Source organism: Microbacterium sp. (assembly GCF_046295495.1).
Taxonomy (GTDB): Bacteria; Actinomycetota; Actinomycetes; order Actinomycetales; family Microbacteriaceae; genus Microbacterium.
Genome location: NZ_JBKBNC010000006.1, coordinates 1 through 55,995, shown reverse-complemented (window position 1 = coordinate 55,995; position 55,995 = coordinate 1). Strand labels below are relative to the sequence as shown.

Below are 55,995 nucleotides of genomic sequence, written 5' to 3'. Positions count from 1 at the left end.
CACGCCCCGGGGTGCTGTTCCGTTCCGGGAACCTCGTGCGGGTCGACGACGCGGGGATCGAAGACCTGCGCGCGCTCGGAATCCGCCGCGTGATCGATCTGCGCGACGAGGCCGAACTCGCGCACGCCCCCAGCCGCTTCGACGACCTGCCGGTCGAGGTGCAGCACGAACCGCTCTTCCTGGGCTCGGTCGCCTCTTTCTTCGAGCGCGACGTCAGCCTCGACGAGCTCTACGCGGCGATCGTCGACGACTCCGCCGACCGGGTCGTGTCGGTGGTGCGCGGCATCCTGCGCGCCCAGCCCGTGCTCGTGCACTGCACGGTCGGAAAGGACCGCACCGGGGTGACCGTCGCGATCGCGCTCGCCGCGGCAGGCGTCGATCGCGAGGCCGTGGTCGCCGACTACGCCCGCACCGAGGAGATGCTCCCCGCGGAGCGCAACGCGGCGGTGCTCGCCGCCATCCGCGCGCTGCATCCCGAGAACGTCCACGCCGAAGACCTCGCCACGCGCTCGCCCGCGCGGGTCATGCGGGCGCTGCTGGCCCGTCTCGACCGGGAATTCGGATCGCCCGCCGGATACCTGCGGGCCCACGGCATGACCGACGCCGAGCTCGATCGCCTCGGTACGGTGCTCGTGGGCTGAGCGCGCGCCGCGATTCGAGGCGGCAACTCAGGTTAGGCAACCCTTCTCCGGGGGTATAGTGGATGCCATCATGGTCCCCTCCACCGAGCACAACGACGCCGCCTGCCGCGCGTCGCGGCACACCCGTGTGCAGCACCTCGTGACCGCCGACGAGACCTCTCTCGTCGAGCTCGAGACGGTGCTGGCCACCCTGCCGATCTGCTCGACCGGGCGCGTGTTCATCGAGGTGCCCGACCAGTCGTGGGTCGGCCGTGTCGCCGCCCCCGCCCGGATGACGATCGCGTGGCTCGACCGCTCGCGTCGCGGCGGGGCCCCGGGTTCGGGCCGCGGCTGCGCCCCCGGCCAGGCACTCGCCCGCGCGGTGTCGGGGTGGGCGGGCGAGATGCTCTGCTGCGACGACGACGCCACGCGGGTCATCCTGCTGGGCGGCTACCTCGGCACGGCCGAGATCGTCGAAGAGTTGACCGCGCGCCACGGCGTCGCACCCGGGGCGATCCACACGCCCGAGCGCTTCGGCCTCGCCACCGCGCGCTGACACGGGTCTCGACGCGGGTCGGGCTCGGGCCTCGCTCGCGGCGGTCGTCGGCGGCATCCGCTTCCGTGGAGGGCATGCGCTGGAGCGGGGCACCCGCTCACTGCGCGCTGCGCCGCCGTCCGCCGACACCGCCCACGGATGCCGGCGGCCTCGCAGGCCGCTGAGCGGAACGCTTCAGCTGCCGTGGGGCACGTAATTGCCCTCGACCAGCCCCGCCTCGATTTCGAAACGGTTGCGCAGCGGATCACGCCCCGCGAGGGCGTAGAGGACGGGCATGAGGAAGCCGTAGCGCCGCCATTGGCGACGGTGCACGGCCTCGTGCCCCAGCACCACGTCGGTGGGGCGGTCGTCGCCGGTGAGGAAGCATTCGCCCACGCACACGCCCCCGCGGGGGAACGCCCACGACGGCAGCCCGCGGAACACCCACAGACCCTGCCGCCTCTCGATGCGCCCGGTGCTCCAGATCGATCCCCAGATCCACCCCACGGCGCACCCGTACCAGTAGCCCACGCGACTCACGGGGGAATCGAGCAGGAACGCCGCGATGAACCGGTCGAGGCGGCGGCCACGGGCGACCGCGCGCTCCGCCTGGTCGCGCCATCCGGTCGGCGGGCGGGGGATGGGACTCACGCGAGGGCTCCGATCAGACGCAGGATCGTGCCGAGGTCGTCGACGGCCGCCGCGGGCGACGACGGCGAGAACTCCGTCAGGGTCGCCCCGGCCAACGGCATCCGCTCCCGTAGGCGCCGGATCGATGCCACGACCTCCGCCGTGCGGGCGCCGAACGGCTCGGGCAGGGCGACACCGGTGATGTCCGCCGGGTCGAGCACGTCGAGGTCGAGATGCACGTGCACGCGCGTCGCTCCCGTGGCGGCGACGGCTTCGGCGAGGGCGCCGGGGTCGGCCAGGTCGGACGGGGTGAGGACGCGGATGCCGTGCTCGTCGACGAACCGTCGCTCCTCTTCGTCGAACGACCGCGTCCCCGCCAGCACGATGCGGCCGGGGGAGATTCCGGGGCTGAGGCGCAGGTGGGGTTCGCCGTCGCCCGCGAGAGCGCGCAGCACCATGCCGTGGAAGGCTCCGCTCGGCGAGGTCTGCGGGGTGTTGAGGTCGGGGTGTGCGTCGAGCCACACGACCGCGAGATCGTCTCCGGCGATCGCGGAGACGGCTCCGAGGGCGACCCCGCAATCCCCGCCGACCACGATCGCCGTCTCGGGGGCGGCCCGGACGGCCTCCTCGACGCGCTCCCGCATGCGCACGAGCGCGCTCATGCGCTGGATCCCGGAGCCCTGCGCATCGCCCGCCTCGGAGGGGGGCTCGAGCACCGTGGTGGAGGCGCGCGGCAGGTCACCCGCGATCGCTTCCGCGCCGTCGATCAGCTGCATCGCCCGTGACGACGACGAGCCCTGCCACTGCGGGGCGACGATGAATCGGGCCATGGGGGTCTCCTCGCCGGAAACCGGGAGCGCACCGCCCCGAACGCGGGCGGTGCGCTCCCGGTTTCGATCAGAGCTGGTCGGGGCTGGGAGCGTCGATCGCCGCGCGCTGCGGGCCGCCGACCTTGAGGGCGGCGAGGCGTGCCTCGACCTCGGTGAGCTCGCCCACGTCGTCGAGCGCGTTGAACTGGGCGTCGATGCTCGAGGCCGCGAGCTCCTGCTTGCCGGCCGCGAGCGCCTCCTCGCGGCGGATCTTGTCTTCGAAGCGGCCGAGCTCGCTGGTGGGGTCGAGCACGTCGATCGACTTGACGGCGTCGTGCACCTTGTTCTGGGCCTCGGCGACCTTGGCGCGAGCGAGCAGTTCGCTGCGCTTGGACCTGAGCTGGTCGAGCTTGCCCTTCATGCCGTTCAGGCCGTCTTTGAGCTTGTCGACGACCTCGGTCTGCGAGGCGATGGTCGGCTCGGCGGCCTTGGCCTCGCTCTCGGCGGTGATCTGACGCTGCAGCGCGATCTTGGCGAGGTTGTCGAACTTGTCGGCCTCGCCGGCGTTGCCCGTCGCGCGCAGTTCGTCGCCCTTACGGCTGGCGGCGAGGGCCTTGTTGCCCCATTCGGCCGCCGCCTGGACGTCTTCCTGGTGGTCGCGCTCGAGCAACCGCAGGTTGCCGATGGTCTCGGCGATGGCCGACTCGGCGTCGGCGATCGAGTTCGAGTAGTCGCGCACGAGCTGGTCGAGCATCTTCTGTGGGTCCTCGGCCTGGTCGAGGAGCGCGTTGATGTTCGCGCGGACGAGGGTCGAGATGCGACCGAAGATGGACTGCTTGGCCATGCGGGGAGTTCCTTCCTGAAGGCGACGATGTCGAGTCTGGTGGCGGATGCTACGAATTCTCTGTGATCGGGCGGTGTGGCCGCGAGGGGTGGTTCAGCGTCGTCGTCCGCCTCCCCCGCCGGCGCGACCGCGACCGCCGCCCGAGAAGCCGCCTCCGCCGCCGCTGCGCGAGCGCCCGCCGCCGGTGAAGCCGCCGAAGCCGCTTCCGCCGCCGCTTCGCGAACGCCCGCTCGGAATGCCGCCGCCGAAGCCACCGCCGAGGCCACCCAGACCGCCCAGGCCGCCTCCGCCGAAACCGCCCCGGCGCCGCCCGCCGCCCCCGAGCAGGGCGTTGACGGCGATCCCGCCGAGGATCGCACCCATGAGGTCGCCGCCGCCTCCCGCGCCCCCGCCGAACGACCCGACGTCGTTCTGCGCGAGCGAGGCGGCTTGGCCGGCCAACTCGGCCGCGCGCTGCGCCGCGCCGAGGGCGTCTGCGGGGTCGGTGGCGCGCAACTGCTCGGCCTGTACCAGGGCCGCTCCCGCCTCGGCCAGGCGCGTCCGGGCGGCGGGGCCGACGGCACCGCGTCGCGCGGCGATGAAGTCCTCGGTCGCGGTGACCTGGGCGCGCGCCTGGGCGAGCACGGCATCGAGTCGGGTGTCGGCGCGCCGACGGCGCTCCGCCTCGTCGCGCGCCTCGTCGAGGACGGCGTCGATCGTGGCGTTGGCCTGTTGCAGCGTCTCGACCGCCCGGAGCGGGTTCGTGCGGCCCGCGCCGAGATCGGCCCGCCCGGCGTCGAGACGGCTGCGCGCCGAGGCCGAGGCCGCGGCCACGCGGCCGTCGGCATCGGGAAGCCGGCCGGCGGCCACGAGGTCGCCCTCGATGTCGGCCACGAGCGCGCTCGCGCGCTGGCCGGCGGCGTCCAGATCGGCGCCGAGAGCGGTGATCGCGCGCTCCAGGGTCTCGGCCTGGGCCACCGCGGCCTGGGCGGCGCGGATCGCGACCGCGGCCTCGCCCGTGCGGTTCTCCGAGAGGGCGGTCTGCGCCTCCGCTGCCTGCGCGTCGGCCAGGTCGAGGCGTGCTCGCGCCTGCGCGGGGTTGTCGGCGACGGGCGCGAGGGCCTCGTCGGTGAAGCGCTCCCGCAGCCGGGCCAGTTCGGCCTCGGCGCCGGCGAGGGCTGCGCCGACGGAGGTCCGCTGCTCGCGAGTCGCCGCCAGCGCCGCGGGGGCGTCGGCCTCGAGGGCGCGCAGTTCGTCGAACGCGGCGGCTTTGGCATCCAGAGCGTCGTCGGCCGCCGTGCACAGTCGCAGGATCTCGGTGTAGCCGGCGCGCTGCTCGTCGGGTGTCTCGGGGGTGTCGTCGTCGAGGCGCTGCTGGAGCGAGAAGGCGCGGTCGAGGTCCGCCTTCGCCTGCGCGAGCACGTCCGTGAACGGCGCTGCAGCGGCATCGCCGAACTGCGCGCGGGCGAACCCGAGCTCCTGCTCGCTGGTCTTGACGGCGTCGTCGGTCGCGACGAGGGCCGAGCCGGCGCGGCGCGCGAGGTCGTCGATGCTCTCGGCGGGGGCGGTCGCGTCGCCGGAGCCGTTCTGCCGGCGCCGCCGAAGGAACAGCCACACCAGCACGCCGGCGATGGCGAGGAGGAGCACGGCCACGAGCAGGATCGGCCCCAGCGCGGGCCCGCCGTCGGTGGCGGGGGTGGGCGGGGGAGCGGGCATGTTGCCGCCCGCCTGCGCGTGAGCTGTGCGGATGCCGTCGGCCGCCGCGATCGCCGCCCCCGCATCGTCGCCGGCCTCGAGGGCGGGCTGGATGCGGTCCTGCTCGATCGAACTCAACTGAGCCGCCGACAGTTCGCCGTCGTCGACGTCGCCGGAGAGGTAGAACGAGAAGGTGTCGCCCTGGATGGCCACGGCGAGGACGTACTGATCGGGGCCGAGCTTGTTCCGGTTGGCCGTGTCGTTGGCCCAGTCCTGCGCGTCGGAGGGCTCGGTGAACTCGTCGACGTACACGACCCACAGGTCGAGCCCGGTCTGGTCCGACAGGGCCAGCAGACGCGACTGCACCTCGGCTTCCTGCGCGTCGGTGAGCGCGTCGACGCGGTCGACCACGTAGCTCGAGCCCAGCGTCGGCGGGGGGACGGCGGCCGCTGCGAGCGGGACCCCCAGGATGCTTGCGAGCACCAGGAAAACGGTCGCAACCACCCGTGCCACTCTCGGCTGTCGCATACATCCCCCTTCGGCGCCCGGGGTTCCACCCTATAAACGACCTCCGACACCCGGGAAGGACCGGCGCGTCCGCTGTCAGCGCATCGGCGCGCCGCCTAGGCTCGGGCGTTCGGAGGTACAGGATGGACGACCGCTACGGCACCGACGTGCTCGCCCGTGGATGGCGCGACGCCGGGCGCAAGAAGCCCGCGCAGCTCGCGGCATCCGCCGATCTCGTGGTGGAGGTCGCCGGCGACGGCTTCGTCGGCGCGGTGACCCGCGTCGACGGCATGAACGTCGAGCTCGAAGACCGCTTCGGCAAGCGGCGGCTGTTCCCCCTCGGCGGAGGTTTCCTCGTCGACGGAGCGCCGGTGGTCCTCGCGGCCCCCGCGGCCGCGCCGAAGGGCCGCACCCGCACCGCCTCCGGATCGTTCGCGGCCGCCGACCAGCGTGCGCGCACCGCCCGCGCGAGCCGCATCTTCGTCGAGGGCAAGCACGACGCCGAGCTCGTCGAGAAGGTGTGGGGTGCCGACCTGCGCGCCGAGGGGGTCGTGGTGGAGTTCCTCGAGGGCGTCGACCTTCTCGAGCAGACCCTGGATGCCGAGCCCCCCACCGCCGAGCGACGCTACGGCGTGCTCGTGGACCACCTCGTGCCGCACTCGAAGGAGTCGCGCATCGCCGAGAAGATCGCCCGCGGTCGACACGGCGCGCACGTGCGCATCGTGGGCCACCCGTTCGTCGACGTCTGGCAGTGCGTCACCCCGCGCGCCCTCGGCATCGCCGCCTGGCCCGAAGTCCCCCGCGGCGTGGAGTGGAAGGTCGGCGTCTGCCGCGCCCTCGGCTGGCCCGCCGAGGAGCAGGCCGACACGGCCCGCGCCTGGCAGCACATCCTGTCGCGCGTCACGACCTTCCGCGACCTCGAGCCCGCTCTCCTCGGGCGCGTCGAGGAGCTCATCGACTTCGTGACCGTCCCGTGAGCGGCCGCAAGCGCTCCCTCTCGCGCGAGTCGACGGCATCCGTTCCCTCCGGGGACCCGCGACGGCCGGCTCCAGCGGCGGACGCGCCGGATAGCCTGGACGGCATGGACACCCCCGTCTTCCGCGACAAGCCGGTGTCGTTCGTGCGTCGCAGCGGTCGCATGTCGGAGGCGCAGGACAGGGCGTGGGCCGAGCTCTCGCCGTTCTACCTGTTGCCGGTCGAGCGTGCGGCCGCCACGACCAGCGTCAAGGCGGGAACCGCCGTCGACCCCGCCGAGGTCTACGGCCGGCGAGCGCGACTCGTCGTCGAGATCGGCTCCGGCCAGGGGCAGCAGATCGTCTCGGCCGCCGCCGCCCACCCCGACGCCGACTTCCTCGCCGTCGAGGTGTTCACCGCCGGCCTCGCGCGCACCATGCTCGACGCCGACCGCGAGGGCGTGCGCAACCTCCGTCTCGTGGAGGCGAACGCCCCCGAGGCGCTCGAGCATCTGCTGCCCGCGGCGAGCGTCTCCGAGCTGTGGGTCTTCTTCCCCGACCCCTGGCACAAGAACAAGCACACGAAGCGCCGGCTGGTCGCGCCGGACTTCGCCCGCGTCGCGGCGCAGGCCCTGGCTCCCGGCGGCATCCTGAGACTGGCCACCGACTGGCAGGACTACGCCGACCAGATGCGCGACGTGCTGGATTCGGCCCCCGGCTTCGAGCGGGCCTTCGCGGGGGAGTGGGCCGATCGCTTCGAGGGGCGCGTGCTCACGGCCTTCGAGCGCAAGGGACTGCGGGTCGGCCGCGACATCCGCGATCTCACCTACACCCGGGTCTCGCCGTGACCGCTCACGCAGCGGTGCCCGTGCGCGAGCGGTCCGCGTGGACGCCGAAGCTGATCCCGGCGCTCCTGGTGTGTCTGGCCGCCCCCGCGTTGTTCGTCGTGCAGATCGTGTGGCTGGGCTGGCTGCTCCTCGCGCTCGCCGTGGCATCCGGGATCCTCGTCGACCGTCGCGCCGGCGTCCCCCTCGCCCGCGGCGAGGAGCCGAGCATCGCGCGCGACGTCTCCCTGATCGCGGTGGGTCAGTTCATCGTGAGCCTCATCCCGCTGCACGCCGAGCTCGACGACGCCGCGTTCGTGCGGTTCACGCTGGCCCTCGGCGGAGCGGTCGTCGTGCCGTACGTCGTGTCACGCTTCGTGTACCGCGACGACGCGATCCGCTTCCCGTGGCGCGGCGGCGGTCGCTGGACCTGGTGGCAGTGGGCGTGGCTCGCCGGCGTCATCGTGCTCGGCTACCTGATCCTGCCGTTCTACTTCATCACCTCGGGCGTCTACATGAACTGGCCCGTCGTGAACACGCCGGATCTCATCGCTCGCCTGTTCGTGGGTGTCGGCGCCGTCGGCATCTGGGACGAGCTCTTCTTCATCTGCACCGTCTTCGTGCTCTTGCGCCGGCATTTCCCCGATCTCACCGCCAACCTGCTGCAGGCGATCGTGTTCGTGTCGTTCCTCTGGGAGCTCGGCTACCAGGCGTGGGGTCCGGCCCTCACGATCCCCTTCGCGATCGTCCAGGGCTTCCTCTTCCTGAAGACGCGTTCGCTGGCCTACGTGGTGACCGTGCACCTGCTGTTCGACGCGGTCGTGTTCGCCGTGCTCGTGCACGCCCACAACCCCGAAGCGGCCTCGATCTTCCTGATCTGACTCCGATCCCGCACCCTCGGCGGGCAGCCCGGGCGTCCCGCCCCCACGCATAAACGCTCTGCACGCGCAGAAACACGCGGAGCACGTGTTTACGCGCGCGGATCGCGTTTATGCGTGTGACGACGGCGGGGGAGCGGATGCCGGAACCCGGCGCTCGTGCACGGACGGTGCCCAGGTGCGATCGCTACGCTGACGACGGACGCCGATCGCGTCCCCGGACGAGGGATCAGTACCCGGACAGCGACAAGACTGGCCAAGGAGTTCTGTCATGTCGTGGATCGTCCTCATCCTGTCCGGCGTCCTCGAGGCCGTGTGGGCCACCGCCCTGGGCCGCTCCGAGGGCTTCACCAAGCTCTGGCCGAGCGTCGTCTTCGGTGTCGCGCTCGTGGCGTCGATGGGCGGTCTCGCCTTCGCGATGCGCGAGATCCCGACCGGTACCGCCTACGCGGTGTGGGTCGGTATCGGCGCGGCGCTGACGGTGGTCGTCGCGATGGTCACGGGAGCCGAGGCGATCTCGGTCGTCAAGGTCCTGCTCGTGCTCGGCCTCGTGGGGTGTGTCATCGGGCTGAAGCTCGTGGGCGATACCCACTGACCAGGGGATTCCCGAGAAGTCAACCGGATGGAACGTTCGGTTTCATCCGGTACGATCTGGCCCACTGCACTTGTCCGGGCCCGACACCGTCGTCATCTCGCCCACATCTTCCCCCTGTGAAAGGTTCCGAGTGAGCGCACCGCCGAGCGAGCTTGTCACCCCGACCCAACCGTCGAGGGTCATCGAGCGTCCGCAGCGACGCCTCGACCGCCTGCGCGGTTCGCGCGTCGCCCGGGCACTGCGTCAGTACGGGCGCGATGTCCTGCGCACGCCGGAGGGCATCGTCCCCATCGAGCGCGGCGCGTTCACGCGGGTCCTCATCCTCTGGGCGATCGCGCGCGTCGTGAACTTCGGTCTGCTGTGGGGCTTCTACTCCATCGCGAAGGCCGCGCGCTGGGGTTTCGGCCCCGACAGCGAGCGTCTCGGCACGTTCTTCGACTACCTCACCGGCTGGGATGCCGACCGCTACGGTCAGATCGCGGCCGAGGGCTACCCGATGTCACTGCCGATGAACGTGTCGGGCGACATCCTCCCCAACAACTGGGCGTTCCTGCCCGTATTCCCCACGATGGTGCGCGTGCTCTCGGGGGCCACCGGCCTTGGATGGCAGCCGATCGCCATCCTGCTGAGCCTGGGCGCGAGCCTCGGCGCGACCTGGCTGCTGTTCGTGCTGCTGCGCACCGTCACCAAGCCGCAGCCGGCCTGGTGGGCCGTGGTGTTCTTCTCCTTCGCGCCGATGTCGTTCCTCTTCGTGATCGGCTACAGCGAGGGCCTGTTCATGCTGCTGATGTTCGCCGGCATGCTGCTGGCCATCAAGCGGCGTTACCTGTGGATCCTGCCGATCGGCCTCATCACGGCCTACACCCGCCCGGGTGTGCTGGCCCTGGGCCTGGCGCTCGGCATCGTGTTCCTCGTGCGGTTCTTCCGCCGCCGCGTCGATCCGTTCCCCGTGCGGGAGTGGGCCTCGCTCATGGCATCCGGTCTCACGATCGCGGTCGCCGGCCTGTCGTGGAACCACATCGCGCAGTACGTCACCGGCACCCACAACGCCTACATCCGCACGGAGCTCGGCTGGTGGCTCGACTACGTCGGCAACGATGAATTCACCCCCTTCACGCCGTGGTTCCGTCAGGCGGGCACCCACCTGGGCATCGTGGGCATCGTGCTCGTGGTCGCCCTCGTCGTCGCCTTCCTTGCGCTGATGTGGTCGCGTCCGGTGCGCAAGCTCGGCCTCATGGTCGTGACCTACGGCTTCAGCTACGGCGTGTACATCTTCGCGGTGTTCCTGCCGCAGCAGAGCACCTTCCGCCTGCTCATGCCGATGGCTCCGCTGATGGGTGACGAACGCTGGTCGTCGACGCCACGACGGCGGGTGGCGATCCTCGCCGGGTGTCTCGTGCTGCAGGTCGCGGCGATCCTCCTGCTCTGGACCCGCGGCAACCCCTGACCCGGGGACGCGTGAAGAGGGGCGGTGCCGTCGGGCACCGCCCCTCTTGCTCGTGCGGGGTCAGTCGGGGCTGCCGCCCGGGTCGACGGCATCGATGACGTCCTGCTCGGCGGCGTTGTCGGCATCCATCTCGGCCGAACCGACGGACTCGGCGTCCTCGCGGGCGAAAGCCCCCGCGGTGTCGTCCTGCGCCGCCTCGGCGCCGGCGGGGCCCGGTGCGGTCTCCGGCGGCAGCGGGATGGTGGGCTCGGCCGGAGTGGGAGCGGTCGGCTCCGCGGGGGTCGGAGCCGTGGGCTCCGCGGGGGCGGGCATGCCCGGGTCGGAGGGCGTCTGGGGGAAGGGTGTCGGCGTACTCATGCGCCGACTCTGCTCGAAGCGGCCGGCGGACGCGAGCCCCTTCCCGATCGGTGGGCCACGGTGTAATCACGGGGCGTTAGGCTCGTCGGCGGGGAGCCCGACCACGAGGGGACGAAGTGTCGACCGCACACGATGTGACACGGCGAGAGGCGATCGCGCAGTACCGGCTCATCGGCGAGCCGTCGGAACCCGATCTGCAGGGCCTCGTCGAACTCGCCGCGACCGTCTGCGGTGTTCCGACCGCCGTCATCAACATCATCGACGACCGCATGCAGCACCAGATCGCGGCGGTCGGCATCCAGGCGGCGTCGTGCGAACGCGAGGATTCGATGTGCGCGGCCGTGATCAGCAACCCCGGTCGCGTCGTCGTCCCCGACGCGCGGCTCGACCCGCGCTTCGCGAACAATGCCTTCGTCACCGGCGAGATCGCCTTCACCCGGTTCTACGCCTCGAGTCCGCTGATCACGCCCGCGGGCGTCGCGATCGGCACACTCTGCGTGTTCGACACCGAGGTGGGCGAGCTCTCGGATGCCAGTAGCCGCGCCCTCGATCTGCTCGCACACCAGGTGATCGACGTGCTCGAGCTGCGACGCGTGCAGCGCGACCTTCTCGAGTCCAACGAACAGCTGGAGCACTTCGCGACGCAGGTGAGCCACGACCTGCGCAACCCGCTCACCGCTCTCACGGGCTTCCTCGAGCTCGCCGCCGACAGCCCCGAGATGGCCGGAGCGCCGCGGGCCGCGCAGTCGCTGGCGCGCGCCGAAGCCGCAGCGGGGCGCATGACGTCGATGGTCACCGATCTGCTCGACTTCGCGCGCATGGGCGGGGCGCGTCCGCACAAGACCAGGGTCGATGTGGCCGACACGGTCGACGCGGTGCTCGAAGACCTCGACGGCGCCCTCGCGCGCACCGGTGCCGAGGTGACGGTCGAGGCCTCGGTGCTCGTGCGCGCCGACGACACCCTGCTCCGCGTGCTGCTGCAGAACCTCATCGCGAACGCGGTCAAGTTCACCGTCGCCGCCGGGAAGCCGCCCGCGGTGCTCGTGCGCGTCGAGGCCCTCCCCGACGGTTGGCGCATCACCGTCGACGACAACGGCGAAGCGGTCGCCCCCGACCTGCGCGAGCGCGTGTTCGAGCCCATGCAGCGCGGCCACGGGTCGGACGTGCAGGGAATCGGCATCGGTCTGGCCACGTGCCGACGCATCGTGGAAGCGCACGGCGGCTCGATCGGCCTCGACGATTCGCCCGCGGGTGGGACCCGCGCGTGGTTCGTGCTGCCCGCGGAGAAGGCGGCCTGAGCGGAGCGCCGTCGCGCCTCGCCTCCGCCCTGCCGTTACCCGCCGGCGCGTCGGGGCGCAACCACCGCGGCCGGTGTCGCCGCGTGGCCGTAGCGTGGGCGTTGTCGAGGCGGGTCAGCCGGCACCCGCCCGCACCGTGACGACGAGGAGGAGCGCCCCATGGCCCGCAACGTCCGTCTGCTGCATTGCACCCCCGACGACGTGTTCCGGGTGCTCGCCAACGGGTGGCTCTACCCGCTGTGGGTCGTCGGCACCTCGCGGATGCGCGACGTGGGCGACACGTGGCCCGCCGAGGGGGCCACGCTGCACCACTCCTTCGGGTCGTGGCCCCTGCTGGTGAACGACACCACCGTCATGCGCGTCTGGGACCCGCCGCGCCGCGCGGTCATGGAGCCTCACGGGGGACCGATCGGTGTCGCCCGCGTGGCGATCGATGTGAAGCCGCGCGGCGACGCGTGCGTGGTCCGGCTGCAGGAGGAGCCCGTGACGGGCCCGACGAAGCTCCTCCCCGACACCGTGTTCGACGCCATCACCCGCTGGCGCAACGCCGAGACCCTGCACCGACTGGCCTACCTCGCCGAGGGCGGGGCTCCGGGGACCGAGGGGGGCGCCGAGGCCATCGGCCACCGATCCACCGCCGAGAAGGAGCCCATCCAACGATGACCGAGAGCTACGACGCGATCATCGTCGGCTCGGGCCCGAACGGGCTCGCCGCCGCGGTCACGCTGGCGCGGGCGGGCCTGTCGGTCGCCGTGTACGAGAAGGCGGCGACCTTCGGTGGAGCGGCTTCGACGGCCGAGCTCACGCTGCCCGGTTTCCGGCACGACGTCGGTTCGGCCGTGCACCCCCTCGCCCTCGAATCGTGGTTCTTCCGCGAGTTCGGCCTCGATCGGCGCGTGCCGATGATCGTGCCCGAGGTGTCGTACGCCCACCCCCTCGACGGCGGACGGGCGGGGCTGGCGTATCGCGACCTGGCGCGCGCGGCCGAGGGCCTCGGCGTCGACGGCCCGGCGTACGAACGGCTCATGCGTCCGCTCGTGGAGCACCTGCGGGGGGTCACCGACTTCACCGGCAACGCCCTGCTGCGCGTGCCCGGCGACCCCCTCGCGGCGTTCTTCTTCGGCATCCGGTCTCTCGAACAGGGCGGCCCGTGGTGGAACGCGCGCTTCCGCGAAGAGGTCGTCCCCAGTCTCATCACCGGCGTGTCCGCGCACACGATCCTCCACCAGCCGAGCCTCGCCGCCGGCGGGGCCGGCCTGGTGCTGGCGACCTACGGCCACGGTCGCGGATGGCCCATCCCGGTCGGCGGCAGCCAGTCGATCGCCGACGCGATGATCGCCGACATCCGCGCGCACGGCGGGGTCCTGCACGCCGGTGTCGACGTCACATCGCTCGACGACCTCCCGCCCGCCCGGGCGGTGCTGCTGGACAGCACCCCGCGCGCCCTGATCCGCCTGGCGGGGGAGCGGATGCCGGCGGCCTACCGTCGCGTTTTGGAGCGCTTCCGCTACGGCGGCGGCGTCGCCAAGGTCGATTTCGCCCTGTCGGAGCCCGTGCCGTGGGCGAACGCCGATGTCGCCCGGTCGGGCACCATCCACCTCGGCGGCACGCGCGCCGAGATCGCCGCGGCGGAGAACGCGGTCGCCCGCGGAGACCTGCCCGAGGCGCCGTACGTCCTCGCGGCGCAGCCCACTCTCTTCGATCCGACGCGTGCGCCCGAGGGCAAGCACGTGTTCTGGGCCTACACCCACGTGCCGTCGGGAAGCCCCGCCGACCGGGAAGAGGCCGTCGTGAGCCAGATCGAGCGCTTCGCCCCGGGCTTCCGCGACACGATCCTCTCGAGCTCCTCGCGCACGGCGCTCGACATCGCGGCGTGGAACCCGAACTTCCCGGGCGGTGACATCTCCGCCGGCGCTCCCACCCTCCCGCAGCTCCTCGGGCGACCGGTGTACAGCCCCGATCCATGGCGCACGCCCATGAAGGGCGTGTACCTGTGCTCGTCCTCCACGAGCCCCGGCCCGGGCGTGCACGGCCTGGCCGGGTGGCAGGCGGCCCTCAGCGCGCTGCGCCACGAGTTCGGTACGCGCCTCCGGCCCGACCTCACCCCGCGCGACGACCAGCTCATCGCCGCGGCCCGGTAGCCGTGCCCGAGGGCGACAGCGTCTTCCGTCTCCGGCGGCGACTGGATGCCGCGACGCGGGGTGCCCGCGTGGTGGACGGAGAGCTGCGCTCGGGCAACGCGGCGGGACGGTCGCTCGCCGGCCGTGAGATCCGCTCCTACGACACGCACGGCAAGCACCTGCTGACACGGTTCGACGACGGCTTCACCCTTCACACCCACCTGCGGATGCAGGGCAGCTGGACCATCACCCGCCCGGGACGCTCCCTGCCCACCACCGCGCGGGAGACCGCCCGCGTGCGTCTGCGACTGGAGGACGCCCGCGAAGTGTGGGGCCTCGACCTCCCCGTGGTCGACCTCCTCCCGACCGCGCGCGAGAGCGACGCCGTCGGTCACCTCGGCCCGGATCCGCTCCGCGACGACTGGGATGCCGCGGAGGCGGTGCGGCGCCTCGCGGACCGGCCCGAGCGTCCGTTCGTCGCGGCGCTGCTGGATCAGACGCGGATCGCCGGTCTGGGCAACCTGTGGGTCAACGAGCTCGCCTTCCTCCGCGGCATCCATCCGTTCGCGCCGATCGGGGCGACCGACCTCGACGCCCTCGTGGCGCTCGCGGCGCGGTGTCTGCGTATCTCGGCGACCGTGCCGGGGATGTACCAGGTGACCACCGGTGACCGACGGAAGGGTTCCTCGCACTGGGTCGCGGGGCGGGCCGGACGCCCGTGCCTGCGGTGCGGCACTCGGGTACGGGTGCGCGGGGAGGTCGCGGACGATCCCGGACAGCGGCGCACGTGGTGGTGCCCGCGGTGTCAGCCCACGCCGGTCTCGCTTCTCGCGCGGGCCGATGTCGGAACCCCGGCGTAGAACGGGACCATGGCCGTCGAACGGGAGAATCTGCTGCGCGTGACCCGCATCTACGCGGAGGACGCCGCCCTCGAACTCGAGCGCGGGCGCGAGATCGTCGCTCGGTGGCCCGACGCCGAGATCGTCCCCGTCGCCTCGCACTGGCAGATCCCCGAGGTGCACGGCGATGAGACGAACGTCGCCCGATGGGTTCGCATCAAGACCGAGGCCCTCGTCGTGGGGACGAAGAAGAGCGTCACGACCCGGGTCAACGGCCGCTCGGCCGACTTCATCGCTCCCTCGCTCTCGAACGGCTGCGCCATGGCCTGCGTGTACTGCTACGTGCCGCGCCGCAAGGGCTACAGCAACCCCATCACGGTGTTCGCCAACATCGATCAGGTCACGCGGCATCTCGCGCGTCATGTGGCCGCGCGCGGTCCGAAGCTCGAGCCGAACCAGTGCGACCCCGAGTCCTGGGTCTACGACATCGGCGAGAACGGCGACTGCTCCGTCGACGCGATGATCAGCGAGAACGTGCGCGACGTCTGCGATCTGTTCCGCATGACACCGAGCGCGAAAGCCTCATTCGCGACGAAGTTCGTCAATCGCGACCTGCTCGAGTGGGATCCGCGCGGGCGCACGCGCATCCGGTTCTCACTGATGCCCGCGGGAACGGCCCGTGTCACCGACCTGCGCACGTCGGCGATGGCCGAGCGCATCGCGGCGATCAACGATTTCGTCGACGCGGGGTTCGAGGTGCACGTCAATTTCTCCCCCGTCATCCTCACGCCGACGTGGCTGGCCGACTGGGCCGCCCTGTTCGACGAGCTCGATGCGACGCTCCACCCTCACGCGAAGGCGCAACTGGCGTGCGAGGTCATCTTCCTCACCCACAACGAGGGCCTGCACGAGGTCAACCTCGGCTGGCACCCGCGTGGGGAGGAACTGCTGTGGACACCGCCCGTTCAGGAGGAGAAGCGATCGCAGAACGGGGCTGTCAACGTGCGGTACCGGCATCCGTTGAAAGCGCAGAGCGTCGAAGCACTGACGAGCATGATCGCCCGCAAACTCCCGTACTGCCGGGTGCGATACGCGTTCTGAGGAATCAGCTGATGTCGCCGGTGGGGGAGGCATCCGTCGACGACGAGTCGTCGGCGTCCTTCTGGGCCGCCGCGCCCTCCTCGGGCGACTCGCTGCCTGCGCCGTTCGACTGCGTGTCGGGGGCGTCGTCGCTGCGTCCGTCGTGATCGGTCATGGGAGAACTCCGTTTCGTCGGGGGATGCCGACGTTGCCACGGTGCCGAGACCGTGTCCAGGGGGTCGACGAGTCAGAGGGGAGCGACGCCATAGCGCTCTGTGAAATCCGCGCTCGCGGCGTCCTCGAAGTGGTCGGCGTCGTCGCGCAGGTCGATGTCGCCCATGCCGGTCACAGGTACGGCGCGAGGGCGCCGGCGGTGAGGGCGAAGGCCAGGGCGGTTCCGCCGACGGCGGTGGCGGTGACGAGCGACGCGCGGTCGGCTCGCCGCCGACGGGAGACGTTCGCCGGGTGCGTCGTCGAGCGCAGCGACGACTTGGCGGTGTCGAGGGTGTCGTAGCGTCCGATCGGAACGCCGTGCGCATCGCGCGAGACGAAACCGCCCGCCACCGCGTCGACGCAGCCGAAATACTCACCGCCGCGATGGGCCACCCAGAATCCGGTGTCGACCTTCGCCCACAGCACACGGACGGAGGTGAGCGGAACCGGGGCGGCGAGAGATGTCGCGGTCATGTCAGGCCGCCACGGAGAGCGAACGGCGCGCGGCGGCGGGAGCCGCCGAGCGGGACGGCACGGAACGAGCGGGCGCCCCGGCGGCCGGGATCTCGGCCTCGAGGTCGACGACCAGGCCCGCGGAGGAGTTTGCCATGTCGGCCATGTCCTTCAGCGTCGCGGCGTTGAGGCTCTCGGGCTCCGCGGAGTCGAAGACGAAGCGAAGGGGGATGGCCGGCTGCAGCCAGAGCGTGGATCGGCCGGGAGTTCCGTCGACGTGGGTCCAGCTGAGGGTGAAGCTCTCGCTGCGTCGGAGCTTGGTGGTCGCGACGACCTTGAGGTGGGAGAGGAGTCGGTCCGGGATGCGGATCGGCTCGGTCGACGTGCTGTAAAACAGGTGGCCCATGGGGAACTCCCTTCGGTGGCGATTAGCTGCACTGAGAACATACTCGGTTAGTAACTAGTTTGTCTAACTATTATTTCCGTTGTATAGTCAGGCGGAAGAGCGGGGAGGAGCGTGCGATGACCGACGTCGAAACCACGTCCCGCGGAGTCACGTCCACGGGATCAGGCGACGGGGTGACCTACTGGTACGGCGAGGAGCCGGCCGACCGTCGCCGACGGAGCAAGGCCGTCCTCGAAGCGCTGCGCGTCTACCGCGCCGCCGAGGTCGCGATGCGCCGCCGTACGCGCGACTCCATGTCCATGGGGGAGAACGAGCTGCTCGTTCTGCGCTACCTCCTGCGCGATTCCGCACGCCGCGTACGCCCGGGGGAGTTGACGCGGTACCTGGGGCTGTCGACCGCTTCGACGACCGCGATCCTCGACCGCCTGGAGCGCTCCGGCCACGTCACCCGCTCGGCCAACCCCGACGATCGACGCAGCATCTTCATCCAGGCCACCCCGCTGGCCGACGCCGAGGTGCGCCAGACTCTCGGCAACATGCACGACCGCATGCTGGCGGCCGTCATCGACATGTCTCCCGAGGAGTCCTCGGCGGTCGTCGCCTTCCTGCACCGCATGAGCGACGCGGTCGACGGCGTCGCGGTCGAACAGTCGGCGGTCGATTCTCCGTGATCTACGTGCTCGTCGGCGGCCCGCGCGACGGACAGCACGTGGATGACCTTCCTCGCGGTTACCGCCTCTCCCTGACCGATCCCCAGCCCGAACCTTTCGGAGAGTTCGACACCGTGCGCGCCGTGTGGTTCCAGCTCGACGAGTCGATGTTCCGTTCCGCCCAGCGCCGCGACTGACCCCTAGACCACTCATTCCGGTCCGGCAACCCTCGCTCTCCGTCGACGGCGAGGCCGCAGGATCGGAGCATGCGATGCGTGACCTATGCCGGCGAAACCGTCACGACCACCGACGACGTCGCCGCGTCGCTCGTCGAGCTGACGGCCGCCGTCGCGAATGAGGGACAGTCGGAGGCGGTGAGCATCCCCATCGTCACCGGCGACAAGAAGGTGGCCCAGGCGGAACTCGTCATCGGCGTGGGCAACGACGTGCTCTCCGCGCCCGTGGAGTGGCACGACGAGGAGCCGGACTTCTCGCACGCGGCCGGGGAGCTGAAGAAGCACCGCCTGTTCCCGCGCGCGCACCTGTACGCCGTGGAGAGCGATCCGCGGGGTGAGGACGAGCCGATCGACGGGGACTTCGACCAGCCCATCCAGGGCTGAAAGGCCTCGTCCGAGCGAGGCGCCGTCGGGGGAGTACCCAGCCGCCGTCCAGGGTCGCCTCCCGCACGCACACGGGTCCGTGTCGGGGGTTACCCTCGGTCCAGGCGTGTGGCGAGGAGGCGGCCGATGAGTGAGCGCAGGTTCGAGTGGGGCGGGCTGAGCGCCGATCGCGGCGACTACGTCACGGCCGCCGAGGCGCTCGCGATGCTGGAGGTCCTCGCGCTCGCTCAGGCCGACCTCGAAGTGACCACCGAATTGCGCGACGGTGCCGCGTGGGCGCGCTTCGCACGCGGCGGCCGATGGGCCCTCGTCTCGACGCCCGGCTCGCGATGGTTCTCCGTCGAGACCGACACCGGCCACCGCACGCAGCTCGTCGACGCGTCGTCGTCGAAGGATCAGAGCACACAGCTGTTGGCCGTCTACGTCGACGTCGCCGAGGCCTACGTGCGCGGAGAGGCGGTACCCGCCCCGGCGCGCGGATGGGGAGGTTCCGTCGTCTCGGTCGACGTCGACGGACGCGAGGTGCTGCTCCGGATGCCGCTCACCCGCCGCGTGCGCGGGATGTTCCGTCACTAGGGCTGTCGGGCTGAGGGGTCAACCCGATGCGCGCCCCTGCTTCGTGTTGCCAGGCTGGATGTTCCGCGATGAAGGGAACACCATGAGCGACTCGCAGAACTCCGCCCCCGCCGACGTCCCCGCCGGCGACGCCGCCGACCTCGGCGACGACCCCACGGTCAAGCCGAGCCAAGAGAACGACGTCGACGAGGAGTCGAAGGCCCCGGCCGCAGACGACCCCAACGCCGACCACCAGGCCACGGGCATCGGGGTCGTCGGCGACGAGTGACCGCCACCACGGCGGGGCCGGCGGCCCCGCCGTCCGGTCGGGGACGCGCGCGACGCGGTGCTACCCTTGACCGGTCCGCCTCCGTAGCTCAGGGGATAGAGCGTTGGTTTCCGGTACCAAAGGTCGCTGGTTCGATTCCAGTCGGGGGCACCAGGCGGGACAAGGGATCGCGGGTCATTCAGACCCGCGGTCCCTTTCTTCATGGCAACAGGGTGGCAACATTCGCTGAGCGGCGGGCCTGATCGAGTGCGGCCGCGACGGCGTCCAGATCGTCGTCGAACAGGTCCGCGTAGGTGTCGAGGGTCATCGCTGCGGACGCGTGACCGAGCATCCTCTGCACGGCTTTCACGTGTGCGCCGGCCTGCACGGCGAGGGATGCAGCGGTGTGGCGGAGGTCGTGCGGTGTGATCCTCGGGAACGTCCGGTTGGCGTCACGCGCTCGAGATACGGCGCCGGTGAACCACCCGTTGCGGGATGCGGGGAGTTTCACGTGGGTCTTGCCGTCGCCGAACAGCAGGTCGTCGCGGCTCTTGCCCTCGGCGAGCTTCGCGATGGGCAGCGCGAGGAACTCGGGGTAGGGGACCGACCTCGAGCGATGCGTCTTCGGAGTGCCGACGTGGATGAGGCCGGCGACCAGGACGGCGTTCTCTTCGACCTTCACGCGCCTTCTGAGCGCGTCCACGTGCCGCACCCGTAGTCCGGTCGCCTCGCCCCACCTGAGGCCCGTGTAGGCCAGGAAGAGGACGAGGGTGGCGTGCTGCGGGGGAGCGGCGTCGGCGAGCTGCTGCACCTCCCGGTGTGACAGGTAGACGCGCGGCTTCGTGGAGCCCTTCGCGGGGAGGTCGACGTCACGGGCGACGTTGCGCGCGAGACGGCGATCGCGGACGGCGACGTCAAGGATGCCGGCGAGGACGCCGTGCGCGCGCCGGACGGTCGTCGAGCTCGCTGTGCGCGCGGGAGCGTCGTCTTTCGCCTTCCCGGTCGTGGCGGTGGCGAGCTCGGAGATCCACGTCTGCACTTCGCTGTGCCGGATGCTGCCGACGGTGCGCGCCCCCCAGCGAGGCTCCACGTGCTTCTGCCACGCGGAGACCAGAGGGAGGTAGCTGGACGGTTTCAGCACGCCCTCACGGTCACGCAGCCATGCTTCGCCGAGGTGCCCCACGGTCGCAGAGGCGGTGGACGGGTCGATGTACTCGCCGCGGTCCTTCGACGTCTCGACCTCACGAAGCCGGCGCTCGGCATCCGCCTTCCGAACGAAGCCGCGCTCCTGGGTCTGAGAGTGATCGGGGCGGCGGTAGACGATCCGGTAGAGCTTTTTCCCGGCCTTCGTCTCGTAGGCGTAGACGCTACCCATCGGTCTGACCGTATGTGCCGAGCAGCCCTTGAGACCGCGCGCGCCGGATCCAGAGAGTTGCAGTCGGCGCCGTGAGTCCGAGGGTCGTCTGCACGGCGAAGGCCGGAGACAGATTGAGGATCTGCGCGTAGCGGTAGACACGAGCTGTCGCGAGCATAGCTTCACGCGACGAAGGTCCACCGTCGATGATTTCGGATCTTGCCGCGGACACCTGCAGCGGATCGAACGAGTCGCCGGTCGACAGCATGACTTCCGCGTATCCGTCGAGAGCGTCTCTGAGGTGAGACAGGATCGGCATGTCCCGGAGGCGGGCCCCTGTCACTTCGTTCGACTCGCCGAGGTCGCCTAACGCGAACCCGGCGATGTAGTAGCGCCCGAGCTTGTCGCCATAGCGAACTTGGAGCCGGATCGTTGAGCCGTCGAGGGGGTCTTCACCGACTGCGGCTATCTCTCGCCATACGACGAGATCCGGCTCCGTGTGTATGTGACCGCCGCTGTAGGCGAGAGGCTTCCAGACCCATGTCATGAGTGGAGCCTATTACGGTGACCCGTCATGCTTGCATTATGGTCCCGTGACGTGATTCAATTACGCACCAATGACGCAGGACCATAAGACCGAAGGGCACGAACCATGAGCGAGACGTATCTCACCCCCCACCAGGTCCACGACAGGTGGCCGTTCCTATCCGTAGGGCATCTCGCCCAGCTGAGGTTCATCGGTGCAGCCGAGCACGGCAAAGGGCCCAAGTTCCTCAAGCCCACACCCCGAACCGTCGTCTATCGGGAGTCGGACGTAATTGCGTGGCTCGAAGCTTCCGAGCGTACGAGCACGGCTGCGGTGTCGCGGTGACCACGAAGAAAGCCCTCGGCGCCGTTGCAGCGGCATCCGAGGGCGAAGACCAGAACCGGAGAGGAACGATCATGACCATCATCGCCGAAATGCGCACGGAAAGCCACACGATCGAGGTCGGGGAAGACCTCGAGCAGGCCGTCTTCTACGCCGAGAACCAGCGCGGGACCATGCTCCTGCGGATCCACTTTCGCCTCGCCCGCGTGTCCTCCCGCCCCGGAGTCTTTGTCGTCCGCCACTTCAGGGACGCGACGAAGGCAGACCGACTCAGCGCGATCGAGCGGGTCAGTGCGATGGGCTCACCTGCGCAGACCTTCGCCCGGTGGAAGGCGAGGGGCGTCGATGTGGCGAAGGTGCGCTGCGCGACTGACCGCCGGAGCTGGATGGAGTACGTCCCGATGGGCGATCCCGTAGACGACCCGATGCTGCAACTCGAGCTCGAGATGATGATCGACCTGCAGTCGGGGGTGGCTCTGTGACCGGTCAGCCGCCGAAGCCTGAGACGCAGGGTCAGGCCGAGGCGTGGCAGCAGGTGTGCCGACTCGCCGAACGGGCGGGCCTCTGCTCGCGATGCGCCGCGCAGCTCGCATGGGGTGCGCAAGAGGGCTCGGGCGGCTTCTCGTCGATCCACGCTCCATGCGCACCGTGCACGATCGTCATGCTCGAGTGGCCTGTCGTTCGGTCGAATGGGTGGCGTACCCCGCGCGGGAAGCTCTCGCTGTCGCGTACATGGTCTGAGGACGTACCGATGAGCCGCACACAGTCGCCCACGGCCGATCCTGCGGAGGTGTGAGCGTGTGGTTCGTCCCTCAGTTCGGTGGCTGTTCCGTAGTCGCCGGCTCACCCGCCTCGGCCTCACGCCGGGCCAGTCGCTCGTTCTCGTTGTCCTCGTCGACCACGCCGATGCCACGGGGCTCAGCTTCCCCGCGCAACAGACGATCGCAGAGGAGTCAGGGATGGAACGGTCTGGCGTCCGCAAAGCCCTCACCGCTCTCGTCGACTCCGGCGTCATCGAGGTCGTCGAGCCCGGCGGGCCCCGCAAGTCGGCCCGGTATCGGATCTCGTCGGCGGTCGGGTTATGGGCCACTGGGTAGCCCATACGGTGGCCGCGGTTATGGGCCACTGGGTATGCCGTATCGCCCAAACCGTTATGGGCCACCCAGTGGCCACGAAGTAATAAGCACTCACGTTCGCGGCTCTGCCGGACTATGGCGGCGCCTCCCGGCGCCTACCCGCTCGCTCCGCTCGCTTGTGTGTTCGGAGGGACCATCCATGATGCTCATCGACACGATCGGCCGGCTTGCCGGGCGATGCCCCTCCGGCGAGGAGGCTCAACCCGACGTCACGCTGGGAGCACGGCACGGTCGCGTTTCAAACGCGAGCGTCTCGAGGCGGTCACCGTTGCGCCGCCTCCCGGCGACGCTGGCTGATGATGGCGAGCAGGAGCACACCCACCTGCCGTTGCTGGCCGACAGTCACCGAGACGGACGTGACGCGTGGGGACACCCAACCCAGCCACAGTGCGCGCGCGGGACCAGCGACACCCCCACCCCCTCGAAAATCCAGCGCCCAAGCCGAGAACCGGACCACCACCGGAGAGGTGTTCCCCTCTCCCCGGGTGTGACGCGGTTTTTTACCACCAGGGGGGTCACACGCGCGAGGGGTCGCACTTCCCGCTGGCTGACAGGGATCGGAGGGGTGTCGGAGGGTGTGACGAGTCCCCCCAAAACCGCACCTGAGATGACCTCGAGCCGGGGTCGAGATGGGGGTGAGCAGTGATGACGCGTGTGTGCGAGGAGTGCGGTGGAGCGATGCCGGCGACGTCGACGCCGCAGCGGCGGTTCTGTTCGGAGAAGTGCCGGTATCGGAACCGGGATCAGCGGCCGGAGAGGAAGGCGGCGGACAACGAGCGGCACCGTCGCCGGTATCACGCGGATGCGGAGTTCCGGGCTCGGCATAACGCGGCGTGCGAGCGCAGGCGGCTAGCTCGGCTCGGGCGGGAGGCGGAGTCGTGAGCGGCCGGTCGGATGCGTCGCTCGCGGCGGAGGCGGCGCGACGGCGGGTCGAGCTGCGGGAGGCGAGGGCGGCGCTGGCCGAGGCGAACCGGATGCTCCTGGGGGTGTTCCTGCGCGATCGTCTGGCGGATCCGGCCGACTTCGAGGTGTACGTCGGCGCGGACGCCGTGCTCGATCGTCGCGGCGCGATCGTCTGGGGCCGTGTCGATCAGATGCTGGGGGAGCTGCTCGCGGCGAAACCTCATCTGGCCGCGGCGGACGGCGCTGCGCCGCTGCGTCGAGGGGTGTCGGCGGTAGACTTGTTCCTGGCGGAAACGTGACGGGCCAGGGGCCGGCGATTCTCAGCCAGGAGCCCAGGGGGCAACGCACGACAGGTCGGGGACCGGTGCGGCAGTCGATCAGACACCCGGAGGCTCCCATGCCCTTCCATCACCATCCCCGCCAGCTCTTCCCGCACCAGATGCGCGCGTCGCTCACGCGGCCGCCTCGGAGCGAGTCGCCCGCGCGCGTCCCGCGGCAGGCGTTCACAGACCGGCTCGGCCTGCCCGCCGACGCGACGAACGACCAGGTCCTCGCCGCCGTCGACAAGGTCGTCGCACCCAGCCGGGTGGCGCCGGCCCCGACTCTCGCCGATAAGGCTTGGGGCACCCCGGCCGCGGCGCTGCCCGCGGCGCAGAGCGCGCTGTACCGGAAGGCGTGGGGCTGATGGTCAACCCGTACATCATGGGCCGCGCCAAGTACCGTGTCGTCGCCCCCGTCGTGGTCGCCGTCTCGATCACGAACCACGACACGTACGTCTATCGCGGGTCGCTGCTGCCGTTGAGCACCCGCCCCACGCAGATCGAGAGCCTGCTCGCGTCGGGCATGGTCGAGAAGGTCGAGGTCGCCGCATGATCACGACAGCCGCTCTCCACGAGTTCGCTGGCCGCTGCGCGGTGCTCGGCATCGAGACGCCCGAACCCATCCGACGCGGCCTCGAGCTCATCGAGATTGCCGCCGGCCACGCCGCCCCGCTCGCGCCGGCGAACGTGCTCAAGCTCACGGACGCTGGCCTACGGCGCCGCGTCGAAGACATCTCGATCCGCTCCCACACCGTGCAAACCCTGCACGGCGCGGGCCTCGGGGTCGGCGTCGCGCGCGTCACAGAGGAGATCCTCGAGGCCGTCGGCCGGGAGGTCGTGCCCAGCCTCGACGGGATCGTTGCGGGCCTGCAGCCGCGCTTTGAGGAGCTCACGGCACCGCTGGTGATCGCGGCACGCGAGTACGGCTTCACGACCGACACGACGTCCGACGACGTCATCGACATGGGCGACGAGAGCGCCAGCGCAGCGTGGCGGGCCGTCCCGCGCGCGTGGTCCGCGCTCTCCCCGCTCGTGAACTTCCGCATCTCGATGACGGAGGTATTTGAGCTCGCGCCGACGATGGAGCAGACCCGCCTGCACTACCTGCCTCGCCACCCTGGCAAAACGACGCCGAACCTGTCGGTCCTGTTCGCCGCCGGGGACAACTGGTCGCTGGGCGACGGGTACTACATCGACGGGAAGACGGTGGGGCACCTCGACTGGCTGCTCATGGCGCGCGAGGGGCTGCGGCTCAACACGCCGAGTGAGGTCGACGCGAAGCTCGCCTCCCGGCCACGGTCGTTCCTCGGCTGATCGGTGACTTCGGACGTGATGCCTGCCCGCCGTTCCTTCTCGGTGAGGGCCCTCGCGTTCGACGGGTGGTCGAGGACCGGTTACCCCGCTACGGCGGGTGTCTCACCACCCATTTCTGAGGGGCTGACGCTGGGCGGGGTCAGCCCCTCACCCATACCTACTCAGCACCGACACACACGGAGCGAATTGACATGACAACCCGATTGCGAGCCGCAGAGCTCGAGGTCCTATTCACCGCGAACACCGAAGACGTGCCCCGGGCCGAGAAGGTCATCAAGGCCGCCGGCGATCGCATCGAGAAGAAGCCAATCACGCAGAAGGTCGACGCCGACGTCAAGGGCGCCGTCGCCGGCATGAAGCAGGTCGAGGACGCCGCTCGTCGCATCGTCTCGGCCAAGACGGTGGCGAAGGTCGACGCGGAAATCACGGGCGCCGAGAAGGCCTTCACCCGTCTCTACGAGAAGGTCGACTACCTCCGCGCAATCCAGCCGGAGATGCAGGTCGACGCGGACATCACCCGCGCGGTGAAGCAGATGGAGCGGGCGCAGGCTCGTCTCGATGGTCTCCGCGGCGCCCGCGCTGTGATGGAGGTCGACGCTGACACTCAGCCGCTCGAGGACGCCACCGATGGCGTGGGGAAGAGAGCAGGCAAGAAGGTCGGCGGCGACATCGAGGGGTCTTTGATCGCCGCGCTCACCGCGATCCCCATCGCGGGTGGCATCGTCCTCGCGGGAAAGGCGATCGGCGAGGGGCTCATCGGCGGCATCCGCGATGGGATGGCCGTGGAGGTGCGAGAGGATCGGCTGCAGGCTCTCACCGGAGTCTCACCTGAGCAGGCGCGGAAGTTCGCGTTCGTGTCGGGCGAGGCGTACGCCAATACGTTCGGCGAGTCGATCGAGTCGAACATGAACGTCGCGCGCCTCGGACTGCAGTTCGGCATCATCGACGAGAAGGGCGCCACCCGCGACGCGCAGAAGGTCATCGAGGGCCTGTCCGGTATCGCCGACGCGCTCGAGGAGGACGTCAAGCCGACGGCTACCGTCGTCGCCACCCTGCTCCGCACGGGCCTCGCCGGGTCCGCACAGGAGGCGTTCGACCTCCTGGCCACCGGCGCCCGCAAGGGGCTGAACCGCAGCGACGACCTCCTCGACAGCCTCACCGAATACCCGACGGTGATGCGTGAACTCGGCCTCTCCGGCAAGGAGTACCTCGGCCTGCTGAACCAGGGCATGGACGCCGGCGCCCGCAACACCGACATCGTCGCCGATGGCCTCAAAGAGATCCAGCTCACCCTCCGCAACCGAGAGGGCGCCGACGCTCTGAGGCAGCTCGGCCTCAATGTGGAGGACACGTTCACCGCGTTCGCTGAGGGCGGGCCGCGCGCGCGGAAGGGCCTCGAGGAGATCCTCACGGGCATGCGCGACATCGAGGACCCGGTGCAGCGGAACCAGGTTGCTCTCGACCTGTTCAAGACGAAGGCCGAGGATCTTGGAGACGCCCTGTTCTCCCTCGACCTGTCGTCGGCTGTCGACCAGCTCGGGCAGGTCGAGGGCGCCGCGCAGCGCATGTTTGACACCCTCGCCGACAACGATCAGACCCGCGTCGACCGCGCGTTCCGCAACGTCGAGGTCGCCGTGCAGGGCATCCAGGGTGCGCTGGCCACCGTGGCGGCCGACCCGCTCGGCGACGTGGCGGACTGGGTGTCGCAGAACCGCGGCCCGCTGATCGGGTTCATCGGCGACCTGGCCAAGGGCGCATTCGACTTCGGTATCGCTCTCGCGGAGGGGACAGCCGCCGGCGCCGAGAGCCTCGGCCGTCTCGTATCGGGTCCTCTCGCGACGGCCGTCGCCGGGTTCGCGCAGATCAGCGCCATCCTCGGCCAGACCGAGAATGCCGTCACCCTCGCGCAGCTCGCCGGCGACATGCGCGGGTTCGAATCCGAGACGGACGCGGCGGCCGAAACCATCCGCGGCAAGCTCATCCCGATGCTGCAGGACGGACGCGACAAGGTCGGCGGATTCATCGACCAGGCGAGCTCCTTCGGGTACCTCAACGACGCGTCCCTACGCCTCGCTGACAGCCTCTCCGTCGTTGGTCTGGGCGCGGACGGTGCGAAGCTCTCCCTCGAGGGTGTCGACGCGGCGAACCTCCGCGCCTCCGAGTCGGGGAGCCTGTTGGATAGCCAGCTGCGCAGCTCCGTGAGCGCTCTGCAAGATGAGCTCGCCGCGGCGCGCGACGCCGGGGAGTCGCAGGACCAGCTCGCCGGCCGGTACGACGCGACCCGTCAGGCGTTGTACGACTCGCTCATCCAGATGGGCCTCACTGAGGACCAGGCGAACCACCTGATCGAGGCGTACGGGGCGGTGCCGGAGCTGGTGCCGACGACGTTCACGGCGAACGTCACGCAGGCTCTCGAGGCGACGAAGAACGTGCTCGCCGAGATCGGCCGCATCCCGCGCGTGCTGAACGCGGACGTCACCGTCAGCAACGGCATGACGATGTCGCCTCGGGCGCTGGGGGCACTCGACCTACCTCGGGGCCTGACCCCCCTCTCAGGGGGCGCTCAGGTCGTCCCGCCGCGCACGTATCGGGTGGTCGGCGACCGGAGCGATGTCGCGGAGCTGTTCGCCCCGCTCGACGGTTCACCGCGGTCGTGGTCGCTGCTGATGGAGGGATTCCGTCGGATGCCGGGCGTGATGCCGATGGCGGAGGGTGGGATCGTTGGTCAGGTCGCTGCGGCCGTCCCGTCCGTCAACGTCGGCCCCATCGACGCGCGAGTGGACATGTCTCCGCGCGAGCACGAGCTGCGTCGGCTGATCCTGGACGTCATCCGCGAGTACAACAAGAACATGTTCTCCCGGGGAGGGCTGTGATGATGGGCGACATGAGCAACGTCGAGATGTGCCCGCGCTGCGCCGGACTGCTCCTCGATGAGGACGACGTCTCGGACGCGCCTTTTCGAAGTGCAGGCGGCGAGCCAATCTGCGGCGACTGCGTGCTCGACGAGACCTACCGCCACGCGCTCGGCGGCCCCTTCATCCCCGCGGAGCAGTGGCCGATGGACCGGCCGCACGACTATCTCCGGTCGCACGACCTCGACCCGAAGAAGCCGTTCTGACGCACCTGTCACCCAGCGGCTTACGATGACTCCCGTGGACGACGTCGAGTGGGACAGCGACAAGATCGATGCAGTGCTGAAGCTTGGTCGTTCGACTGAACAGGTTCTGCGCAACGTCGATGAGACACTCGACACCGCCGCCGACGGCCTCTCGTTGCTTGAGGTTGACCGCTACTACTACGACGGGCCGATCGAGTTCGTCGGCGTCCCGCCTGAACACTTGCCAACGGTGCCCCACACCGTGTCGCCCGAAATGGTGCGAGCGATGGCACATCCGCTGACCGTCCAACATCGCCGCGGCATCCGCATCGCCATAACGTTCGCCGTTGCAACCAGCCACGCACTCCAGAACCTGCGTTCGCGCGAGCCCGGATTCGACGAGTGGTGGGCGCCCAGGTCGGCAACTCTTAGAGCGGATCCGCTCGCCAGATTTTTCTATCAGATGCGTAGCACGCTGCTGAAGGAGGGATGGCTGAAGGCGACGAACGTGCTGTCTTCGTACAACGTCGCGGATGAGCGAAATTGGGTCGAGGTACACACGTCCTTCCACAACGCACCCGAGACTCACCAGGGCGAGGACATTCGTGGACTCGACAGTTTGGAGCTGCTCAGTCTGTACCTGGGGGATCTGGGGACGATCGTCTCTGACGCCTGGGCACACTTCCTGCCTGGCGTCGACAGTCAGCTGCGTGCGCAGCCCCTTGTGGAGGGCGGGGCGATCTACGACTACGGCGCCAACGATTGACGCAAAGGCGGGCGGCCATCACCCGTGGGGAGTTCTGTGCGCTTTACTGATCGGTGCCTCAGATCAGTCTGTGCTCTCGATACCCCTCTACCCGTGAGACGTATTCAGCGCGCCGCTGCCGTTGGTACGGGGTTTGCATGTCCGGGTGGTCGGTGATGTCGACGCCGTCGCGGTGCGGGCGTTCCCATGGGGGTTCGGCGCCGGCGCGCAGGTAGGTCAGCTCGAGGCGCTCGTCGACTCGGCCGGGGACGGCGTTCGCGCGGGGATCCATGGCGGCCACAGTAGACGCACCCTCCGACAGCGACGCGACAAAGGCCTGCGATGGTCGCATCTCCAGTGCCGGCGCCAGCACAATAGAGTGCGGCTGTGGAATGCAACCCGACGTCGATCGCTTGCCAGCTTGGCCGCATCGCAGACTCAACCTCCGGCTTCGACTGGGACGGCTTCTGGGCAACCCTGTTGGCGACAATCGTGGGTGCCGTGGTGGCCGCAGGCATCGGTCTCTACGTGGCGCGTTCGGAGCGGCCGCAGCCGTTCTTCCGCGCCGAGACAGCGAGGTCGAACCATCGCTGGCGCGTCTCTGAAGGAGTGGTGACGATCGAGGTATTCCTGTGGAATATCGGCGACGGCCCCGCCTACGACGTCAACCTCGCCCCTTGCGGCGGTGTATCCCAAAGCGCCGCCGCCTCTGTTGCAAAGCTCGAGCCCGGGGCCAGCCTCTCGTGCTGGATCCTTGTGAACGGCGGTGGAGCCGTCGATTATGACGCTGAGACGGGGGTGCAGACTGATCTCCGGACGGTGGACTGGCCGGCCGCTGCCGCGGCGTCGGTGAGCTGGCAACAGCCACCGCAGCGGGGGAAGGTCCGCCGCCTCACGCTCAAGCTCGACGACCCAACCCCCGCCGTTTAGAGCTATCTGGTTACGCCCCGCTCAGTCACGCCTGGTGAGGCGCATAGCGCGGCTCAGGACGCGTTGCGGAGTGCCCTCATCCGGTACTGATGGGTAGGGCTCTGCGCGAGGCGCAGCCGAAAGTGCTCGAGCAGTACGTCCTCGCGCACGACGCGGGTGCGTTGGCCCTCGATGGTGCGCCATTCCATCGGCATGCCCCAGATACGCCAGTTGCGGATCGTGCGCTCAGTCCGACCGACGCGAGCCGCCGCAGTCCTGTACGTGAGCCATTTCACCACCGCCATGAGAGCCATTGTGAGTACCCAGCCGCGGGCTCCTCGAATGGCAACACCGTGGCAACAGAAGTCGTGAGCGGGGAACGTTCTGGACGGTCGCAGTAATCGAAAACGCCGGGAATCATGCGCTTGCTGGAGGCGTGTGCGCCCTCCTGCCGATTGGACGGGGTTTCCGGTACCAAAGGTCGCTGGTTCGATTCCAGTCGGGGGCACACGAGAGAAGGGGCGCGATCATCGATCGCGGCCCTTCGTCCGTTCGGGGCGGTCAGTCCTCGTCGGTGACGGCGCCGGTGGGCTCCGCGTCCTCGACGGTGTGCTGCGAGCCGAGCTCGTCGGCGACGGCACGTCCTTGATCGACGGCCTCCTCGCGACTCGAGAAGCTCGCCGAGAGGTCGGGGCGGCCCTCGACCGCGTTCTCCCACTGCCCGCGGTTGGATCGGGTGGTCACATCGTTCTGACTCATGGCATCCATGTCACACCCGTCGGGTGTGGAGCGCACCCGTCTTGACAGGCGTTGTCAAGACCGTCGGCGGTTTCGACCCCCTCTTGGGATGCTGGTCGCACTCTCGAAAGGGGTTCCACATGAGCATCGGAGCCGGAATCGCGCTGTTCGTCATCGGCGCCATCCTCGCGTTCGCGGTCAACCTGCCCAACGACTACGTCAGCCTCAGCATGATCGGATACATCATGATGGGGGCGGGTGTCGTGGTGTTCCTGATCGGCGTCATCCTGCTGGTGCGTCGTCGCCAGATCGACACCGTGACCCGCACCGAAGGGGCGGGGGGCGCCCAGGTCACCCGTTCGACCACGCGTTCCGCCAACGACGACCTCGTCTGAACCACCCGGGGTCGCACCCCGGAGACAGACCATGAGCGAATCGACACCGACCGTCGCCGACTCCGCCGATCCTCCCGGCGGCGTCGGACTGTTCGACGGCAGGTACCGCCTCGGCCGCGTGCTCGGCCGGGGCGGTTACGCGTGCGTCTACGAGGCCGTCGACACCGCGCTCGAGAGAACGCTGGCGGTCAAGGTCATCGACGGCGACGGCGCCGACCCCGCGGATGTCGCGCGGGTGCGGTCGGAGATCCGCTTGCTCGCATCGCTGTCCCACCCGTCCCTGGTCACCCTGTACGACGCCCGCCTGGAGGCGACACCCGCCTACCTGGCGATGGAACTCATCTCCGGACCCAGCCTGAGCGCCCGCATCGCCCGCGGTGCCCTCGACGCACCGGAGGCCGCGCGGATCGGGCGCGAGATCGCCGAGGCCTTCGCCGTCATCCATGCGCGCGGGATCGTCCATCGTGACGTCAAGCCGTCGAACATCCTCATCCGACCCGCCGCGCACCCGGGCGAGACGCCGCGCGCGACGCTCGCCGACTTCGGGATCGCCTCCCTCGTCGGCGCGACACGCGTCACCCGCGCCGACACCGTCATCGGCACGGCCGCGTACCTGAGTCCGGAACAGGCCCGGGGGATGCCGGCGGCCCCCGCCAGCGATGTGTATTCGCTCGGTCTCGTCCTGCTCGAGGCGCTGACGGGATCCCGGCCGTTCGGAGCGCGCACCCCGCATGAGGCCCTCGCGGCGAGGCTGGTGTCGTCGCCGCCGATCCCCGCCCGCTTCCCCGCGCCCTGGCGCGAGGTGCTCCAGCAGATGACCGCCCTCGACCCGGGCGAGCGACCGGATGCCGCCGGTCTCATCGTGACGCTGCGTACCCTCGCGGATGTTCCGATCCCGGCGGCGGCGAGCGCGGCTGAGCAGTCGACCGCCGCGCTGGACGGCGCCACGGAGCCGACGCGGGTCCTCGACGGCGTCGCGGCGTCGCGCTCCCGCCGAACCCCGAGGCGTCTCTCGCGTCGCACCATGATCGTGGCCTCCCTCGTGGCGGCCGTGATCGCGGCCGGTGGCGTCACGACGGCGGTGGCGCTCGGCGCGGTCGGGTCGTCCGCCGAGCCCGACCTCCCGTCGCTGCCCCGCCCCCTCGACCAGCACGTCGACGACCTGTACGAGGAGGTCGGTCCGTGAACCGTCGCGCCGCTCCCGCCGCCGCCCTGCTCCTGGCCGCGGGGTTCGCACTCGCCGCCTGTGCGCCGCCGGCGGCCACCCCCACGGCCTGGCAGAGCGCGGTCCGGACCGTCGCGCAACAGGCCTCGACGGGCGACTACGCCTCCGCCCTGGCGACCCTCGACGCCCTCGAGGCGGAGGTCGCCGCCCGTCGAGACGCGGGGGAGATCTCGGGGGAGGAGGCCGACGGCATCCTGAGTCGTATCGCGACCGTCCGCGCCGACCTCACCTCGCTGGTCCCCGCCCCGGCGACGACCCCCACCCCCGCGCTGACGGAGGTGCCCGTGGAGTCGTCGGAACCCGCCCCGGAGGAGCAGGGGGATGACGGGCAGGACACCGTGACCGACGACGGCACCGAGAACCCCGGGCAGGACGCCCCCGACACGGGCTCGACAGGCGACGACCCGACCGAGGAGGGACCTGCCGACAAGGGGTCGTCGCACAACGGTCGGGGGCAGAAGGACGACGACAAGGCCCCGGGCGGGAAGGGCTCGTCGGGCACCGGCAAGAAAGACGGCTGAGCGTCCCGCGCGCGCATTTCGCCGCAGCGCGCCGAGGGGCCTCGGGGGCGTGCGAGGATTGCCCGGTGCCGCGCCGAGTGACCGCCCGACTCGACCTCGATCTGGGGGCGTCCGTCGACCTCATCTTCCAGATCGCCGCCGCCCAGGGAGTGCCCCTCGCCCATGAGCGGTTGACGTTCTCGCAGGGTGACCGCGTCTATACGCCGACGGAGATCGTCGACCAGTCCGGCAGTCGTCTGCACCGTCTCACCGGCGAGCAGGGACCGCTCGAGGTGCGCTACGAGGCACTCGTCCAGGGCACGGCGCAGGGCCCCCGCATGAGCGATCTCGAGACCATCACCTACCTGCGTCCCAGCCGGTACTGCCAGTCCGACGAGGTCTTCGCCCAGGCGCGACGGCAGTTCCGCGGGCTGGCGGGAGCCGAACTGCTGGCCGCGGTGTCGACCTTCGTCGCCTCGACCGTCACCTACACCCCGGGTCTCAGCCTCGGAACCGACAGCGCCGTGACGACCCTCATGACCGGTCAGGGCGTCTGCCGCGACTACGCGCACGTGGTCATTGCGCTGCTGAGGGCGATGGACATGCCCGCACGCTACGCGGCCTGCTACGCACCCGGACTCGAGCCGATGGACTTCCACGCCGTCGCCGAGGCCTACCTCGACGGCGCCTGGTACGTCATCGACGCGACACGCCTCGCCGACCGCCGATCGCTCGTGCGCATCGCCACGGGGCGGGATGCCGCCGACTGCGCGTTCCTCAGCTACCACGGCGGCTACGTGGGTCTGGAGAGCATGCACGTCGACGCCGTGCGCGAGGACGAATCCCCGGATGCCGGCACCCCCGACGACCACGAAGCCCTGGTGCAGATCGGCTGATCGGTGCTCTCCGCTCCGGGGGACACGACGCAGGAGATCCAGGTCCCGCGCGGCCACGCGGAGGCCACGCGGAGGGCACGCGGAGGGCGCGGCGCCACCTCTGCACCGTTCCTCCTGCGTCGTGCTTCGGCGCGGGGTGGGTGAGCCGCTCGGCCTAGACTTGGAGGGCTATGGATCCCGCTGCCCTCTCCGCCGCCCTGCTCGCCGTCATCGCCCCGCTCGCCGAGGCTCGACGAGAGGGTTCTTCGGCGGGGCTGACGGCCGCCGACCTTCCGCTCGAGCGACCCAAGAACCGCGATCACGGCGACTGGGCGTCCAACGCGGCGCTGAAGCTGTCGAAGCTCGTCGGGGCGAACCCGCGCGAGTTCGCCGCCGAGATCGCCGCGGGGCTGGAGTCCGTCGACGGCATCGCGAGCGTCGAGGTCGCCGGCCCCGGCTTCATCAACATCCGCCTCGACGCGGCGGCCGCCGGCGCCCTCGCGAAGACGATCGTCGACCAGGGCGCCGCGTTCGGCACGAACGACACCCAACGCGGCAACACGATCAACCTCGAGTTCGTCAGCGCCAACCCCACCGGCCCTCTGCACATCGGTCACACCCGTTGGGCGGCCCTCGGCGATGCGATCGCCCGCGTCCTCCTCGCCAGCGGCGCCACCCTCGTCCGCGAGTTCTACATCAACGACGCCGGAGCCCAGATGGAGCGGTTCGGCCGGTCGGTCGTGGCCGCCGTTCACGGCGAGCCGACCCCCGACGACGGCTACGGCGGAGCGTACATCGCCGACCTCGCGGAGCGGGTCGCGACGGCGCGTCCCGATATCCGCGACCTCGACCGTGGCGAGCAGGTGACGGTCGCCACCGAGCTCGCCTACGGTTTCCAGCTCGGCGAGATCCAGGCCTCGCTCGCGCGCTTCAACGTGCACTTCGACGTGTGGTTCTCGGAGCGCACGCTGCACGCGCACACCGACGGTCGGCCCAGCCTCGTCGACGAGGCGGTCGACCGCCTCCGCGAGCAGGGGCACGTGTTCGACGACGAGGGTGCCGTATGGGTGCGCACGACCGACTTCGGCGATGACAAAGACCGCGTCATCCGCCGCTCGAACGGCGAGTACACGTACTTCGCTGCGGATGCCGCGTACTACCTGAACAAGGGCGACCGGGGCTACGCCCACAAGATCTACCTCCTCGGCGCCGACCACCACGGCTACGTCCACCGTCTGAAGGCGCTCGCCGGCGCCGCCGGCGATGATCCCGAGAAGGACATCGAGGTGCTCATCGGGCAACTCGTCTCGATCAACGGCGCCAAGCTCTCCAAGCGCGCGGGCAACATCATCGAGCTCGACGACCTGCAGGAGTGGCTCGGGACCGACGCGCTGCGCTACTCGCTCGCGCGCTACCCGGCCGACTCTCCGCTGACCCTCGATCCGGAGATCCTGCAGAAGCGAACGAACGACAACCCCGTCTTCTACGTGCAGTACGCCCACGCGCGCACGCACAACGTCGCCCGCAACGCCGCCGACTCGGGCGTCGACCGGTCCGACTTCGCACCCGAGATGCTCGAGCACGAGACGGAGTCCGCGCTCCTCGGCGCCCTGCAGGAGTACCCGCGCGTCGTCGCCTACGCCGCCGAGGTACGCGAACCCCACCGCGTCGCCCGCTACCTCGAAGAGCTCGCGGGCCTGTACCACCGGTGGTACGACAACTGCCGCGTCATCCCGCTGGGCGACGCCCCCGTCGAGTCGGTGCACCGCACGCGACTGTGGTTGAACGACGCCACCGGCCAGGTGCTACGCAACGGTCTCACGCTGCTGGGCGTGAGCGCCCCGGAGCGGATGTAGTCATGACGGATGCCGCCCGCCCCCGCCGACGCACCGGCCGCTGGATCGCCGTCCTCGTCGTGGTCGTCGTCCTGCTGGCGGGCGCGGTGGTGGCCGCCGAGTTCATCGCCCGCTCCGCGGTGACGAGCACGGTCCGCTCGCTCGTCGTCCAGAACGTCGGTCTCCCCGACGATCAAGACGTCGACGTCTCCGTCGCCGGTCTCGTGCTGCCCCAGCTGCTGACCGGCCGCCTCGACGATGTGACCGCATCGTCCGACGACGTCACCCTCGGCCCGCTGACGGGCGACGTGCGCGTCGAGCTGCACGGCGTCCCCGTCGCGGGCGATGCCGCCGCCGACCGGGGGACCGCCTCCGTGCGGCTCGACGAGCAGCAGCTGCGCGCACTCCTCACGCAGATCCCCGACTTCCCGTCCGGCACGGTGACCCTGGCGGCGCCCGACCTCGCCTTCACCACCGAGCTGTCGCTGTTCGGCATCACCATCCCAGTCGGTGCGTCGGTGACCCCCGGAGCGTCCGACGGCGATCTGACCCTGACCCCCAGCGCTTTCCAGCTCGGCGGCAACGCGGTGGATGCCGACACCCTGCGCGGGCAGCTCGGCGGTGTCGCCGACACCGTGCTCGACACCCGGAGCCTGTGCATCGCCGACCGCCTTCCCGCCGCCCTCACGCTGACGTCCGCCACCATCCAGGGGCAGAGCCTCGTCGCCGCCTTCGACATCGACGGCGGAGTGCTCGTCGACCCCGCCCTGCAGGCCGACGGCTCCTGCGGCTGACCACAGTCGCCCGGCACCGGCCGTCCGCCGGGGGCGAGTCGGCTGCGTCGCGCGGCCGGTCGGCGCGCGCGGCCGCGTCGTGCGGTGTCCTCCTCACCCCGGGCGTCACCCCACGCGTCATGTGGCTCAGCTCCGCCCGCCGCGCGCAGGGCTTCGTGTGTGGCCTCGGCCTTCGACTACGGTTCCGCTGAGCCGAGCTGCGGCGGGCGTCCCGCGGGGGAGGTCTCAGACCTCCCGGAGCGCGACGCCGCAGTCGAGGCCCAGCGGGACCCGACGAACGGACGCACATGACCACATCACCCCTGCTCCCTCGACGAGGCGTGGTGACGGCGGCTCTCTGGGCGGCCCCGGCCATCACCCTCGTCACAACGACCCCCGCCGTCGCGGCCAGCACCTCGCCGACGGTGTCGATGACCCTGTGGCGCTCGTCCCTGCTTTCCGGCGAGGTCTCCGCGCTCGATGTGACCGTCCGCGACGAGCGGGGCACCCCCCTCGCGGGTGTTCCCGTGGCCCTGACGGTCAGCGGGGCTCGGGCTTTCCTCGACCGAGCGACGGGAGTCACCGACGAGTCCGGGAGCTTCTCGACGCTCCTGCGCGTGCGCGACCTCGAGGCTGCCGGCGACGGCCTGGTCACGGCATCCGTCGCCGGTTCGTCCGCCGGTGCGACGTTCACCGTCCGTACCGAGGCGGTCATCGCGCACGACGACGGCGGACGCCGCACCCACGTCGTGGCTCTGCCCCATGGGAGCCAGAACGAGTCGGCCGCGGCGGAGAACCGGGGGATGCCGCACAGCGACCTGCAGCCGACCGGTCGCCACGTCCGGTCCGGTGAGGTCCTCACCGTCGAGGTCGACGGGGCCCCGTCCTGGTGGCTCGAGCTGAGCATCGGCACGTGCGGGCCGTTCGAGGCGCTCGACACCGACGGCAGCGAAGGGATGGCGAGGATCGTGCTGAAGGGCGGGACCAACACGATCACGGCCGACCGCAGCGGCATCGTGTTCGTCACCAATCGCAGTGAGTGGTCATCCGTGCCGCTCGTGATCAGCGGCGGCCATCCGCACCCCGTCTGGGTGAAGGGAGCGTCGACGAAGAGTGATTTCGACGCGCAGATGCGTGCTTTCGCCGATGCCCCGATCGTGACGCACGTGGCCGATCGCGTGTTCGCCGACATCCAGAGGTCCGTCATCGACGAGGCCGACGTGGCCGCGGTCTACGACCCGGAGCTCGTCACCGCACGCCTCGATCTCGCGCGCGAGCACACCGACGCGATCTACGGGCTCAGCTACGACGCGGTGGGAACCGCCCGGAAGCACGGCGGACGCGTCTACGTCGCCGGGCCCGACTCCGGCGAGGCCTATGCTTTCGCGACCACCCAGTGGCTCTCCTTCCACGTCAGTTCGGGTGCCAGCCGTGCCCTGGCGAGGAGCGCCGACTGGTGGACCATCTGGCACGAGATGGGTCACACCTACCAGACGCCGCAGTACACCTGGACGGGCCTGGGGGAAGTGACGGTCAACATCTCGTCCCTCGCGGCGGAGAAGCGCACCACCGGGGGCAACATGCTCGACGATTCCCCCGGTCTGCAGCAGAGGATCTCGAGGTACTTCGCGCAGCCGCTGGACCGGCGACGTTTCGAAGACCTCACGGATGAGAGCCCGTTCTATCCGCTGTTCCTGTTCGACCAGTTGCGCCGTTCGTTCGGCGAGGACTTCTTCGCGGCCCTCAGCCAGGAGTACCGCGTTCGGCAGGCCCTCGGTGCGGCGTCTCCGACAACGGACCGCCAGAAGATCGACGACTTCGCGCTCGTGGCCTCCGAGGTGGCCGACCGCGATCTCGGGCCGTTCCTCCGCGAATGGGGTGTTCCGGTCTCACCGGAGGTGCTGGTAGAGATCTCCCGGCATCCTCCTCTGCAGCATCCGCTCTGGACAGCCCTCACGACCGCCGACGCCCCGGTCGAACGGCTCGTCCCGTACAACCCTCCGACGGGTGCGATGTGGTCGTCGGTGGATGCCGTCTATCTGGGCGACACCGAAGCCAGCGGCGTCGAGGTCAGCGACGCCGTCAGCGTCCGCGGTTCCCGGAGCAGGGTCGTCGCCCGCGGCGCCGTCGCGTCGACGATGGGTGCGGGTCGGGGGCGGGTATACGCCGTTCTGGAGTCCGAGGAGGGCACCCGTGAGGTGCTCCACAGATCCGTGTCGGTCTCGGCGGTGTCGGCCCTGGAGTTCGTCGGCTTTTACGACGTGATGATCGGTTCGATCGGGGTGAGTGCCGACGGCGGCCATCTCGTCGCGACCTCGACCGGCGACCAGGCGCACCAGATCTACTTCGCCGGTCAGGTGTACTACCGGATCGAACTCCGGGATGCCGTCGGCGCGACGCGCGCGACGGTGTCGGTCAACGGTGAGGACACCGCGCAGAGGGTCGTCGATGCCTTCCACGGCGCGCCGTGCGCGGAGGGGGATGAACTCATCGTCCGTGCCGCGGAACCGACTCGAGTGCGCATCTATCAGGACAGTGCGCGCGTGGGGACGCTGACGGCCGACACGACGATCGTGCGGATCCGAGAGGGACGCTTCGTCCTCTAGGCCGCACGTCCCCGACCGGTCGCTGCGAGGGCGACGCACGATTCGCGCGGGGATGAGCGGTCTGATGAATGCATGGGCACCGACCGCAGGCATACGTGCGCTTCCCGCGGAACCGGCCGTCGCGGTGGTGTCTACTCGCGAGCACGAGCCCCTGTCCGCGCCTGGACGGGGGGCCGGACTGTTCCCGATGCCTGGAGTGCATATGTCTGCGACGCCTGTCCTGCCCACCACCGTTTCCCCGCCCGATCCCGCGACGGGTCCTTCGCGCCGCACCGTGGTCGGTGCGGGCCTGTGGAGTGCGCCGGTCCTCGAGATGGCCTCGTCGGCGCCGGCCTTCGCCGCGGCGTCCAACCAGCAGGCTATTGCCCTGTCGATTCCCGGATCCGCCGTTCCTGCCGTGGGCTCGGTTCCCGTGACGACGACGGTGCGCGACGCACACGGTGCGCCGATCGCGGGCGCGCCGGTGTCGTTGGCCGGACCACAGGGATCGTCGTTCGGCAGCGCCGACGGCGTCACCGACGGCTCGGGGGTGTACAAGACCACCTTCGACCTGTCGAAGACCTGGGCGAGGCCCGGGTCGAGCATCTCGATCAGTGCTGTCTCGGGGGATCAGTCGGTCGCTCAGCCGCTGACGGTGCTGGGCGCGAACATCCTCGGCTGCGGAGTGAACCAGTGGGCGGAGTTGGGAGACGGAGTTGGGAGACGGCGGAGCGCTGTCGGATCGCTCCGTGCCGACCCCCGTGCAATTGCTGCGGGAGTTCCCTTCTCCCGTCTCACAGGTCGTGTCGACCGGCGCGAACCGGAACGGTTCGTGGTCGCAGACGACGGCGGTGCTGCTCGCCGACGGAACCGTGTGGACGATCGGTGGCAACGGCGCGGGTCAGATCGGCGACGGAACCACGACATCGCGATCGACATGGACGAAAGTCCCGGGCCTGTCCGGCGTGAAACAGCTCGCGGCGGGGCTCGTGCACTTCTACGCGTTGCTGACCGACAAGACCGTCGTGGGGTGGGGGCAGAACCAGAACAAGGAGATGGGTTCGACGCCCTCGACGGACTTCGTCGCAACGCCGGTGCGCATCGCCGGCCTGGCGAACGTCGCGCAGATCTCCGCCGGGACGTTCCAGGGGTACGCCCTGCTCGAAGACGGTACGGTCCGGTCCTGGGGCCGCAACACCTTCGGGGCGGCGCTGGGCAACGGTCCCGGAGCCGATACGGGCGTGGGGACGCCGGTGGTCGTGTCGAACCTTTCGGGCGTGACACAGATCGCGGGCGGGCACCAGTGCTGCTACGCGTTGAAGACCGACGGGACGGTGTGGGGGTGGGGCGGCGCGGACGACGGACGTCTGGGTGACGCAGCGACACCGCAGCCGTGGACGGCGACGCCGGCCCCGGCGCACGCGACGCCGGTGCGAGTGCAGGGCTTGTCGGGTGTGACGGTGTCCCAGCTGGTGGGCACCCGTTCGGGCGGGATCGTCCTGCTCTCCAACGGCACCGTTCGTGCGTGGGGTGGCAACGCGTCGGGGTCGCTGGGTGATGGGACGACGGTGACGAAGTCGACGGCGGTTCAAGTGTCGGGCTTGACCGGCGTCTCGCGTATCGCCGGCAGCGCGGAATCCGGCTACGCGATCCTGGCGGACGGCACCGTGAAGGCCTGGGGTGGCAACGCGGAGGGCCAGCTGGGCGACGGAACCACCACGGATCGATCCACCCCCGTGACCATGACGGGCCTGGCCGGGCTCAGCGCGACCGACTTCATGCAGCACGCATTCTCCCCACGACGGATGTTCGTCCTGACCGGCGAGTCGACGCTCTCTCTCAATGTGGTCGAGACACAGGTGGCGGCGGGAGGCCCGGGAACGGTGGTCGCGCGAGTCGCTGCGGGATCGAAGGGCATCGCCGGGGCGGCGGTTTCTTTCGCGGCGACCTCGAATGCCACGCTGGGCGTCACGGCCGGACAGACGAACTCGACAGGCGACCTCCGCACCACGGTCACGACCGACCCGTGGACCACCCCCGGAACGGTGGTCCGGGTGGATGCCGCTACCGACACGAACGCGGCCTCGGACTCGTTCACGGTCTTGGGTGCCAACGTGATGGGGGTCGGGGCCAACCATTTCCTCGAGCTCGGTGACAGCTCGAGCATCGGCGAGCGGGCGGTGACGGCGCCGGTGCAGCTGCTGCGTCAGTTCCCGTCCCCGGTGGTCCAGATCTCGGCCGGTGGGTGGGCTTCGGGGAAGAACAACGCCCGGGGCACGTTCGCGCTGCTCAAGGACGGCACCGTCTGGGCCATCGGCGGCATCACGGGCGACGGCACGTACACCATCGCGGATCACTGGATCCAGGTTCCCGGGGTCTCCGACGTCGTCCAGATCGCCGCGGGCAATGTCACCACCTACGCGCTGCGTCGGGATGGGACGGTCTTGGCGTGGGGAGACAACACGTATGGACAGATCGGGGATGGGAGCACCACGTTCGCTCTGTCCCCGGTCGTCGTTCCCGGACTCTCCCGTGTGACGCAGATCGCGTCCTCCTGGGCCACCGGCTACGCGCTCGCCGACGGCGCCGTCTTCGCCTGGGGAGCAGGCAACAGCGGAGAGCGCGGCGACGGTTCGACCACGTTGAACGGGACCTCTCCGTCGAAGGTGGCCGGTCTCGGTGCCGGTGTGGCGCGGATCGCGGCCGGAGGGGGTGGCGGCTTCGCCGTCCTCGCAGACGGGTCCGTCAAAGGATGGGGGCAGAACGCTCACGGTCAGGTGGGCGATGGCACGACCACCGCTCGATCGACTCCGGTCACCGTCTCCGGGCTGGCGGGGGTGAGCGTCGCCGAGGTCGTCGGCGGCGAACATGTGACGTTCGCGCGCTTGTCCGATGGGCGGATGATGACGTGGGGTGCGACGGATCTGACCCAGAACGGCTCTCCCGCTCAGTCCACTCTTCAGACCTCCGCCGTCGTGGTCGCCAATGTGCAGAACGTGTCCGCGATCTCCGCGGGGTTCAGGACGGTATGGGTTCTGCGAAGCGATGGGACCGTGCTGACGTGGGGCAACAACGAATCGGGCCAGCTGGGTGACGGGACGACGACCAGCCGAAGCCAGCCGGGCGCCGTGGCCGCGCTCCAGGGAGTGTTCGTCTCGGGTCTGACGAGCTCATCGTCCGGCGCCGGGCGCGGATATTTCCTGATCGGGGACACGAACGTCTCGGTCGACGTCGCCGACAAGCAGATCTCCGCCGGGCAGGGTTCGAGCCCCGTCACGGCGAAGGTCGCCTCCGGATCGAAGGGCATCGCGAACGTCGCGGTGTCGCTGTCGGTGACATCGGGGGCGACCCTGGGGGCCGCCTCGGGGCAGACCGGCTCGGATGGGAAGTTCCTGACGAGCGTCTCCGTGGGCGATCTCTGGACGAGACCCGGCAGCGTGATGCGAGTGACCGCGTCGAGTGGTCCGAGCACCGGGTCGACGACGTTCACCGTTCTGGGATCGAACGCACTCGGCTTCGGATACAACTCCTGGAACGAGATGGGTGACGGCGGAACACCCGGTGGCGACAACCAGGGGACGGGGGCGCTGCGCACTTCTCCCTCGCAGTTTCTGCGCGTCTTCCCGTCTCCCGTGACGCAGGTCGTCTCGTGCGGTGCGGAGGATGCCGGGGGATCGTCCCAGACGACGATCGTTCTGTTGAAAGACGGCACGGTGTGGTCGGTCGGGGGCAATGGGTTCGGCCAACTGGGTACCGCAGGGAGCTCCCGGAGCAGTTGGGCCAGGATCACGAGTCTGTCCGGTGTGGTGCAGATCTCCGCAGGTGCTGCGGCGGTGTACGCGCTTCTCGCGGACGGGACGGTGAGAGCGTGGGGAGACAACTCGTTCGGCCAGCTCGGTGCCGCGGCGTCCGGCACGATGTCCGCGACGCCCGTGACGGTTCCCGGCCTCTCCAACGTCACGCAACTCGCCGCGGGCACGCAGACGGTGTTCGCGCTGCGCGATGACGGGACGGTGAGCGCCTGGGGCCGGAACGACGCGGGGAACCTCGGCAGCGGCTCGACCTCGGGGGCCCGAGCCCAGGTGGCCACCGTGACGAACGTGTCGGGCGCCGTCCAGATCGAAGGCGGGGCCGGTTCGGGCTTCGCCGTGATGAGCGACGGGTCCGTCATGGCCTGGGGATTCAACGGATCGGGGCGGTTGGGCATCGGCAACACCGTGAACCAGCCGACGCCGGTGAAGGTCGCGAGCCTGGCCGGCGTGACCCAGGTGGCGGCAGCCGCGGGCTCGGCCTACGCCCTGCTGTCGGACGGATCCGTCCGGGCCTGGGGACTGAACACCGCGGGCCAGCTCGGCAATGGTTCGACCACGAGCAGCCCGACGCCCGTCGCTGTATCGAACCTGACCGGCGGGGTCGCGAAGATCGCCGCGAGTGGGATGTCGGCCTATGTGCTGCGGACGGATCATTCCCTCAACGCCTGGGGCGACAACCGCTACGGGCAGCTCGGCGTGGGGAACACTTCCAATGCGCTCACGCCGGTGACGGTCGGTGTCCGTGCGAACGGGACGCGCGCCTGGGAGCCGCGGACGGCCGTGGGCCTGATGCAGCATTCCTGCGCCTCCAGCCGGATGTACATCATCACGGAGTAGCGACGCGTCGAGACCCGGTGGCCCGCCGTCGGCACGGCGGGCCTCCGGGCCGAGGCACCTGCGCCACGCATGCCGACGAGTGATTTTTCGAGAGAGGCGGGGTGGATCTTCGTGCGACGCGCCGTTCCCGAAGAGAGCACGACGTCACCATCGCAGTGCACCCCACATCGGATCGGACCGATGTGCTCTCGCTGTCTGCAGAAAATCAAGGAGTACGCCATCATGGCCGACGCATCGACGACCGTCCCTGAAACCGCAACCGGTCCTTCTCGCCGTTCCGTCCTCGGCGCGGGTGTCGTCGCCGTCCCCGTCGTCTCGATGATGACGTCCCTGCCGGCGCATGCCGCGGCGTCCAATCAGGAGACGGTGACGGTCTCCACCGGCTCCGGTTTCGTCCCCGCGGCCGGCTCGGTCGCGGTGACCGCGACCGTGACATCGCCGACGGGCTCCTCCATCGCCGGCCGGCCGGTGTCGTTCCTCGGCCCCTCCGGCTCGTCCTTCGCCGACGACGACGGCGTCACCAACGGCTCCGGCTCGTTCTCGACCACGTTCACCTACGGCAAGCCGTGGGCGACGCCCGGGTCGACGGCCGTCGTGTCGGCGGTGTCGGGCTCCTCCAGCGGCTCCGGGTCGTTCACCGTCCTGGGGGCGAACGCCTATCGGGTCGGCAGCGGCGGGGGGCGCCCGACGGTGTCGGGACCCACCCAGGAAGACACCGTCTTCCCCTCTCCCATCGTCGCCTTCAGCATGGGCATGGACAACGCGGCAGCCCTTCTCGCAGACGGAACCGTCTGGACCACCGGTGCGAACACCGCGCAACTGGGCGATGGCTCGAGCACGGGGCGTTCGACGTGGGCCAAGGTCCCGACGCTGTCGGGGGTCACGAGCATCTGCGTGAGCAACTACCACTGCGCTGCAGTCACATCGAACGGCGATGTGTACACGTGGGGTGGGAACAGTGGTGGCGAGCTCGGTCTCGGACACACCACCACCATGACGGTGCCGACCAAGGTCACGGGCCTGACCGGGGCGAAGCAGGTCACGACGGGCCGCCTGGTGACCTTCGTCCTGAAGAAGGACGGCACGGTCTGGTCGACCGGCGCGAACACCAACTTCCAGCTCGGTTCCACGGGCGCGGACCGTTCGACCTTCGCACAGATCAGTGGGCTCGGCTCCGTCACCCAGGTCTCCGGTGGATTCCTTCTGGGCGGTCTCGCGCTCAAGTCCGACGGGACGGTCTGGGCCTGGGGGAGCAACGGTCAGGGGCAGCTCTGCGATGGCACCACCACGAACAGCGCCACGCCCAAGCAGATCCCCGGGCTGACGAACGTCAAGAAGGTGCAGGGCAGTTCCGGGAGCGGGTACGGCGCCTCCAGTGGCTTCGCCCTGAAGACCGACAACACCCTGTGGGCGTGGGGCTACAACGGCCAAGGCCAGCTCGGCGATGGCACCAAGGTCAACCGATCGACCCCCTACAAGTTCGGTGACAATTTCGCCGACGTCGCAGCGAGCACTCAGGCGACCTACGCCCTGAAGACGGATGGCGTGACGCTGTCCGCCACCGGGCGCACCAAGATCGATGCGGTCGGCGACGTCACCACACCCGGGACCATCACCCTTCCCCGCCCCGTGGTCGCCATGAGCGAGCAGACGTTCGCCGCCTACGACCACCAACGAGCCTTCCTCATCACGGCGGACGCACGCGTGTCCGTCGACGTGGTCGAGGCGCAGGTGGCGGCGGGGGTCGCCGGCACGGTCAAGGCCAAGGTGGCGGCGGGTGCGGCGGGGGTCGGGGGAGCGGCTGTCGCGCTGTCGGCGACATCGAACGCGGTGCTGGGGGCGGCGTCCGGGCTGACGGACTCCTCTGGAGCGTTCCAGACGACGGTGACCGCTGACACCTGGACGATGCCGGGCACCGTCGTCCGTGTGACGGCGAGCAGCGATGCGAACGATGCGTCCGATTCGTTCACGGTGTGGGGAGCGAATGCCGTGGGCTTCGGAGACAACCTGCACGGTCAGTTCGGTGACGACACCGCGCGACCGACTGCCGCGCAGTTGCCGCGGGTGTTCCCCGCCCCGGTGAAGCACGGGGTGATCAGCGAGCACGGCAGCGCGGGGGTGCTGCTCACGGATGGGACCGTGTGGACCGCCGGCAACGGGGCGGACGGCACACTCGGCGACGGCATCACGAACGCCGGTCACGGGCGTCGGACGTGGGCGAAGGTGGCGGGGCTTCCGACCGTCGTCCAGCTGGCGACCTCGTGGGGAGCGATGTACGCTCTGACCTCCACCGGATCGGTCTATGCGTGGGGCACGAATTTCAACGGCCAACTGGGGTACGTCGGTTCTCCCAACGGCTCTCCGCAGCTGCTGCCCGGTATCTCCGACGCCCGTCAGATCGCGTGCAGCGGCTCTGCGGTGCACGCGGTGACCTCGACCGGATCGGTCGTCAGCCTCGGGGAGAACAAGTACGGGCAGTTCGGCGTGGGCAACCTGAATCACAGCGCGAGCCCCGTCGTCATGCCGGGTGTCTCCGGTGCCGTTCAGGTCGCAGCAAGCGATGGGGCGGTCTACGTCCTCCGGTCCGATGGCACGGTCGTGTCGACCGGGAGAGGGAGTTCGGGGGACGCTGCCCAAGGTGTGGGCGCGAACACGTTGACACCGAAGGTGATCACGGGTCTGTCCGGCGTGAAGGCCGTGGCGTCGTTCAATCAGGGTGGGTACGCCCTGATGAACGACGGCACCGTTCGCGGGTGGGGTCTGAACGACAGCGGTGCGGTCGGCAACGGAACGACCAGCGCGGGCGTCGGGTCGCCGGTGACGGTAACGGGGGTGTCCAACGCGGTGCAGATCGCCGGTAACTACTTCTCGGGCTATGCCCTGCTCGCCGACGGTTCGCTGAAGGCTTGGGGCCGAAACGCGTCGGGTGAACTCGGCGATGGCACGACGACGAACCGTCCGACGCCGATCACGGTGAACGCCGGTTCGAGGCCGGTCGTCGCTCTCCCCGGTCACGGGGTCGGCGGCTTGACGACGTTCTTGACGACCGGGGACGTCCTGCTGGCCGTCGACGTCACCGCCTCACCGGTGACCGCCGGTTCCACCGCGGTGGTCAAGACGAAGGCCTCGGCCGGAACCGTGGGTGTGCCGGGGACGACGATCTCCCTGTCGGCGACGCCGGGGGTCACGCTCGGCGCCACGACGGGGCAGACCGACTCGAGCGGCACTTTCCAGACGACGGCGACGCCCGACGCGTGGACCACTCCCGGATCGGTGGCTCGCGTCACCGCGGCGAGCGGCCCGAGCACGGGGACCGGCACCTTCTCGGTGCTGGGGGCGAACCTCGCCGGGGCTGGCGTGGTCTTCACCGGGGGTCTTGCCCCGATGGCTCAAGCTCCGCGCGTCTTCCCGTCCCCTGTCGTGCAGATCGCCTCCGCCTGCGGCGACAGCTCGGGCGACACATGGTGGATCGCGTTGCTCAAAGACGGATCCGTCTGGACGAGCGGCCTCGACGACTCCTTCGGCCATCTGGCCGGAGGCGGTCCCGGCGATGGGTCGGCGAAGTGGGCGAAGGTTCCGTCGCTGTCGGGCGTGACGCAGGTCGCCGCCATGTACGCCTCGGGGTTCGCCCTCCTGTCGTCCGGGAAGGTCATGGCGTGGGGCGCGAACTGGCGCGGTCAGCTCGGTATCGGTTCGACGAACGTCCCCAGTGCTCCTGTGCAGATCGCGGGGCTGTCGGGCGTCACGCAGATCGCCGTCGGCGATCGCACCGGATACGCCCTGCTATCGGACGGTTCGGTCAAAGCCTGGGGGCAGAACAACGGCGGCGAGACCGGCAGCGGAAGCTCCACCGATCCGCAACTCAACCCGGTCACGGTGACCGGTCTGTCGAACGTCACGCAGATCGCCGCGACCGGGCACACCGGCCTGGCGCTTCTGTCGGACGGGACCGTGAAATCGTGGGGTTACAACAGCCCCACTCCTGCGTCGGGCGATTCCGGATCCGGATTGGTGGGCGACGGAACCTCGGTCAATCGGACGACCCCCGTCTCGGTGACGGGCCTCTCCGGTGTCACGCAGATCGCCGGTGGGGGGTACGCGGCCTACGCCCTGCTCTCCGACAAGACGGTTAAGGCATGGGGGACGAACGGGGCCGGCTCGATCGGCGACGGCACGACGACCGACCGGACGACGCCGGTGACCGTGTCGGGGCTCAGCAACGTCGTCCAGGTGTCGGGCGTGCAGTCCAACGGATACGCGCTGCTGGCCGACGGGTCGGTCAAGGGCTGGGGCGACAACAGCTGGGGCCAGCTGTGTGATGGCACCATCACGAACCGACCGGCCCCGGTGACGGTACAGCTGCCGCAGGGACGGCGGGTCGCGAAACTGCCGTCCGCGAGTCCCCGGGGGAAGTGGAGTTCGTTCTTCCTCCTCGAACGGGCCTGATCCCATCCGGGCACGACACGACGCGAAGGTGCCCCGGAGCGCCATCCTGTTCCGCACTTCTCCGCGGCGGTCGTGTCGACGCATCCCGCCCCGAGCCTGTCCCCTCCGGGGGAAGGCTCGGGGCGGGCACGTCGAGACCCGCACCGGCGAAGTACGCGAAGACCGGTCCGGGGGTGCGGCGTCCGCCCACGCGTGGCATCCATTTCGCTCGCGGGGGCGCCCGCCGCGGGCTCCGGTCATGCCGCACGTCGGAGCAGGACGCGACGAGCCGGACCGCTCGCTCGGTGACGGACCAGCAGACGAAGGAGAGCACTCGGAATGCGCGACGTCATCGTCGAGGCCATCGGCACGCGCATCGCGATCGATGTGACAGGTCTGCCCCCGGGGGATCGAGAAACCGTCGGGGCGTTGTGGGCCGACGCGGCGCCACCGGTGCCGCACACCGATGCGTTGCCGGCATCGGTGGTCCGTTTGGGGGGCGCCTTCGAGTTCTCGTCCGCCCTGGCGGACCTCTCCACCCGGGTGACGGTGGCGGCCCTCGGCGCTCGTCGGGGCGAGGTGTGGATGCTGCACGCGGGCGGTGTCGCCGATGAGGCGGGGCGGGTCGCGGTGCTGATCGGCCCGTCGGGCGCAGGGAAGACGACGGCGGTGACCGCTCTCGGGGCCCACCTCGGGTATGTCTCGGACGAGAGCATCGGCGTCGAGAACTCGGGACGCGTCCTCGCGTACCGCAAGCCGTTGTCGGTCGTGCGGGCGGGGGAGTCGTGGAAGGAGCAGATCCCCCCGTCGGCTCTCGGGCTCCTGCCCCTGCCCGAGGGCCCGCTGGTCCTGGCCGCGCTGATCCTGCTGGACCGCCGGCGAGACCCTTCCTCGGGATCGCGGGAGCCCGTGCTCACCCCGGTGGCCGAGGGGGAGGCCATCGCCATGATGGCCGAGCAGTCCAGCTACCTCACCATGATGCCCCGGCCGCTGCAGACGATCCGCTCCCATCTGCGGCGTCTCGGCGGCGTCCACCGACTCGCATACGACGACGCGAGTCAGCTGCCCGCGGTGGTGAGAGGGCTCCTCGCAGCGGACCGCGGTGCGTCCGGGATCGCCGTCGAGGGCGACGTCGACGCCACCGGGCTCTTCGAGGAGGTGACGGCATCCCTCGACATTGGACGGTCGGATCACGCCGTCTACTCACGCGTGCCCTTCCTGGACGAGGCGACGGTCGCGGGCGCTCAGGTCGTCATCCTTCGCGAGGGCGATGACGGCCCGGCGCAGGTGACGGTGCTCACCCCTCTCGCGGGGGCGGTCTGGCATGCCCTCGTTCGTCCCCGCGCGGTCCACGACGCGGCTCTCCGACGCGTGGCCGACGAGCTCGTCGAGCACGGTCTGCTCCGGCGAGCGGCTGACCTTGCGACCCCGCCGGGGTGAGGGCGGGGACGACCGTCTCCACCGGGAGCTCGGAGCGCCTCCGATGTTCCCGGAGATGTCCTCCGTCAGGCGCCGGTGCACGACGCGGCGCCGTGGCGACGCGGGGCCTCGTGAAGCGGGAAAAGGCGGCATCCGGGCTCGACCTCACCCGGGCGACGGCGGGAGGCAAGCCCTCTCTGGCCAAGACACCATCCGCACACTGTGCGTATGAACGTCTTGGTCCCGGGGCTCACCACCGTCATGGCTCTCGTGCTGGGGCTCAGCGGAGTGAGCAAATTGGGCGCTCTCCATCATTCCCAGCAGACCGTTCGCGCCCTGAGGCTCGACGTCGATCTCGTGCGGCCTCGAGCGTTGGTGGCGGCCATCGCCGTTCTGGAATGCCTGCTCGCGGGAGCTCTCGCGACGTCGGCGGGTGCGCTGCGCATCGCGGTGGCTCTGGCCTGCCTCGGCACGACGTCGATCTTCCTTCTCGTGGCCGTTCGCGCAGCGAAGCTCGGATCGTCCGAGGAGTGCGGGTGTTTCGGTGCCGTTCTCCCCATGCGGGTGGGAGGGGCGCTCATCCGCCGGGCGATCGTGCTGACCGGCGTCGCTGCCACGCTGGTCGCCGTCTCCGCGAGCCCCGAGGGGGTGGTCGTACGCTCCGTCGCGGCGGGGCTCGGCGAAGCGTTCCCGGCCGTCGTCCTGGCGACGGTGGCTCTCGGGTGCGGCATGGTTCTCGCGGCGGGTGGATGGCGCGCCGCGCAGGAGGAGCGCGCGTCGCCGAGCGTCGGCGCCGTCGACTCGGGCGGCGCCGTGATCGTCGCAGAGGACGGCGAGGTCGTGGACCCCGTGCAGCGGGCACTGCGCGGCCGGGCGCAATTGCTGGTCTTCGTGCGCCCGGGGTGCCCCTCGTGCGAGGACGTCTCCGCCGTTCTGCGGGAGACCCCGCTGCGTTCCGCCGAGCCCCGGATCATCCGCACCGTGGGCGACGGGGGCCATCTCGCTCTCGGACGCACCGACAGGCCCGCGGTCGAGGCGGTCAGGGAACACGTCGATCCCGCGGGCCGGGTGGCCGATCACCTGCGAGCGCCTGGACCCCGGCCGTGCGCCGTGCTGGTGACGACGGCGGGCCGAGTGCTGGAGCCGAAGGCCGAGGGACGCGACCAGGTGCTCCGTCTCATCGACGCCATCGCCGTCGCCGAGGGGCTCGCACGCGACGATCGCGGCGGCGTCGGGGCCGGTGGGGCCGGGGCGGGTGTCCACGATGAGGATGTGGACGGAGGGGCGCGGGAAGGGAGCGGCATACGCCGTGCTCTAGACTGATCAGACTGCCCGCCGCGTGACTCTCCGCGGGGGTGGGAGCCGTGATCCGCGGCCGTCGCGTCGCCACAAAACCCGATTGGTCCCCCTGTGTCCGCCTCGCACTCCGCGCTCGTTCCCGAGTGGCTCACCGCTCCCGCCGAAGCGAACGAGCTCGTCCCCGCGGTGTGGCCCACCTCGGCTCGCCGCGCAGACGACGGTTCCGTCGACATCGGAGGCGTCTCCGTCTTCGACCTGCGCTCGCGCTACGGGACCCCGCTCTACGTCCTCGATGAGGACGAGGTGCGCGCTCACGCGCGTCGGGCGCGCAGCGCTTTCGAGGCCGCGGCCGCTCGCCATGGCATCCGGGCCCGGGTCTACTACGCGGGCAAGGCGTTCCTGTCGACCGAGGTCGTGCGCTGGGTGACCGACGAGGGGCTCGCCGTCGACGTCTGCACCCGCGGTGAGCTCGAGGTCGCCCTCGCGGCGGGCGCCGAGCCCGCGCGTCTGGGGTTCCACGGCAACAACAAGAGCGTGTCCGAACTCGAGCGTGCGGTCGAGGTGGGCATCGGCTCGGTCGTCGTCGACAGCCCGATCGAGATCGAGCGACTGGCCGCGATCGCCGATCGCCACGGCGCGGTGCAGTCCGTGCTCGTCCGCGTACGCACGGGCGTGCACGCCGAGACCCACGCGTTCCTGGCGACCGCTCACGAGGATCAGAAGTTCGGCTTCTCCCTCGAGGGGGCGGCCGAGGCGGTCTCGCGCATCCGCGAGCTTCCCAGCCTGCGCTTCGTGGGGCTGCACGCGCACATCGGATCGCAGATCTTCGACTCCTCGGGCTTCCGCGAGTCGGCGGCCCGCCTGGTCGACCTGCACGCCGACCTGCTGTCCGGGGGAGAGATCCCGCTGATGAACGTGGGCGGCGGCTTCGGCATCTCGTACACCTCGGTGGACGACCCCCAGCCCATCGAAGAGATCGCCGACGGCATCCTGGACGCCATCGCCGACGAGTGCGCGGTGCGCGGCATCCCGATGCCCGACGTGGCCTGCGAGCCCGGACGTGTCATCGTGGGCCAGGCCGGGGTGACGCTGTACGAGGTCGGCACCGTGAAGACCGTGACCGCGGGCGACGACCTCGAGCGCACGTACGTGAGCGTCGACGGCGGGATGAGCGACAACGCCCGCCCGGCCCTCTATGGTGCCGACTTCTCCGCCCGCATCGTCTCGCGCACGAGCTCTGCGACTCCGGCGCTCTCGCGCGTCGTCGGTCATCACTGCGAGTCCGGCGACATCGTCGTGGATGCCGAATACCTCCCGGCCGACGTGACCCCCGGCGACCTCCTCGCCGTTCCCGCCACCGGCGCCTACTGCTTCTCGCTCGCGAGCAACTACAACTACACGCCCCGCCCGCCCGTGGTGGCGGTGCGCGCCGGCGAGGCCCGCGTGATCGTTCGCGGCGAGACCGTCGACGACCTTCTCGCGCGCGACGTCGGGGTCGCGGCATCCGTCGACTCGACCCTTTCCCGCGGTTCGTCCGCATCACCCCACGGAGACACCGAATGACCGACTACCGCACCCTGCGCGTCGCGCTCCTCGGCGCCGGCGCCGTCGGCTCGCAGGTCGCCGACCTGCTGCTCAAGCACGGCGACGAGCTCGCCGATCGCGCCGGAGCGAAGCTCGAGCTCGCCGGCATCGCCGTGCGCAACCTCGACGCGCCCCGCGACGCCGATCTGCCGCGCGAGCTCTTCACCACCGATGCCGAGACGCTCATCGTCGGTTCGGACATCGTGATCGAGCTGATGGGCGGCATCGAGCCCGCCCGCACGCAGGTGCTGCACGCCATCGCCTCGGGCGCCGACGTGGTCACGGCCAACAAGGCCCTGCTCGCCACGCACGGCTCGGAGGTGTTCGACGCCGCCGATCAGGTGGGCGCCGAGGTGTACTACGAGGCCGCCGCGGCCGGGGCCATCCCGATCATCCGACCGCTGCGCGACTCCCTCGCCGGCGACCGGGTGGTGCGCATCATGGGCATCGTCAACGGCACGACGAACTACATCCTCGACCGGATGGACACCGAGGGCGCCGACTTCGCCGACGTGCTGGCCGAGGCGCAGGCGCTCGGTTACGCCGAGGCCGATCCCACCGCCGACGTGGAGGGCTACGACGCCGCGCAGAAGGCCGCGATCCTCGCAAGCCTCGCGTTCCACACCACCGTGCCCCTGGATGCCGTCCACCGCGAGGGCATCACGACCGTCGACGCCGCGATGATGGAGTCCGCCCGGCACGCCGGGTACGTCATCAAGCTGCTCGCCGTGTGCGAGCGCCTCGCGGCCGAGGACGGCGGCACCGAGTCCATCTCGGTGCGCGTGTACCCGGCCCTGGTGGACCGCACCCACCCGCTCGCGAGCGTGCACGGCGCCAACAACGCCGTCTTCGTTCAGGCCGAGGCCGCGGGCGACCTCATGTTCTACGGCGCCGGCGCCGGCGGGGTGCAGACCGCGTCGGCCGTGCTGGGCGACGTCGTGTCGGCCGCCCGCCGCCACATCGCCGGGGGAGTGGGCGTGGGCGAGTCCACGCGCGCCAATCTTCCCGCGGTGCCGATCGGCCACGTCATCACCCGCTATCAGATCACGCTCGAGGTCGACGACCAGCCGGGCGTGCTGGCGACGGTCGCCGGCATCCTGAGCGAGGGGCGCGTGTCGATCGCGACCGTCGAGCAGACCGTCATCGAGGCGGACGAGAACACCCAGACCGGCGGTTCCGCCCGCCTGGTCATCGGAACACACAAGGCCCGCGAGCAGGACCTGAGCGAGACCGTCGAGCGTCTCGCCGCGAGCGGCGTCGTCGAGCGCGTGGTCTCCGTGCTGCGCGTGGAAGGGAACTGAACATGGCACACCTCTGGCGCGGAGTCCTCCGCGAATACGCCGACCGTCTGGGTGTCACCGACGCCTCCACCGTCGTCACCCTCGGCGAGGGCGGCACGCCCCTCATTCCGGCGCCCGCCCTGTCACGCCGCACCGGCGCCGACGTGTGGGTGAAGTTCGAGGGCATGAACCCGACCGGCTCCTTCAAGGACCGCGGAATGACCGTGGCCCTCTCGCGCGCGGTCGAGCACGGGGCCAAGGCTGTGATCTGCGCCTCGACCGGCAACACCTCCGCCTCGGCCGCCGCCTACGCGGCCCACGCCGGCATCACGGCCGCGGTGCTCGTGCCCGAGGGCAAGATCGCCATGGGCAAGCTCAGCCAGGCCGTGGCGCACAACGGTCGCCTCATCCAGATCCGCGGCAACTTCGACGACTGCCTCGAAATCGCGCGCGAGCTGGCCGATCACTACCCGGTGCACCTGGTCAACTCGGTCAACCCCGACCGCATCGAGGGACAGAAGACCGCGGCCTACGAGGTCGTCGAGCAGCTGGGCGACGCCCCCGACTTCCACTTCATCCCCGTCGGAAACGCCGGCAACTACACGGCCTACTCGCGCGGCTACCGCGAGGAGGCGGAGCGCGGCGTCTCGACGCGCGTGCCCCGCATGTTCGGTTTCCAGGCCGCGGGCTCCGCGCCGCTCGTGCGCGGCGAGGTCGTGAAGAACCCCGAGACCATCGCCAGCGCCATCCGCATCGGCAACCCCGCCTCGTGGGACCTCGCTCTCGAGGCGCGCGACGCCACCGACGGCTGGTTCGGCGCCATCGACGACCACGGCATCCTCGAGGCGCAGAAGATCCTCGCCGGCGAGGTGGGCGTGTTCGTCGAGCCCGCCTCGGCGATCAGCGTCGCCGGGCTCCTCGACCGCGCCGAGGCCGGGGTCGTCCCCGCCGGCGCCAAGGTCGTGCTGACCGTCACCGGCCACGGCCTCAAGGACCCGCAGTGGGCTCTGCGCAAGGCGGACGGCACCGACGTGCACCCGACGGTCGTCGACGCGACGACGTCGGAGGTGGCCTCCGTCCTCGACCTGCAGCCGGTGACCGCGTGAGCCCAGGCCCCGGTCGCCGGGTCGCCGTCCGCGTCCCCGCCACGAGTGCGAACCTCGGACCCGGCTTCGACACCCTCGGCCTGGCGCTCAGCGTCTACGACGAGCTGACCGTCGAGCAGCTCGACGGCGACCGCCTCGAGATCGAGGTCGAGGGCGAGGGGACGGCCGACGTCCCCCGCGACGCGTCGCACCTCGTCGTGCGGGCCATGGCGCACACCTACGCGTCGGTCGGCCGCACCCTTCCGGGGCTGCGGTTGACGGCGCACAACGTCATCCCGCACGGCCGTGGCATGGGGTCGTCGGGGGCGGCGGTGGTCGCCGGCATCCTGGCGGCTCGAGGTCTCCTGGAGGGCGAGGTCGCCTTCAACGACGTGGATCTGCTGCGTCTGGCCACCGAGATGGAGGGCCACCCCGACAACGTCGCGCCCGGGCTGTTCGGTGGCCTCACGATCGCGTGGATGGATGCCGAGGGCCCGCAGCACAAGCAGCTCATCGTGCACCGCGGCGTCTCGCCGCTGGTGCTGGTGCCCGGTTTCACCATGTCGACCGCGGTCGCGCGGAGCCTGCAGCCGCTCCAGGTGCCCCGCGAGGATGCCGTGTTCAACGTCTCGCGCTCGGCTCTGCTCATCGCGGCGATGACCCAGAGCCCCGAGCTGCTGATGGCGGCCACGGAAGACAAACTGCACCAGAACTACCGCGCCCAGGCGATGCCCGAGACGGACACCCTCGTGCGGGCGCTGCGCGCGGCGGGCTATGCGGCCGTCGTGTCGGGGGCAGGTCCCAGTGTGCTCGTCCTCGCCGACGGGCCGGGGCAGCGACTGGAGGCGGCGGATCTTATGGCATCCGTGGTCGACACCCCGTGGCAAGCGCTCATGCTCGCCGTCGACGTCAAGGGTGGTACAGTGAAAATCGCAGAGGGTTCCGCGTAACTTCGCGAATCTGAGCCTCTGCACCACCTGCGAAATCCGCAACACATCGCGAACCCGGTATCGGCTGCAGTCTCCCGAACCGCTGGTGTCTCTTCGTCTGCGTTCTGCACGGCGAAGCGCGATCTGATCACGTTTCATTTCTGAGGAGCACTCGTGGAGTCCATCTCCGAGACCCAGCCCGTCGACGCGCCCGAGGGCGCCGAGGTCGAAGAGCAGCCCACCGCTGCCGACCAGGGCACCGACACCGAGCAGGCCGACGCGCCCGTCGCCGACACCGAGGGCGCCGCCGCCCCGGATGCCGAGGAGCCCGCTGCCGCGGACGCCGCGCCGGAGGCGTTGTTCACCGACGACGCCCTCGCCGGCGCGCAGTCGGCGGTCGACGCGTCGTCTGTCGACGCACCCGCCGACGCTGCCGCGACCGAGGCGCCCGCCGAGGAGGCGCCCGCCGAGGCCGTCGCCGCGCCGGTCGAGAAGCCGGCGCGTGCCCCGCGAAAGCGTGCGCCGCGCCGCGCCAAGAGCCCCACCGCCGAGGAGAAGGCGGCCGCCGAGGCCGCCGC

Annotated in this window: 55 protein-coding genes, 1 tRNA gene, 1 pseudogene and 1 riboswitch (1 of these 58 only partly in view); of the genes and pseudogenes, 44 read left to right on the top strand and 13 right to left on the bottom strand. The window is 70.4% G+C overall.

What is annotated here, in order from left to right:
- Nucleotides 1-641: the 3' portion of a tyrosine-protein phosphatase gene (locus tag ACK4LS_RS04080; RefSeq protein WP_409713547.1), read on the top strand. Its footprint begins 73 nt before the window's first position; 641 of the gene's 714 nt are visible here — the last part of the coding sequence; its start codon lies off the left edge, out of view; it ends in the stop codon at nt 639-641.
- Nucleotides 642-711: 70 nt separating this feature from the next.
- Nucleotides 712-1,176, top strand: coding sequence for an SIP domain-containing protein (locus ACK4LS_RS04075; RefSeq protein WP_409713544.1), 465 nt, complete (start codon nt 712-714; stop codon nt 1,174-1,176).
- Nucleotides 1,177-1,350: 174 nt separating this feature from the next.
- Here the strand turns inward: ACK4LS_RS04075 and ACK4LS_RS04070 are convergent, their stop codons facing one another.
- The 4 genes from ACK4LS_RS04070 to ACK4LS_RS04055 all read right to left on the bottom strand — a co-directional run bounded on the left by ACK4LS_RS04070 (nt 1,351) and on the right by ACK4LS_RS04055 (nt 5,616).
- Entirely contained in the window at nt 1,351-1,806 is a 456-nt protein-coding gene (locus ACK4LS_RS04070; protein WP_409713541.1) for a Fe-S oxidoreductase, read from the bottom strand.
- A complete protein-coding gene (locus tag ACK4LS_RS04065; RefSeq protein WP_409713538.1) occupies nt 1,803-2,615 on the bottom strand; it encodes an arginase family protein in 813 nt (270 codons plus the stop codon). The genes ACK4LS_RS04070 and ACK4LS_RS04065 overlap by 4 nt, the downstream gene beginning before the upstream one ends.
- A 67-nt stretch (nt 2,616-2,682) precedes the next feature.
- Nucleotides 2,683-3,438: a PspA/IM30 family protein gene (locus ACK4LS_RS04060; RefSeq protein ID WP_409713536.1), complete on the bottom strand. Its 756-nt coding sequence runs from the start codon at nt 3,436-3,438 to the stop codon at nt 2,683-2,685.
- Between the two features lie 93 nt (nt 3,439-3,531).
- Entirely contained in the window at nt 3,532-5,616 is a 2,085-nt protein-coding gene (locus ACK4LS_RS04055; protein ID WP_409713533.1) for a TPM domain-containing protein, read from the bottom strand.
- Nucleotides 5,617-5,762: 146 nt separating this feature from the next.
- Here ACK4LS_RS04055 and ACK4LS_RS04050 point away from each other — a divergent pair, with 146 nt between their 5' ends.
- From ACK4LS_RS04050 to ACK4LS_RS04030, 5 genes are all read left to right on the top strand, one after another.
- Nucleotides 5,763-6,596 carry a DUF3097 family protein gene (locus tag ACK4LS_RS04050; protein WP_409713530.1) on the top strand — a complete coding sequence of 278 codons (834 nt, stop codon included), beginning with the start codon at nt 5,763-5,765 and terminating at the stop codon, nt 6,594-6,596.
- A gap of 104 nt (nt 6,597-6,700) precedes the next feature.
- The gene (trmB, locus tag ACK4LS_RS04045) at nt 6,701-7,420 is read left to right on the top strand and encodes a tRNA (guanosine(46)-N7)-methyltransferase TrmB (protein WP_409713527.1); all 720 of its coding nucleotides are present in this window, start codon (nt 6,701-6,703) and stop codon (nt 7,418-7,420) included.
- Entirely contained in the window at nt 7,417-8,277 is an 861-nt protein-coding gene (locus ACK4LS_RS04040) for a CPBP family intramembrane glutamic endopeptidase (RefSeq protein WP_409713524.1), read from the top strand. The genes trmB and ACK4LS_RS04040 overlap by 4 nt, the downstream gene beginning before the upstream one ends.
- 194 nt (nt 8,278-8,471) lie before the next feature.
- Nucleotides 8,472-8,535, top strand: a riboswitch (guanidine-III (ykkC-III) riboswitch).
- 10 nt (nt 8,536-8,545) lie between these two features.
- Nucleotides 8,546-8,869 carry a DMT family transporter gene (locus tag ACK4LS_RS04035; RefSeq protein ID WP_409713521.1) on the top strand — a complete coding sequence of 108 codons (324 nt, stop codon included), beginning with the start codon at nt 8,546-8,548 and terminating at the stop codon, nt 8,867-8,869.
- Between the two features lie 130 nt (nt 8,870-8,999).
- Nucleotides 9,000-10,316 carry a hypothetical protein gene (locus ACK4LS_RS04030; protein WP_409713518.1) on the top strand — a complete coding sequence of 439 codons (1,317 nt, stop codon included), beginning with the start codon at nt 9,000-9,002 and terminating at the stop codon, nt 10,314-10,316.
- A gap of 60 nt (nt 10,317-10,376) precedes the next feature.
- Here ACK4LS_RS04030 and ACK4LS_RS04025 read toward each other — a convergent pair whose 3' ends face one another.
- Complete coding sequence (locus ACK4LS_RS04025; RefSeq protein WP_409713515.1) at nt 10,377-10,673, bottom strand: hypothetical protein; 297 nt, start codon at nt 10,671-10,673, stop codon at nt 10,377-10,379.
- 116 nt (nt 10,674-10,789) lie between these two features.
- Between ACK4LS_RS04025 and ACK4LS_RS04020 the strand changes: the two genes are divergently transcribed.
- The 5 genes from ACK4LS_RS04020 to ACK4LS_RS04000 all read left to right on the top strand — a co-directional run bounded on the left by ACK4LS_RS04020 (nt 10,790) and on the right by ACK4LS_RS04000 (nt 16,031).
- Nucleotides 10,790-11,971, top strand: a complete 1,182-nt coding sequence (locus ACK4LS_RS04020; protein WP_409713512.1) for a sensor histidine kinase — start codon at nt 10,790-10,792, stop codon at nt 11,969-11,971.
- A 159-nt stretch (nt 11,972-12,130) separates the two neighbouring features.
- A complete protein-coding gene (locus ACK4LS_RS04015) occupies nt 12,131-12,634 on the top strand; it encodes an SRPBCC family protein (RefSeq protein WP_409713509.1) in 504 nt (167 codons plus the stop codon).
- Nucleotides 12,631-14,112, top strand: a complete 1,482-nt coding sequence (locus ACK4LS_RS04010; RefSeq protein WP_409713506.1) for a phytoene desaturase family protein — start codon at nt 12,631-12,633, stop codon at nt 14,110-14,112. The genes ACK4LS_RS04015 and ACK4LS_RS04010 overlap by 4 nt, the downstream gene beginning before the upstream one ends.
- A gap of 2 nt (nt 14,113-14,114) precedes the next feature.
- Nucleotides 14,115-14,951, top strand: coding sequence for a DNA-formamidopyrimidine glycosylase family protein (locus ACK4LS_RS04005; RefSeq protein WP_409713503.1), 837 nt, complete (start codon nt 14,115-14,117; stop codon nt 14,949-14,951).
- A 9-nt stretch (nt 14,952-14,960) separates the two neighbouring features.
- Entirely contained in the window at nt 14,961-16,031 is a 1,071-nt protein-coding gene (locus ACK4LS_RS04000; protein ID WP_409713500.1) for a spore photoproduct lyase family protein, read from the top strand.
- A gap of 4 nt (nt 16,032-16,035) precedes the next feature.
- Here ACK4LS_RS04000 and ACK4LS_RS03995 read toward each other — a convergent pair whose 3' ends face one another.
- The 3 genes from ACK4LS_RS03995 to ACK4LS_RS03985 all read right to left on the bottom strand — a co-directional run bounded on the left by ACK4LS_RS03995 (nt 16,036) and on the right by ACK4LS_RS03985 (nt 17,082).
- The gene (locus ACK4LS_RS03995) at nt 16,036-16,185 is read right to left on the bottom strand and encodes a hypothetical protein (protein ID WP_409713497.1); all 150 of its coding nucleotides are present in this window, start codon (nt 16,183-16,185) and stop codon (nt 16,036-16,038) included.
- Nucleotides 16,186-16,355: 170 nt separating this feature from the next.
- The gene (locus tag ACK4LS_RS03990) at nt 16,356-16,697 is read right to left on the bottom strand and encodes a hypothetical protein (protein ID WP_409713494.1); all 342 of its coding nucleotides are present in this window, start codon (nt 16,695-16,697) and stop codon (nt 16,356-16,358) included.
- Between the two features lies 1 nt (nt 16,698).
- On the bottom strand, nt 16,699-17,082 hold the full coding sequence (locus ACK4LS_RS03985) for a hypothetical protein (protein ID WP_409713491.1): 384 nt from the start codon (nt 17,080-17,082) through the stop codon (nt 16,699-16,701).
- Nucleotides 17,083-17,198: 116 nt separating this feature from the next.
- Here ACK4LS_RS03985 and ACK4LS_RS03980 point away from each other — a divergent pair, with 116 nt between their 5' ends.
- The 6 genes from ACK4LS_RS03980 (at nt 17,199) to ACK4LS_RS03955 (ending at nt 19,349) form a co-directional block, all read left to right on the top strand.
- Complete coding sequence (locus ACK4LS_RS03980) at nt 17,199-17,753, top strand: MarR family winged helix-turn-helix transcriptional regulator (RefSeq protein ID WP_409713488.1); 555 nt, start codon at nt 17,199-17,201, stop codon at nt 17,751-17,753.
- A gap of 38 nt (nt 17,754-17,791) precedes the next feature.
- Complete coding sequence (locus tag ACK4LS_RS03975; RefSeq protein ID WP_409713485.1) at nt 17,792-17,929, top strand: hypothetical protein; 138 nt, start codon at nt 17,792-17,794, stop codon at nt 17,927-17,929.
- Nucleotides 17,930-17,998: 69 nt separating this feature from the next.
- Nucleotides 17,999-18,352 carry a hypothetical protein gene (locus ACK4LS_RS03970; RefSeq protein WP_409713482.1) on the top strand — a complete coding sequence of 118 codons (354 nt, stop codon included), beginning with the start codon at nt 17,999-18,001 and terminating at the stop codon, nt 18,350-18,352.
- A gap of 126 nt (nt 18,353-18,478) precedes the next feature.
- Nucleotides 18,479-18,928 carry a hypothetical protein gene (locus ACK4LS_RS03965; protein ID WP_409713479.1) on the top strand — a complete coding sequence of 150 codons (450 nt, stop codon included), beginning with the start codon at nt 18,479-18,481 and terminating at the stop codon, nt 18,926-18,928.
- A gap of 82 nt (nt 18,929-19,010) precedes the next feature.
- On the top strand, nt 19,011-19,196 hold the full coding sequence (locus ACK4LS_RS03960; protein ID WP_409713477.1) for a hypothetical protein: 186 nt from the start codon (nt 19,011-19,013) through the stop codon (nt 19,194-19,196).
- 77 nt (nt 19,197-19,273) lie between these two features.
- Nucleotides 19,274-19,349, top strand: a tRNA-Arg gene (locus ACK4LS_RS03955).
- A gap of 46 nt (nt 19,350-19,395) precedes the next feature.
- Here ACK4LS_RS03955 and ACK4LS_RS03950 read toward each other — a convergent pair.
- Both ACK4LS_RS03950 and ACK4LS_RS03945 read right to left on the bottom strand, forming a co-directional pair.
- Nucleotides 19,396-20,550, bottom strand: a complete 1,155-nt coding sequence (locus tag ACK4LS_RS03950) for a tyrosine-type recombinase/integrase (RefSeq protein ID WP_409713474.1) — start codon at nt 20,548-20,550, stop codon at nt 19,396-19,398.
- Nucleotides 20,543-21,076 carry a hypothetical protein gene (locus ACK4LS_RS03945; protein WP_409713471.1) on the bottom strand — a complete coding sequence of 178 codons (534 nt, stop codon included), beginning with the start codon at nt 21,074-21,076 and terminating at the stop codon, nt 20,543-20,545. Before ACK4LS_RS03945 ends, ACK4LS_RS03950 begins: the two co-directional genes overlap by 8 nt.
- A gap of 395 nt (nt 21,077-21,471) precedes the next feature.
- Between ACK4LS_RS03945 and ACK4LS_RS03940 the strand changes: the two genes are divergently transcribed.
- The 9 genes from ACK4LS_RS03940 (at nt 21,472) to ACK4LS_RS03900 (ending at nt 28,933) form a co-directional block, all read left to right on the top strand.
- Nucleotides 21,472-21,879, top strand: coding sequence for a hypothetical protein (locus tag ACK4LS_RS03940; RefSeq protein ID WP_409713468.1), 408 nt, complete (start codon nt 21,472-21,474; stop codon nt 21,877-21,879).
- Between the two features lie 318 nt (nt 21,880-22,197).
- A complete protein-coding gene (locus tag ACK4LS_RS03935; RefSeq protein WP_316000424.1) occupies nt 22,198-22,494 on the top strand; it encodes a helix-turn-helix domain-containing protein in 297 nt (98 codons plus the stop codon).
- 917 nt (nt 22,495-23,411) lie between these two features.
- Nucleotides 23,412-23,735: a hypothetical protein gene (locus ACK4LS_RS03930; protein ID WP_409713464.1), complete on the top strand. Its 324-nt coding sequence runs from the start codon at nt 23,412-23,414 to the stop codon at nt 23,733-23,735.
- A 98-nt stretch (nt 23,736-23,833) separates the two neighbouring features.
- On the top strand, nt 23,834-24,121 hold the full coding sequence (locus ACK4LS_RS03925; protein ID WP_409713461.1) for a hypothetical protein: 288 nt from the start codon (nt 23,834-23,836) through the stop codon (nt 24,119-24,121).
- Nucleotides 24,121-24,309 (top strand): hypothetical protein, encoded by a 189-nt coding sequence (locus tag ACK4LS_RS03920; RefSeq protein ID WP_409713458.1) that lies wholly within the window; start codon nt 24,121-24,123, stop codon nt 24,307-24,309. Before ACK4LS_RS03925 ends, ACK4LS_RS03920 begins: the two co-directional genes overlap by 1 nt.
- Nucleotides 24,310-24,350: 41 nt before the next feature.
- Nucleotides 24,351-25,070, top strand: a complete 720-nt coding sequence (locus ACK4LS_RS03915; RefSeq protein ID WP_409713455.1) for a hypothetical protein — start codon at nt 24,351-24,353, stop codon at nt 25,068-25,070.
- A 191-nt stretch (nt 25,071-25,261) separates the two neighbouring features.
- Entirely contained in the window at nt 25,262-27,943 is a 2,682-nt protein-coding gene (locus ACK4LS_RS03910; RefSeq protein ID WP_409713452.1) for a phage tail tape measure protein, read from the top strand.
- Nucleotides 27,944-27,954: 11 nt separating this feature from the next.
- Nucleotides 27,955-28,188 carry a hypothetical protein gene (locus tag ACK4LS_RS03905; protein WP_409713449.1) on the top strand — a complete coding sequence of 78 codons (234 nt, stop codon included), beginning with the start codon at nt 27,955-27,957 and terminating at the stop codon, nt 28,186-28,188.
- A gap of 34 nt (nt 28,189-28,222) precedes the next feature.
- A complete protein-coding gene (locus tag ACK4LS_RS03900) occupies nt 28,223-28,933 on the top strand; it encodes a hypothetical protein (protein WP_409713446.1) in 711 nt (236 codons plus the stop codon).
- Between the two features lie 58 nt (nt 28,934-28,991).
- Here the strand turns inward: ACK4LS_RS03900 and ACK4LS_RS03895 are convergent, their stop codons facing one another.
- Nucleotides 28,992-29,204, bottom strand: a complete 213-nt coding sequence (locus tag ACK4LS_RS03895; protein WP_409713443.1) for a hypothetical protein — start codon at nt 29,202-29,204, stop codon at nt 28,992-28,994.
- A gap of 95 nt (nt 29,205-29,299) precedes the next feature.
- Here ACK4LS_RS03895 and ACK4LS_RS03890 point away from each other — a divergent pair, with 95 nt between their 5' ends.
- Complete coding sequence (locus ACK4LS_RS03890; RefSeq protein ID WP_409713439.1) at nt 29,300-29,842, top strand: hypothetical protein; 543 nt, start codon at nt 29,300-29,302, stop codon at nt 29,840-29,842.
- A 53-nt stretch (nt 29,843-29,895) separates the two neighbouring features.
- Here ACK4LS_RS03890 and ACK4LS_RS03885 read toward each other — a convergent pair whose 3' ends face one another.
- Nucleotides 29,896-30,126: a hypothetical protein gene (locus ACK4LS_RS03885; protein WP_409713437.1), complete on the bottom strand. Its 231-nt coding sequence runs from the start codon at nt 30,124-30,126 to the stop codon at nt 29,896-29,898.
- A 256-nt stretch (nt 30,127-30,382) separates the two neighbouring features.
- On the bottom strand, nt 30,383-30,580 hold the full coding sequence (locus tag ACK4LS_RS03880; protein ID WP_409713434.1) for a DUF2188 domain-containing protein: 198 nt from the start codon (nt 30,578-30,580) through the stop codon (nt 30,383-30,385).
- A gap of 119 nt (nt 30,581-30,699) precedes the next feature.
- On the opposite strand from ACK4LS_RS03880, the gene ACK4LS_RS03875 reads away from it, so the two are divergent.
- The 16 genes and pseudogenes from ACK4LS_RS03875 to ACK4LS_RS03800 all read left to right on the top strand — a co-directional run.
- The gene (locus ACK4LS_RS03875) at nt 30,700-30,954 is read left to right on the top strand and encodes a DUF6458 family protein (RefSeq protein WP_409713431.1); all 255 of its coding nucleotides are present in this window, start codon (nt 30,700-30,702) and stop codon (nt 30,952-30,954) included.
- A gap of 31 nt (nt 30,955-30,985) precedes the next feature.
- A complete protein-coding gene (locus ACK4LS_RS03870; RefSeq protein ID WP_409713428.1) occupies nt 30,986-32,140 on the top strand; it encodes a serine/threonine-protein kinase in 1,155 nt (384 codons plus the stop codon).
- Nucleotides 32,137-32,700, top strand: coding sequence for a hypothetical protein (locus ACK4LS_RS03865; RefSeq protein ID WP_409713425.1), 564 nt, complete (start codon nt 32,137-32,139; stop codon nt 32,698-32,700). The genes ACK4LS_RS03870 and ACK4LS_RS03865 overlap by 4 nt, the downstream gene beginning before the upstream one ends.
- Before the next feature lie 65 nt (nt 32,701-32,765).
- On the top strand, nt 32,766-33,575 hold the full coding sequence (locus ACK4LS_RS03860) for a transglutaminase-like domain-containing protein (RefSeq protein WP_409713422.1): 810 nt from the start codon (nt 32,766-32,768) through the stop codon (nt 33,573-33,575).
- Between the two features lie 170 nt (nt 33,576-33,745).
- Entirely contained in the window at nt 33,746-35,410 is a 1,665-nt protein-coding gene (locus ACK4LS_RS03855) for an arginine--tRNA ligase (protein ID WP_409713419.1), read from the top strand.
- Nucleotides 35,411-35,412: 2 nt separating this feature from the next.
- The gene (locus ACK4LS_RS03850) at nt 35,413-36,183 is read left to right on the top strand and encodes a DUF2993 domain-containing protein (protein ID WP_409713416.1); all 771 of its coding nucleotides are present in this window, start codon (nt 35,413-35,415) and stop codon (nt 36,181-36,183) included.
- Nucleotides 36,184-36,470: 287 nt separating this feature from the next.
- Nucleotides 36,471-38,768, top strand: a complete 2,298-nt coding sequence (locus ACK4LS_RS03845; RefSeq protein WP_409713413.1) for a M60 family metallopeptidase — start codon at nt 36,471-36,473, stop codon at nt 38,766-38,768.
- A 728-nt stretch (nt 38,769-39,496) separates the two neighbouring features.
- Nucleotides 39,497-43,396 (top strand): RCC1 domain-containing protein, encoded by a 3,900-nt coding sequence (locus tag ACK4LS_RS03840; protein ID WP_409713410.1) that lies wholly within the window; start codon nt 39,497-39,499, stop codon nt 43,394-43,396.
- Between the two features lie 222 nt (nt 43,397-43,618).
- Complete coding sequence (locus ACK4LS_RS03835) at nt 43,619-47,842, top strand: hypothetical protein (protein ID WP_409713407.1); 4,224 nt, start codon at nt 43,619-43,621, stop codon at nt 47,840-47,842.
- 318 nt (nt 47,843-48,160) lie between these two features.
- The gene (locus tag ACK4LS_RS03830) at nt 48,161-49,261 is read left to right on the top strand and encodes a hypothetical protein (protein WP_409713404.1); all 1,101 of its coding nucleotides are present in this window, start codon (nt 48,161-48,163) and stop codon (nt 49,259-49,261) included.
- A 207-nt stretch (nt 49,262-49,468) separates the two neighbouring features.
- Nucleotides 49,469-50,563: a MauE/DoxX family redox-associated membrane protein gene (locus ACK4LS_RS03825; RefSeq protein WP_409713401.1), complete on the top strand. Its 1,095-nt coding sequence runs from the start codon at nt 49,469-49,471 to the stop codon at nt 50,561-50,563.
- An 87-nt stretch (nt 50,564-50,650) separates the two neighbouring features.
- A complete protein-coding gene (lysA, locus tag ACK4LS_RS03820; RefSeq protein WP_409713398.1) occupies nt 50,651-52,102 on the top strand; it encodes a diaminopimelate decarboxylase in 1,452 nt (483 codons plus the stop codon).
- Nucleotides 52,099-53,424 carry a homoserine dehydrogenase gene (locus tag ACK4LS_RS03815; RefSeq protein WP_409713395.1) on the top strand — a complete coding sequence of 442 codons (1,326 nt, stop codon included), beginning with the start codon at nt 52,099-52,101 and terminating at the stop codon, nt 53,422-53,424. Before lysA ends, ACK4LS_RS03815 begins: the two co-directional genes overlap by 4 nt.
- A 2-nt stretch (nt 53,425-53,426) precedes the next feature.
- Nucleotides 53,427-54,509 (top strand): threonine synthase, encoded by a 1,083-nt coding sequence (gene thrC / locus ACK4LS_RS03810; protein ID WP_409713392.1) that lies wholly within the window; start codon nt 53,427-53,429, stop codon nt 54,507-54,509.
- Nucleotides 54,506-55,438 carry a homoserine kinase gene (thrB, locus tag ACK4LS_RS03805; RefSeq protein WP_409713390.1) on the top strand — a complete coding sequence of 311 codons (933 nt, stop codon included), beginning with the start codon at nt 54,506-54,508 and terminating at the stop codon, nt 55,436-55,438. The genes thrC and thrB overlap by 4 nt, the downstream gene beginning before the upstream one ends.
- 153 nt (nt 55,439-55,591) lie before the next feature.
- Nucleotides 55,592-55,995: pseudogene (locus ACK4LS_RS03800) on the top strand (transcription termination factor Rho); the annotation flags it as partial.

Bases quoted from the DNA above. Each gene is read 5' to 3' on its own strand.
- ACK4LS_RS04010 (WP_409713506.1), top strand. From the start codon at position 12,631: ATGACCGAGAGCTACGACGCGATCATCGTCGGCTCGGGCCCGAACGGG.
- ACK4LS_RS04075 (WP_409713544.1), top strand. From the start codon at position 712: ATGGTCCCCTCCACCGAGCACAACGACGCCGCCTGCCGCGCGTCGCGG.
- ACK4LS_RS04025 (WP_409713515.1), bottom strand. From the start codon at position 10,673: ATGAGTACGCCGACACCCTTCCCCCAGACGCCCTCCGACCCGGGCATG.
- ACK4LS_RS04015 (WP_409713509.1), top strand. From the start codon at position 12,131: ATGGCCCGCAACGTCCGTCTGCTGCATTGCACCCCCGACGACGTGTTC.
- ACK4LS_RS03895 (WP_409713443.1), bottom strand. From the start codon at position 29,204: ATGGATCCCCGCGCGAACGCCGTCCCCGGCCGAGTCGACGAGCGCCTC.
- ACK4LS_RS03950 (WP_409713474.1), bottom strand. From the start codon at position 20,550: ATGGGTAGCGTCTACGCCTACGAGACGAAGGCCGGGAAAAAGCTCTAC.
- ACK4LS_RS04050 (WP_409713530.1), top strand. From the start codon at position 5,763: ATGGACGACCGCTACGGCACCGACGTGCTCGCCCGTGGATGGCGCGAC.
- ACK4LS_RS03910 (WP_409713452.1), top strand. From the start codon at position 25,262: ATGACAACCCGATTGCGAGCCGCAGAGCTCGAGGTCCTATTCACCGCG.
- ACK4LS_RS04065 (WP_409713538.1), bottom strand. From the start codon at position 2,615: ATGGCCCGATTCATCGTCGCCCCGCAGTGGCAGGGCTCGTCGTCGTCA.
- ACK4LS_RS04060 (WP_409713536.1), bottom strand. From the start codon at position 3,438: ATGGCCAAGCAGTCCATCTTCGGTCGCATCTCGACCCTCGTCCGCGCG.
- ACK4LS_RS03880 (WP_409713434.1), bottom strand. From the start codon at position 30,580: ATGAGTCAGAACGATGTGACCACCCGATCCAACCGCGGGCAGTGGGAG.
- ACK4LS_RS03980 (WP_409713488.1), top strand. From the start codon at position 17,199: ATGACCGACGTCGAAACCACGTCCCGCGGAGTCACGTCCACGGGATCA.
- ACK4LS_RS03825 (WP_409713401.1), top strand. From the start codon at position 49,469: ATGAACGTCTTGGTCCCGGGGCTCACCACCGTCATGGCTCTCGTGCTG.
- ACK4LS_RS03995 (WP_409713497.1), bottom strand. From the start codon at position 16,185: ATGACCGATCACGACGGACGCAGCGACGACGCCCCCGACACGCAGTCG.
- ACK4LS_RS03870 (WP_409713428.1), top strand. From the start codon at position 30,986: ATGAGCGAATCGACACCGACCGTCGCCGACTCCGCCGATCCTCCCGGC.
- ACK4LS_RS03875 (WP_409713431.1), top strand. From the start codon at position 30,700: ATGAGCATCGGAGCCGGAATCGCGCTGTTCGTCATCGGCGCCATCCTC.
- thrC (WP_409713392.1), top strand. From the start codon at position 53,427: ATGGCACACCTCTGGCGCGGAGTCCTCCGCGAATACGCCGACCGTCTG.
- ACK4LS_RS03960 (WP_409713477.1), top strand. From the start codon at position 19,011: ATGAGCGACTCGCAGAACTCCGCCCCCGCCGACGTCCCCGCCGGCGAC.
- ACK4LS_RS03970 (WP_409713482.1), top strand. From the start codon at position 17,999: ATGCGATGCGTGACCTATGCCGGCGAAACCGTCACGACCACCGACGAC.
- ACK4LS_RS03855 (WP_409713419.1), top strand. From the start codon at position 33,746: ATGGATCCCGCTGCCCTCTCCGCCGCCCTGCTCGCCGTCATCGCCCCG.
- ACK4LS_RS03920 (WP_409713458.1), top strand. From the start codon at position 24,121: ATGGTCAACCCGTACATCATGGGCCGCGCCAAGTACCGTGTCGTCGCC.
- ACK4LS_RS03940 (WP_409713468.1), top strand. From the start codon at position 21,472: ATGACCATCATCGCCGAAATGCGCACGGAAAGCCACACGATCGAGGTC.
- ACK4LS_RS03815 (WP_409713395.1), top strand. From the start codon at position 52,099: ATGACCGACTACCGCACCCTGCGCGTCGCGCTCCTCGGCGCCGGCGCC.
- trmB (WP_409713527.1), top strand. From the start codon at position 6,701: ATGGACACCCCCGTCTTCCGCGACAAGCCGGTGTCGTTCGTGCGTCGC.
- ACK4LS_RS04035 (WP_409713521.1), top strand. From the start codon at position 8,546: ATGTCGTGGATCGTCCTCATCCTGTCCGGCGTCCTCGAGGCCGTGTGG.
- ACK4LS_RS03845 (WP_409713413.1), top strand. From the start codon at position 36,471: ATGACCACATCACCCCTGCTCCCTCGACGAGGCGTGGTGACGGCGGCT.
- ACK4LS_RS03830 (WP_409713404.1), top strand. From the start codon at position 48,161: ATGCGCGACGTCATCGTCGAGGCCATCGGCACGCGCATCGCGATCGAT.
- ACK4LS_RS03945 (WP_409713471.1), bottom strand. From the start codon at position 21,076: ATGACATGGGTCTGGAAGCCTCTCGCCTACAGCGGCGGTCACATACAC.
- ACK4LS_RS03990 (WP_409713494.1), bottom strand. From the start codon at position 16,697: ATGACCGCGACATCTCTCGCCGCCCCGGTTCCGCTCACCTCCGTCCGT.
- ACK4LS_RS03985 (WP_409713491.1), bottom strand. From the start codon at position 17,082: ATGGGCCACCTGTTTTACAGCACGTCGACCGAGCCGATCCGCATCCCG.
- ACK4LS_RS03925 (WP_409713461.1), top strand. From the start codon at position 23,834: ATGCCCTTCCATCACCATCCCCGCCAGCTCTTCCCGCACCAGATGCGC.
- ACK4LS_RS03835 (WP_409713407.1), top strand. From the start codon at position 43,619: ATGGCCGACGCATCGACGACCGTCCCTGAAACCGCAACCGGTCCTTCT.
- ACK4LS_RS03885 (WP_409713437.1), bottom strand. From the start codon at position 30,126: ATGGCGGTGGTGAAATGGCTCACGTACAGGACTGCGGCGGCTCGCGTC.
- ACK4LS_RS04000 (WP_409713500.1), top strand. From the start codon at position 14,961: ATGGCCGTCGAACGGGAGAATCTGCTGCGCGTGACCCGCATCTACGCG.
- ACK4LS_RS03965 (WP_409713479.1), top strand. From the start codon at position 18,479: ATGAGTGAGCGCAGGTTCGAGTGGGGCGGGCTGAGCGCCGATCGCGGC.
- ACK4LS_RS03850 (WP_409713416.1), top strand. From the start codon at position 35,413: ATGACGGATGCCGCCCGCCCCCGCCGACGCACCGGCCGCTGGATCGCC.
- ACK4LS_RS03905 (WP_409713449.1), top strand. From the start codon at position 27,955: ATGAGCAACGTCGAGATGTGCCCGCGCTGCGCCGGACTGCTCCTCGAT.